This is a genomic window from Klebsiella sp. GW_Kp182 (genome assembly GCF_040062275.1).
Taxonomy (GTDB): domain Bacteria; phylum Pseudomonadota; class Gammaproteobacteria; order Enterobacterales; family Enterobacteriaceae; genus Klebsiella; species Klebsiella michiganensis.
In genome coordinates, this window is sequence record NZ_JBEAFQ010000040.1 from 56,982 (window position 1) to 114,652 (window position 57,671).

The 57,671-nt window shown below is 55.8% G+C and carries 53 protein-coding genes, 1 tRNA gene and 1 pseudogene (2 of these 55 cut by a window edge); 27 read left to right on the plus strand and 28 right to left on the minus strand.

Annotation, left to right across the window (positions count from 1 at the left end):
* Positions 1-398 carry the 5' portion of a HutD family protein gene (locus tag ABLU88_RS17165; protein ID WP_348837286.1) on the minus strand. 160 nt of this gene lie to the left of the window's left edge, so the window shows 398 of its 558 coding nt (coding positions 1-398); it begins with the start codon at positions 396-398; its stop codon lies off the left edge, out of view.
* Positions 395-1,156, minus strand: coding sequence for a histidine utilization repressor (gene hutC / locus ABLU88_RS17170; protein ID WP_004848014.1), 762 nt, complete (start codon positions 1,154-1,156; stop codon positions 395-397). Before hutC ends, ABLU88_RS17165 begins: the two co-directional genes overlap by 4 nt.
* A 102-nt stretch (positions 1,157-1,258) precedes the next feature.
* On the opposite strand from hutC, the gene ABLU88_RS17175 reads away from it, so the two are divergent.
* A complete protein-coding gene (locus ABLU88_RS17175; RefSeq protein ID WP_348837289.1) occupies positions 1,259-2,626 on the plus strand; it encodes a formimidoylglutamate deiminase in 1,368 nt (455 codons plus the stop codon).
* 74 nt (positions 2,627-2,700) lie between these two features.
* On the opposite strand, the gene ABLU88_RS17180 is transcribed toward ABLU88_RS17175, so the two are convergent.
* The 4 genes from ABLU88_RS17180 to ABLU88_RS17195 all read right to left on the minus strand — a co-directional run bounded on the left by ABLU88_RS17180 (position 2,701) and on the right by ABLU88_RS17195 (position 7,310).
* A complete protein-coding gene (locus ABLU88_RS17180; protein ID WP_004848008.1) occupies positions 2,701-3,990 on the minus strand; it encodes an anaerobic C4-dicarboxylate transporter family protein in 1,290 nt (429 codons plus the stop codon).
* A 116-nt stretch (positions 3,991-4,106) separates the two neighbouring features.
* On the minus strand, positions 4,107-4,955 hold the full coding sequence (locus tag ABLU88_RS17185; protein WP_102803745.1) for a fumarylacetoacetate hydrolase family protein: 849 nt from the start codon (positions 4,953-4,955) through the stop codon (positions 4,107-4,109).
* Positions 4,956-5,097: 142 nt separating this feature from the next.
* Positions 5,098-6,027: a dihydrodipicolinate synthase family protein gene (locus ABLU88_RS17190; RefSeq protein WP_004848004.1), complete on the minus strand. Its 930-nt coding sequence runs from the start codon at positions 6,025-6,027 to the stop codon at positions 5,098-5,100.
* A gap of 251 nt (positions 6,028-6,278) precedes the next feature.
* Entirely contained in the window at positions 6,279-7,310 is a 1,032-nt protein-coding gene (locus tag ABLU88_RS17195; protein ID WP_196546909.1) for a LacI family DNA-binding transcriptional regulator, read from the minus strand.
* 437 nt (positions 7,311-7,747) lie between these two features.
* Here ABLU88_RS17195 and ABLU88_RS17200 point away from each other — a divergent pair, with 437 nt between their 5' ends.
* Positions 7,748-9,145 (plus strand): MFS transporter, encoded by a 1,398-nt coding sequence (locus tag ABLU88_RS17200; RefSeq protein WP_014228060.1) that lies wholly within the window; start codon positions 7,748-7,750, stop codon positions 9,143-9,145.
* Between the two features lie 122 nt (positions 9,146-9,267).
* Entirely contained in the window at positions 9,268-10,608 is a 1,341-nt protein-coding gene (locus tag ABLU88_RS17205) for a carbohydrate porin (RefSeq protein ID WP_348837295.1), read from the plus strand.
* 124 nt (positions 10,609-10,732) lie between these two features.
* Here the strand turns inward: ABLU88_RS17205 and ABLU88_RS17210 are convergent, their stop codons facing one another.
* From ABLU88_RS17210 to ABLU88_RS17225, 4 genes and pseudogenes are all read right to left on the minus strand, one after another.
* A complete protein-coding gene (locus ABLU88_RS17210) occupies positions 10,733-11,479 on the minus strand; it encodes a class I SAM-dependent methyltransferase (RefSeq protein WP_224227290.1) in 747 nt (248 codons plus the stop codon).
* A 351-nt stretch (positions 11,480-11,830) separates the two neighbouring features.
* Positions 11,831-12,367, minus strand: a pseudogene (locus tag ABLU88_RS17215) (class I SAM-dependent methyltransferase); the annotation flags it as partial.
* 11 nt (positions 12,368-12,378) lie between these two features.
* Positions 12,379-12,930, minus strand: coding sequence for an N-acetyltransferase (locus ABLU88_RS17220; RefSeq protein WP_348837298.1), 552 nt, complete (start codon positions 12,928-12,930; stop codon positions 12,379-12,381).
* Positions 12,931-12,940: 10 nt separating this feature from the next.
* On the minus strand, positions 12,941-13,198 hold the full coding sequence (locus ABLU88_RS17225) for a YjhX family toxin (protein ID WP_004110819.1): 258 nt from the start codon (positions 13,196-13,198) through the stop codon (positions 12,941-12,943).
* Positions 13,199-13,873: 675 nt separating this feature from the next.
* Between ABLU88_RS17225 and uxuA the strand changes: the two genes are divergently transcribed.
* From uxuA to foxA, 5 genes are all read left to right on the plus strand, one after another.
* Positions 13,874-15,058, plus strand: a complete 1,185-nt coding sequence (gene uxuA, locus ABLU88_RS17230; protein WP_014228054.1) for a mannonate dehydratase — start codon at positions 13,874-13,876, stop codon at positions 15,056-15,058.
* A gap of 73 nt (positions 15,059-15,131) precedes the next feature.
* Entirely contained in the window at positions 15,132-16,607 is a 1,476-nt protein-coding gene (locus tag ABLU88_RS17235) for a fructuronate reductase (protein WP_014228053.1), read from the plus strand.
* 138 nt (positions 16,608-16,745) lie between these two features.
* Positions 16,746-17,522: a Uxu operon transcriptional regulator gene (gene uxuR, locus ABLU88_RS17240; RefSeq protein ID WP_004847986.1), complete on the plus strand. Its 777-nt coding sequence runs from the start codon at positions 16,746-16,748 to the stop codon at positions 17,520-17,522.
* A 152-nt stretch (positions 17,523-17,674) separates the two neighbouring features.
* On the plus strand, positions 17,675-18,667 hold the full coding sequence (locus ABLU88_RS17245) for an AraC family transcriptional regulator (RefSeq protein WP_014228052.1): 993 nt from the start codon (positions 17,675-17,677) through the stop codon (positions 18,665-18,667).
* 121 nt (positions 18,668-18,788) lie between these two features.
* Positions 18,789-20,897: a ferrioxamine B receptor FoxA gene (foxA, locus tag ABLU88_RS17250; protein WP_088168441.1), complete on the plus strand. Its 2,109-nt coding sequence runs from the start codon at positions 18,789-18,791 to the stop codon at positions 20,895-20,897.
* Positions 20,898-20,939: 42 nt separating this feature from the next.
* Here the strand turns inward: foxA and ABLU88_RS17255 are convergent, their stop codons facing one another.
* Positions 20,940-21,191 (minus strand): zinc ribbon domain-containing protein, encoded by a 252-nt coding sequence (locus ABLU88_RS17255; protein WP_064358619.1) that lies wholly within the window; start codon positions 21,189-21,191, stop codon positions 20,940-20,942.
* A gap of 225 nt (positions 21,192-21,416) precedes the next feature.
* Between ABLU88_RS17255 and gabD the strand changes: the two genes are divergently transcribed.
* The 13 genes from gabD to ABLU88_RS17320 all read left to right on the plus strand — a co-directional run bounded on the left by gabD (position 21,417) and on the right by ABLU88_RS17320 (position 36,784).
* Positions 21,417-22,865 carry an NADP-dependent succinate-semialdehyde dehydrogenase gene (gabD, locus tag ABLU88_RS17260; protein ID WP_014228049.1) on the plus strand — a complete coding sequence of 483 codons (1,449 nt, stop codon included), beginning with the start codon at positions 21,417-21,419 and terminating at the stop codon, positions 22,863-22,865.
* A 341-nt stretch (positions 22,866-23,206) separates the two neighbouring features.
* Positions 23,207-24,610 (plus strand): undecaprenyl-phosphate glucose phosphotransferase, encoded by a 1,404-nt coding sequence (locus ABLU88_RS17265; RefSeq protein WP_025107254.1) that lies wholly within the window; start codon positions 23,207-23,209, stop codon positions 24,608-24,610.
* A complete protein-coding gene (locus ABLU88_RS17270; RefSeq protein WP_049104425.1) occupies positions 24,600-25,886 on the plus strand; it encodes an outer membrane beta-barrel protein in 1,287 nt (428 codons plus the stop codon). Before ABLU88_RS17265 ends, ABLU88_RS17270 begins: the two co-directional genes overlap by 11 nt.
* Complete coding sequence (locus ABLU88_RS17275; protein ID WP_004847971.1) at positions 25,883-26,437, plus strand: polysaccharide biosynthesis/export family protein; 555 nt, start codon at positions 25,883-25,885, stop codon at positions 26,435-26,437. Before ABLU88_RS17270 ends, ABLU88_RS17275 begins: the two co-directional genes overlap by 4 nt.
* Before the next feature lies 1 nt (position 26,438).
* Positions 26,439-28,526, plus strand: a complete 2,088-nt coding sequence (locus ABLU88_RS17280; RefSeq protein WP_348837306.1) for a polysaccharide biosynthesis tyrosine autokinase — start codon at positions 26,439-26,441, stop codon at positions 28,524-28,526.
* Between the two features lie 5 nt (positions 28,527-28,531).
* Positions 28,532-29,749: a capsular polysaccharide biosynthesis protein gene (locus ABLU88_RS17285; protein ID WP_014228045.1), complete on the plus strand. Its 1,218-nt coding sequence runs from the start codon at positions 28,532-28,534 to the stop codon at positions 29,747-29,749.
* Positions 29,740-31,122: a hypothetical protein gene (locus ABLU88_RS17290; RefSeq protein WP_014837479.1), complete on the plus strand. Its 1,383-nt coding sequence runs from the start codon at positions 29,740-29,742 to the stop codon at positions 31,120-31,122. Before ABLU88_RS17285 ends, ABLU88_RS17290 begins: the two co-directional genes overlap by 10 nt.
* Positions 31,115-32,140 (plus strand): glycosyltransferase, encoded by a 1,026-nt coding sequence (locus tag ABLU88_RS17295; RefSeq protein WP_014837478.1) that lies wholly within the window; start codon positions 31,115-31,117, stop codon positions 32,138-32,140. The genes ABLU88_RS17290 and ABLU88_RS17295 overlap by 8 nt, the downstream gene beginning before the upstream one ends.
* Positions 32,121-33,335 (plus strand): glycosyltransferase family 4 protein, encoded by a 1,215-nt coding sequence (locus tag ABLU88_RS17300; protein WP_049084247.1) that lies wholly within the window; start codon positions 32,121-32,123, stop codon positions 33,333-33,335. The genes ABLU88_RS17295 and ABLU88_RS17300 overlap by 20 nt, the downstream gene beginning before the upstream one ends.
* The gene (locus tag ABLU88_RS17305; RefSeq protein WP_049080492.1) at positions 33,332-34,447 is read left to right on the plus strand and encodes a glycosyltransferase family 4 protein; all 1,116 of its coding nucleotides are present in this window, start codon (positions 33,332-33,334) and stop codon (positions 34,445-34,447) included. The genes ABLU88_RS17300 and ABLU88_RS17305 overlap by 4 nt, the downstream gene beginning before the upstream one ends.
* A complete protein-coding gene (locus tag ABLU88_RS17310; RefSeq protein ID WP_025107261.1) occupies positions 34,444-34,854 on the plus strand; it encodes a hypothetical protein in 411 nt (136 codons plus the stop codon). Before ABLU88_RS17305 ends, ABLU88_RS17310 begins: the two co-directional genes overlap by 4 nt.
* A 2-nt stretch (positions 34,855-34,856) precedes the next feature.
* Positions 34,857-36,275, plus strand: a complete 1,419-nt coding sequence (locus ABLU88_RS17315; protein ID WP_348837312.1) for a DUF4832 domain-containing protein — start codon at positions 34,857-34,859, stop codon at positions 36,273-36,275.
* Positions 36,276-36,277: 2 nt separating this feature from the next.
* Complete coding sequence (locus ABLU88_RS17320; RefSeq protein ID WP_014228038.1) at positions 36,278-36,784, plus strand: serine acetyltransferase; 507 nt, start codon at positions 36,278-36,280, stop codon at positions 36,782-36,784.
* An 82-nt stretch (positions 36,785-36,866) separates the two neighbouring features.
* Here the strand turns inward: ABLU88_RS17320 and crl are convergent, their stop codons facing one another.
* The 3 genes from crl to gpt all read right to left on the minus strand — a co-directional run bounded on the left by crl (position 36,867) and on the right by gpt (position 39,131).
* Positions 36,867-37,265, minus strand: coding sequence for a sigma factor-binding protein Crl (crl, locus tag ABLU88_RS17325; protein ID WP_004847949.1), 399 nt, complete (start codon positions 37,263-37,265; stop codon positions 36,867-36,869).
* Between the two features lie 57 nt (positions 37,266-37,322).
* Complete coding sequence (frsA, locus tag ABLU88_RS17330) at positions 37,323-38,567, minus strand: esterase FrsA (RefSeq protein WP_004129202.1); 1,245 nt, start codon at positions 38,565-38,567, stop codon at positions 37,323-37,325.
* Between the two features lie 105 nt (positions 38,568-38,672).
* Positions 38,673-39,131, minus strand: coding sequence for a xanthine phosphoribosyltransferase (gene gpt, locus ABLU88_RS17335; RefSeq protein ID WP_004129200.1), 459 nt, complete (start codon positions 39,129-39,131; stop codon positions 38,673-38,675).
* Between the two features lie 258 nt (positions 39,132-39,389).
* On the opposite strand from gpt, the gene pepD reads away from it, so the two are divergent.
* The gene (gene pepD / locus ABLU88_RS17340; RefSeq protein ID WP_025107264.1) at positions 39,390-40,847 is read left to right on the plus strand and encodes a cytosol nonspecific dipeptidase; all 1,458 of its coding nucleotides are present in this window, start codon (positions 39,390-39,392) and stop codon (positions 40,845-40,847) included.
* A gap of 102 nt (positions 40,848-40,949) precedes the next feature.
* Here the strand turns inward: pepD and ABLU88_RS17345 are convergent, their stop codons facing one another.
* Complete coding sequence (locus tag ABLU88_RS17345) at positions 40,950-41,414, minus strand: GNAT family N-acetyltransferase (protein ID WP_348837317.1); 465 nt, start codon at positions 41,412-41,414, stop codon at positions 40,950-40,952.
* A gap of 2 nt (positions 41,415-41,416) precedes the next feature.
* A complete protein-coding gene (gene dinB / locus ABLU88_RS17350; protein ID WP_224237045.1) occupies positions 41,417-42,472 on the minus strand; it encodes a DNA polymerase IV in 1,056 nt (351 codons plus the stop codon).
* A gap of 159 nt (positions 42,473-42,631) precedes the next feature.
* On the opposite strand from dinB, the gene ABLU88_RS17355 reads away from it, so the two are divergent.
* Positions 42,632-43,489 carry a glycerophosphodiester phosphodiesterase family protein gene (locus ABLU88_RS17355; RefSeq protein ID WP_224237046.1) on the plus strand — a complete coding sequence of 286 codons (858 nt, stop codon included), beginning with the start codon at positions 42,632-42,634 and terminating at the stop codon, positions 43,487-43,489.
* A 32-nt stretch (positions 43,490-43,521) separates the two neighbouring features.
* Here the strand turns inward: ABLU88_RS17355 and nqrM are convergent, their stop codons facing one another.
* The 7 genes from nqrM to ABLU88_RS17390 are packed head-to-tail and all read right to left on the minus strand — an operon-like array spanning position 43,522 to position 49,581.
* Positions 43,522-43,737 (minus strand): (Na+)-NQR maturation NqrM, encoded by a 216-nt coding sequence (nqrM, locus tag ABLU88_RS17360; RefSeq protein WP_004847934.1) that lies wholly within the window; start codon positions 43,735-43,737, stop codon positions 43,522-43,524.
* 2 nt (positions 43,738-43,739) lie between these two features.
* Positions 43,740-44,963, minus strand: a complete 1,224-nt coding sequence (gene nqrF, locus ABLU88_RS17365) for an NADH:ubiquinone reductase (Na(+)-transporting) subunit F (RefSeq protein ID WP_004847931.1) — start codon at positions 44,961-44,963, stop codon at positions 43,740-43,742.
* A gap of 11 nt (positions 44,964-44,974) precedes the next feature.
* Entirely contained in the window at positions 44,975-45,571 is a 597-nt protein-coding gene (gene nqrE / locus ABLU88_RS17370) for an NADH:ubiquinone reductase (Na(+)-transporting) subunit E (protein ID WP_004847929.1), read from the minus strand.
* Positions 45,572-45,577: 6 nt separating this feature from the next.
* Positions 45,578-46,216: an NADH:ubiquinone reductase (Na(+)-transporting) subunit D gene (locus ABLU88_RS17375; RefSeq protein ID WP_004099162.1), complete on the minus strand. Its 639-nt coding sequence runs from the start codon at positions 46,214-46,216 to the stop codon at positions 45,578-45,580.
* Positions 46,209-47,003 (minus strand): Na(+)-translocating NADH-quinone reductase subunit C, encoded by a 795-nt coding sequence (locus tag ABLU88_RS17380; RefSeq protein WP_004847924.1) that lies wholly within the window; start codon positions 47,001-47,003, stop codon positions 46,209-46,211. Before ABLU88_RS17380 ends, ABLU88_RS17375 begins: the two co-directional genes overlap by 8 nt.
* Positions 46,996-48,234 (minus strand): NADH:ubiquinone reductase (Na(+)-transporting) subunit B, encoded by a 1,239-nt coding sequence (locus ABLU88_RS17385; RefSeq protein ID WP_348837323.1) that lies wholly within the window; start codon positions 48,232-48,234, stop codon positions 46,996-46,998. The genes ABLU88_RS17380 and ABLU88_RS17385 overlap by 8 nt, the downstream gene beginning before the upstream one ends.
* A 3-nt stretch (positions 48,235-48,237) precedes the next feature.
* Positions 48,238-49,581, minus strand: coding sequence for a Na(+)-translocating NADH-quinone reductase subunit A (locus ABLU88_RS17390; RefSeq protein WP_004847919.1), 1,344 nt, complete (start codon positions 49,579-49,581; stop codon positions 48,238-48,240).
* 413 nt (positions 49,582-49,994) lie between these two features.
* On the opposite strand from ABLU88_RS17390, the gene dpaA reads away from it, so the two are divergent.
* Entirely contained in the window at positions 49,995-50,735 is a 741-nt protein-coding gene (gene dpaA / locus ABLU88_RS17395; protein ID WP_014228031.1) for a peptidoglycan meso-diaminopimelic acid protein amidase, read from the plus strand.
* Here the strand turns inward: dpaA and ABLU88_RS17400 are convergent.
* Both ABLU88_RS17400 and lpcA read right to left on the minus strand, forming a co-directional pair.
* The gene (locus ABLU88_RS17400; protein WP_348837326.1) at positions 50,706-51,473 is read right to left on the minus strand and encodes a class II glutamine amidotransferase; all 768 of its coding nucleotides are present in this window, start codon (positions 51,471-51,473) and stop codon (positions 50,706-50,708) included. The two genes, dpaA and ABLU88_RS17400, sit on opposite strands and share 30 nt — an antisense overlap.
* Before the next feature lie 149 nt (positions 51,474-51,622).
* Positions 51,623-52,204 (minus strand): D-sedoheptulose 7-phosphate isomerase, encoded by a 582-nt coding sequence (gene lpcA, locus ABLU88_RS17405; RefSeq protein ID WP_004099149.1) that lies wholly within the window; start codon positions 52,202-52,204, stop codon positions 51,623-51,625.
* A gap of 238 nt (positions 52,205-52,442) precedes the next feature.
* On the opposite strand from lpcA, the gene fadE reads away from it, so the two are divergent.
* Together fadE and ABLU88_RS17415 are read left to right on the plus strand one after the other, a co-directional pair.
* On the plus strand, positions 52,443-54,887 hold the full coding sequence (fadE, locus tag ABLU88_RS17410; RefSeq protein ID WP_014837468.1) for an acyl-CoA dehydrogenase FadE: 2,445 nt from the start codon (positions 52,443-52,445) through the stop codon (positions 54,885-54,887).
* Between the two features lie 183 nt (positions 54,888-55,070).
* Positions 55,071-55,841: an amidohydrolase gene (locus ABLU88_RS17415; RefSeq protein ID WP_014837467.1), complete on the plus strand. Its 771-nt coding sequence runs from the start codon at positions 55,071-55,073 to the stop codon at positions 55,839-55,841.
* A gap of 254 nt (positions 55,842-56,095) precedes the next feature.
* On the opposite strand, the gene ABLU88_RS17420 is transcribed toward ABLU88_RS17415, so the two are convergent.
* Together ABLU88_RS17420 and dnaQ are read right to left on the minus strand one after the other, a co-directional pair.
* A tRNA-Asp gene (locus ABLU88_RS17420) sits at positions 56,096-56,172 on the minus strand.
* Positions 56,173-56,304: 132 nt separating this feature from the next.
* Positions 56,305-57,036 carry a DNA polymerase III subunit epsilon gene (gene dnaQ / locus ABLU88_RS17425; RefSeq protein ID WP_348837330.1) on the minus strand — a complete coding sequence of 244 codons (732 nt, stop codon included), beginning with the start codon at positions 57,034-57,036 and terminating at the stop codon, positions 56,305-56,307.
* Positions 57,037-57,101: 65 nt separating this feature from the next.
* On the opposite strand from dnaQ, the gene rnhA reads away from it, so the two are divergent.
* The gene (rnhA, locus tag ABLU88_RS17430; RefSeq protein WP_004129160.1) at positions 57,102-57,569 is read left to right on the plus strand and encodes a ribonuclease HI; all 468 of its coding nucleotides are present in this window, start codon (positions 57,102-57,104) and stop codon (positions 57,567-57,569) included.
* Here rnhA and ABLU88_RS17435 read toward each other — a convergent pair.
* On the minus strand, positions 57,566-57,671 hold the 3' end of the coding sequence (locus ABLU88_RS17435; RefSeq protein WP_004847912.1) for a class I SAM-dependent methyltransferase. Its footprint extends 617 nt past the window's final position; 106 of the gene's 723 nt are visible here — the last part of the coding sequence; the start codon falls outside the window, past its right edge — the gene reads right to left on this strand; its stop codon occupies positions 57,566-57,568. The genes rnhA and ABLU88_RS17435 overlap by 4 nt on opposite strands.

Here is a 57,671-nt window from a genome sequence, read left to right on the forward strand (position 1 = left end):
CGCAGTCCGCCCTGATGCGACCACGTCCCCGCCCCGCACCAGCTCACCGTCGCCCGCAGAGCGGCTTCCCGGTAAATCACATTAAAATCCAGCAGCGGGCCGCCGACAATCTCACAGGATACGCCGCTCGCGCCGTTAAACCCCAGCGCCTGGAAAGGCGCAATCAATGAGCTGCGCTGCCCATCGATTGTCAGGTACATCCCGCCGCCTTCCAGCACGCTGATATTGCGCAGGTAGCCGGGAAATGCGGAGAACGGACCAGGCTGGCGAATGGTCGCCAGGGAAATACGCCAGTCATATTCCCCCGCTTCCGGATAGCGGGCCACTTCGCGCGTCACGCCCTGGCCGTTTTTCCAGGGCATTTCCGTATACAACCCGGCAGGGAGCAGACGGATCATTTGCGCATGCTCCCTTCCAGGCGGTAACGCGGACCGGGATAGACCAGGCGCACGCTGGTGACGATTTTCTTCTCCTGACGGCCGGTCCACGTCCGACGATTGACCAGCAGACAAGGCGTATGTTCATCAATTTCCAGGTAAACACACTCGGCCCGCGTGACGTTGACCGCTTCAATAACGTGTTCGCCTTCAACAATCGGGGCAATTGAGGAGAGATAGGCGTTCGGCGTGATACGAGTAAAATCCTGCTGCAGGTAGTCCGGCACAACCTGCATATTCACCAGTCGATCTTCCAGCATAACCGGTACGCCATTTTCATAATGGCAAATCAGCGAATGGTACAGACCGCAACCCTGCTGCATGCCGAAGCTGAATGCCTGCTGGGCATCGGCTTCGATTTCCGTCAGTCTGAAGACTCTGGCGTGGTGGCGATGGCCACGGCTGGCGATTTCGTCAGCGATATTGTTAATGTCCAGCAGCGCCGACTGGCCGCGAATTTCGGCGACAAAAGTACCGACCCCCTGCATCCGCACCAGCAAGCCCTCCGCGGTCAGTTCTCGCAACGCGCGGTTAATCGTCATTCTGCTATAGCCAAACAGCGTGACCAGTTCGCTTTCAGAAGGAACACGGTAATTCGCGGGCCATGCCCCGCTGTGGATCTTGGTTTTGATCATGGCCTTTACCCTTTCATAAAAGGGGGCGGGATGTTCAAGTAACTCATCCATGGAATCCGAATTTGACAGGTCGTTACGCGCCATTAACCATTCCTCATATGCTGACGTTGTCAGTTTACTCTATGACCTGTTAGATGTATATATATGTACATGTATATACATTAGCACTGATAATAAGGTGGTAAAATGGCAGTCTGGTTGGCAGAAAAAGCGCTGTTGCCTGATGGCTGGGCAAATAATGTCGGCATAACCGTGTCCGAAGAAGGCATCATAACCGCGCTGGAAAAGAACGCAGCGCCGAATCCGCAGGCGACGCGCATCAAAGGTGTCGTCGTGCCGGGTATGCCGAACCTGCACTCCCATGCCTTCCAGCGGGCGATGGCCGGGTTAACGGAGGTGGCGGGAAACCCGTCGGATAGCTTCTGGACCTGGCGGGATCTGATGTACAGGCTGGTAGATAAAATTACGCCAGAACAGCTGGAAACCATCACCAGCTATCTGTACATCGAAATGCTGAAAGCCGGGTACACTTCGGTCGCCGAATTCCACTATCTGCATCACAGCAGCAGCGGCGCGCCTTATGAAGAGCGGACGGAATTAGCGCTGCGTATCGCCAGCGCGGCGAAACATACCGGCATCGGCCTGACGCTGCTGCCCGTCCTGTACAGTTACGCCGGGTTTGGCGCGCAGCCGCCCTCCGTTGGACAGCGCCGCTTTATCAACGATAGCGACAGCTACCTGACAATGTACGAGTCGCTCACATCGCGGCTGGCCGGCGAGCCAATGCAGCGTACCGGTCTGTGCTTCCACTCATTACGGGCCGTTACGCCGGAGCAGATTGGCGCCATTCTGGCCTGCCATCCTGGCCAGCAGCCGATTCATATTCATATTGCTGAACAGCAAAAAGAGGTGGATGACTGCCTGGCCTGGTCCGGCGAACGCCCGGTGGAGTGGCTGTACAACCATCTCCCCGTGGATTCGCGCTGGTGCCTGATCCACGCCACTCATCTGACGCCTCAGGAAACGATGAAGATCGCCACATCCGGTGCGGTGGCCGGCCTGTGCCTGACCACCGAAGCCAATCTCGGCGATGGCATATTCCCTGGCCCACAATATCTGGAGCATAACGGCGTCTGGGGAATTGGTTCCGACAGCCACATTAGCGTCAGCGTCAGCGAGGATTTACGCTGGTTCGAATACGGGCAGCGCCTGATAGCCCAGCGCCGCAACCGGCTCATCGTCCCAGGCGAGCCTCACGTCGGCAACGTTCTGTATCAAGGGGCGCTACGAGGCGGCGCCAGAGCGCTGGGCCAAAACATTGGCCAGCTAAGCGTAGGATATCGGGCCGATCTGGTCGTATTGGATAGCCAGAATCCCTTTATCGCCAGCGCAGAAGACCAGATGCTGCTCAACCGCTGGATCTTCGCCTGCTCATCTAATCCCATTACCGCGGTGATGACTGGCGGACGCTGGGTGATTGAGGATGGGCATCACCATAAAGAAGAATCTGTCTCTCAGGCATTTATTCAGGTGATGAAAGATCTTGCAGCCTGATATCGAAAAAAGCGGTTCACCGACGGTGAACCGCTTTGTTTTCGGAGGTATTCAAAGTAAAAGCCTCAGGCGATTCACTGAATCCAATAAGCCAGCCCCGCGGCGAAGAGCATTGAAAGCAGGACCGATGCCAGGCCAGGCAGCAGAAAAGGGTGATCGATAATATGTCGGCCCAGTCTGGTGGAGCCGGTATCATCCAGCTCTACCGCCGCCAGCAGCGTCGGATAGTTTGGCAGAATAAAAAGAGAAGCCGTTGCCGGGAAGCAGGCAACCAAAATAGCCGGGGCAACGCCCATACTCAGCGCGGCGGGGAATAAAATTTTTGTGGAGGCCGCCTGAGAATACAAGAAGCATGAGGCCGCCATAATAATAATGGCCAGCATCATGGGCGAATCCAGCAAGTGTGACGAGACCGCGCTTTGCAACCACTGTTGATTACTGTCCATAAAGGTTGAACCCAGCCAGGCGACGCCGAGAATACAGATGCAGGAGGTCATCCCGGTTTTAAACACCGAGCCGGACGGGACCTTGTGTACGTTAACCCGGCAGCACACCACAATCAGCAGCGCAACGCCCATCATCACCCCTACCCGCGCCTGTCCGCTGCTCATGACCGGATGGGCAATCAGCCCGAGCTTCGGACTGGTGACAATCGCATAAACCAGCACCACAACCAGCCCGACGATAAAAATCAGCACCGAACGACCGGCACAGGGCGGGATCGCCCGCGCAGTCCTTGCCTGCACCTGAACCGGATTGTCATTGAGCCGATCCTGCTGGCGGATCCTGTCCCAGCACAGGTAAAAAACGGAGGTGACCAGCAGCGCCAGAAAGGTGGACGGGATTGATACCGCAATAAGCTCAATATAGCCCCAGCCAGAATGGCCCTTTTCCAGAATCCCCGAGAAGAAAATCACCGCCGCAGAAATGGGCGACGCCACAATGCCCAGCAAAGAGGCGCCGACCGAAAGAGCAAGCGCCCGGGTGGGTTTTATATTGTTCTCTTTCGCCACGCCGACAATAACCGGCATACAGGCAAAAGAGACCTGCCCGGTGCTGGCCATCATGGTTAATAGCCAGGTGGAAAGGGGCGCGGTGATGACTAACAATCGCGGATAGCGGCGCAGCAGGCGCTCGGTGAGGTCAACAAGGTATTCAATACCGCCGGCCTCCTGCATGGCGGCAATCGCCACGATCACCACCATGATAAATACGATAACCAGCATCGGCATATCACCCGGCGTGGCGCCGAGCGCGCTGAGGACAATCACGCCGGCGCCGCCGGCAAACCCCACGCCGATCCCCCCGACCCGCATGCCGATGTACAGAAACAGCAGCACCACCAGAAACTGAACCAATATCATACATTGCCTCCACGGCTCCCTGTCCGGCATTAACCCTTTACATGATTAAATGGCCTGCAAGTCCTGGCCGCCGGGCAAACGCGCTCTCACCCTGTTTTTGGATACAAAACGATAACTTATCGCGCTACCGCGGCATCGCTGCGCACGCTATTTATCAGGCATCCGATCTGCTCAATCTCGACTTCCACCCTGTCCCCGGGCTGCATAAAGAGCGGCGGGGTACGTTTTTTTCCGATGCCTCCGGGCGTGCCGGTCAGAATGACATCTCCCGGAGAGAGCGCGCTGAAGGTGCTGATATACGCAATGAGTTCGGCAATTGAATACAACATGCTGCCCGTATTATCCTGCTGCACCGTCTGGCCATTCAGTCGGGTAGTAATATTCAGATTTTGCGGGTCGGGGATAGCGTCCGCGGTCACCAGCCAGGGGCCGAAGCCGCCCGTCGCTGGCCAGTTTTTGCCGCCGGTAAAGCAGGCATGCTGCCAGTCGCGCACGGAGCCATCCATATAGCAGCTGTAGCCGGCAACATAATGCAGCGCCTCCTGCTCTGGTATATTGCGTCCTCCACGGCCCATCACCAGCGCCATTTCGCCTTCATAGTCAAACTCATTGCTGCGTTCCGGCTTGAGGAGCGGTGCCAGATGCCCGGTCTGTGAATCCGCAAAGCGGATGAATAGCACTGGGTTAGAGGGCTTCTCGTCACCAGCAGCGTTTTTATCGCGATAATTCACGCCAGCGCAGATAATTTTTTTCGGTTCAGTAATGACCGGCAGGAAAGCGATCTCGTCGAAAGAATAGTTCGCCTGTTTCGCAGACGGCGGCAGAGTATCAACAAGATGAAGATGCGGTATAAATTCCAGCAGGCTGCCATATTGAGGAAACCGCGCCTGCAGATCGATGACGCCGTCAGCGGTCGCCAGGCCATATTTGTTTTTATCATTAACGCGAAAGCTTAATAGTTTCATAAATCACCCAGCAATATACAGAGGTGAAAGCCCCGACGTTATGATGAAGAGCAGCAAAAAATACCGGGGCGAAGTAACCGATGATCCGCAATACAGTAAGCGATATCTCTGCATTGCGGATTAACAACAGACGCAGAATAAATTAACCGACGCGGCCCAGCTCAGCGGCGCGCATGGCGTCGTGGATCTCTTTTTCAGCGCCATTTTCGAGCGGCAGCAGCGGTGAGCGAACGGTGGCATGTTCAAGGATCCCGCGCGCAACCAGAGCATGTTTAAGGGCCACGGTCCCTTCCATGTGCGAACCGCGGTGGTAGACGCTTTTGGTCACCGGCAGCAGTCGGTCGTGCAGCTCACGCGCTTTAACGTAATCGCCCGCTTTACCCGCCTTAATCATTTCAATTAACGGCTCAGGCGCGATATTGCCGTAGCCGACCAGGAAGCCATCCACATCAAAGGCGGTATGCAGCAGATACTCATCGTGGCAGCTTAAGATTTGCAGATCCGGACGCTCGCGGCGAATAACCGGAATTTCGGTATCCCAGCGGCGCATATTACGTACGCCATTCTTCATGGCAAATACGCCCGGCTGCGCGGAGATATCCAGCAACGTTTTCAGGTTGTAGGTGGCTTTAGTGACATCCGGATACTGGAAAAGAATCAGCGGCAGGCCGCTTTCTTCGTACACCACGCGGTAGCGATCCTGAGGCGCGCCATCCTGATAGCCAAAGCGCAGCCAGCCGTGGGAAGGATAGAGCAAACCGGCGGATGCGCCGGCGGCAACGGCGCGCTTCGCCTCCAGCGCAGCCACTTCCGTCCCTTCCCCGGTGATGCCGGCAATGATCGGAAGCTTATCATCCACGGACTTCACAAACGCGCGGATCACATTCGCCTGCTCTTCCTGGGTCAGAAAAGTCCCCTCCCCTGCATGTCCCAGCACCACCAGACCTTTCACCCCGTCGATGCTGCCCAGCCAGCTGCCGAGGCGCTGAATGGCATCATAGTCTACGCGTCCATCGCGAGTGAAGGGTGTAACCGGAGCCGGAGTCAAACCTCTCAGATCGATGTTAATCATAAATATCCCCTTGATGAGTAAGCATTTGTTTACGGTTAAGCGATTCTTTGAAACGGAAGTGAAATCGTTTCTGCAATCGTTTTCACGACGTTGACATTGAACCTCAAAAATAAAACCGTCAACGCCATGTTGGTTAAAAATGCAACGCAGATCACAAACTAAACCGCGATCTGCATCCAGGATGAGATCCGTTATACAAAATTCAACCCTCCCCGCTTTCTCCTGGAAAGTCGGGGAGGATCGCAGGGGGATTATTTACGTGGAGACGCGGTAGACTTACGGGGAATAAGGGAAGGCGTGGTAATCCGCATATTATTATTTATCTCTGGATTCAATAACATATCAACCGCATTGCTGGCGATATGCTCCAGCGGCGTTCTGACCGAGGTCAGCGCCACGGGCAGTCTGCTCACCAGGGGAATATCATTGTAGCCGACCAGGGAGAGATCTTCGCCAATCACCAGCCCCTGCTGGTGCGCGGCCGCGAGGACGCCGATCGCCAGCTCGTCATTGACGGCAAATAGCGCGCTCGGGCGATGAGGCTGGCTGAGAATTTTCATTCCCTGCTGCTCCCCCGAGGCGATATTAAAATCTGAATGACAGCACCATTCCGCTTCGATCCTGAGCCCGGCTTCCTGCATTGCCCGCTCAAAGCCCTTACGCCGGTTGCGCGCGTTGGAGGCAAAATCAGGGCCGCCAATCAGGCCAATATCGCGGTGGCCTAAATCAATCAGGTGTCGGGTAGCCAGATAGCCGCCAAGCTCATCGTCCCCGACCGATGAGGGGCTAAAACCGTCGGTACGCAGCGCCAGAACGTGGGGCACATCCCGTTCACGCAGGGTTTGCGGCAAAGGATCGTCCAGCCGGCAGGTAGACATGATCAACCCATCCACGCGGCGATCCAGCAGCGATTCCACGGCGTTTTTCTCCTGCTCCTTGCTATCACCGCAGGTCGCAACGATCGCGAAATAGCCTCGCCTGGCCGCCGCCCTGGCTATCTCTTCGAAAAGCATCGCCGTAACGGCATCGGTCAGCCTCGGCACCAGGACGCCAAGCGTTCCGGTATCGCCCCGGCGCAGGCTGGAAGCAACATAGTCCCGACGGTAGCCCAGCTCACGGGCCACCTGGCGAATTTTCTCTGCCGAGGCGCTGCGCGAGGTGGGTAACCGTTCATCGAGTACGCGCGAAACGGTCGAGACGCTCACGCCCGCAGCGCGAGCAACATCCCGCATTGTCGCCAGCTTTTTTTCCGGCAAATCGTTCAGTTCACTTTCTTGATCCATCTGCTGCTCCAACTCATCAATGCGGGTAAAAATCCGTGTTGCCCGTTCAACGGATACCATCGTCCAAACCGTGGGGTTAAAGGATCTTACGTCAAACCTCGCCCGGACAAAAGGAATGGTGCTTCACTTTGCCGGGTTCATTCGGCTGGTCGTTAATTCACATTTCTTATCCATTTTGCTTTGCATTCGCCGCTTCGCCTTTTTGCGCGTGAGTTTTTTCAGATTGTGAACTGCTCGACATTTATACAACAGGCGTAATTGACTTAGCGGCGAATCCAGCAAAGGATTAGCTGCAAGTGAAATCGATTGCAGTAACGTTATCATAAACACATCAGGACAGCATTATATGCAGCACGTCGATGAATAAGGGTTCGTTGCCCTGTGGTTATTCAGAACCTTACGTGTATGCCCCAGACAACGTTTAACAGGGTAATACTATGTCAACTCAGGCCATTGCTTCAGATTACGCCGTTGCCAGCGGAACGGCGTCCACGCCAGACGCGCTGCTGGCAAGGCTGGAACGCCTCCCCATCACCCGACGGCTGAAAGCGATCCGCGTTATCGTCGGCTTATCGACGTTTTTCGATGCCTATACCATTATTGCTATCGCTTTTGCGCTCCCCCAGCTTACCCAGGAGTGGGGTCTCACGCCGACGTTTGTCGGTCTTATTATTGCGGCCAGCTACGTGGGCCAGCTGTGCGGCGCCCTGTTTTTCGGCTCGCTGGCGGAAAAAATAGGCCGTATCGGCGTATTGCGTATCACCATCATCATGTTCGTACTCATGGATGCGGCCTGCCTTTTTGCCTGGAACGGCTGGTCAATTCTTGTTATTCGCTTTTTACAGGGGGTGGGTATCGGTGCGGAAGTCCCCGTTGCCAGCGCCTATATCAATGAATTTGTCGGCGCCAAAAAGCGCGGGCGTTTCTTTTTGTTGTATGAAGTGATTTTCCCTATCGGCATGATGTTTGCCGGATTGGTGGGGTATTTTCTGGTGCCCATCTATGGCTGGAAGGTCATGTTTTTAATTGGCTTAGTCCCCTCCGCGCTGACCGTTCCCCTGCGCTGGCTGATGCCGGAATCACCGCGCTGGTTGACAGCAAAAGGGAGGCTGAAGGAAGCTGACAGCATCGTATCGACGCTGGAATCAGAGGTCATCAGGCGCGGGATGACATTGCCCGAACCGGAAATAAAAGCCCCCGCGGTGCAAAAAGCGGCTCCGGAAGGGGTTAAGGCCCTCTTTGGCGGTATCTATAAATCCCGCACCTTTATGCTCTGGGGACTGTGGCTGACGGTTTATAGCGTCAACAACGGAATGATCACCTGGTTTCCAACCCTCTACAAAACCTGGTTTAACCTCTCCCTCGATACCAGTCTGGCCTACGGCTGGATCACCTCTTCCTGCGGCGTCGTGGCTTCGGTGATCTGCGCCTTGATGATCGACCGCGTCGGGCGCAAACGCTGGTACACATGGGCCTTTTTACTGGCCATCGTTCCGCTGATTACGCTCTCCGTTCTGGGCGCGAAATCCGCCGTTGAAATTCTGATTCTGGGCAGCCTGACCTACGCCATTCTGCAGACCATCGCTTTCTCGCTTTATCTGTACGCGGCAGAGCTTTACCCCACCCGACTGCGCGCTATCGGCACCGCGTATTCCAGCGCATGGCTCCGGGCGGGGTCATCCATCGGCCCACTGATGGTCGGTTTTATCGTCAGCGGCTTCGGGATCCGCTTTGTGTTTATTACTTTCGCGGTCATTGCGCTGATTGGTGGCTTAATTACCTGGCTTTTTGCCATTGAAACCAAAGGAAAATCGTTAGAAGAGCTGTCGCCATAGAGGGCCTGTGGCTCCGGGAAGCGCGGAGCCACCTCTGACGGGAGGTCGGCGCAGTCTGCTGATTCAGCTGCGCCTTACCGGGAATTATTCATAGACCTGGATCATTAACAGGCGGTAAAAACATGAACAAATTCATCCACAGCGGCACGATGCTGCTGGCTTTACTACACCCTTTACAGACGCTGGCCAGCGAGACGCTTTTTTCCCCCACCGCAAAAAACATGACCGGAGAATGGGGAGGCGTGCGTACGGATCTGCGCCGTCATGGTTATGATTTTACGCTGGAATATAGCGCAATGACGGCCACGAATATCTACGGCGGTTACGATCGCGATAAAACTCTGCGCTACAGCGACCAGTATATTCTCGGCGTAAATATGGATCTGGAAAAGATTTTAGGTATTCACGACGGTGAATTTAAAGCGTCGGTGAATAATCGTAACGGTCGAGATCTGACTCAGGATCGCCTTCAGGATCCGCTCGCGCCGGTAATAGGCTCCGGTGTTCAGAGCAACTACGGTCGGGGGCAAACATGGCACGCGACGCAGTTTTGGTTCAAAAAAACCGGGTGGGATAAAAAGCTGGATCTCAAGGTGGGCCTGATGCCGCCGGGAGAGGATTTTGATAACAACGGCTGCTTTTTTCAAAACCTGTCGCTGTGCGGTTCTTTAGCCGGCCACGGCAGCGGCGTCTGGTATAACACCCCCATAGGCCAGTGGGGCGGCCGTCTTAAATACAGCCCTGCCCCGGCGCTTTACGTCCAGGCCGGCGCGTTTCAGTACAATCCTGCCTACGCCACCCGCCACGGAAGCTTCCAGCTGGATGGTACCGGGCATCTGGGGTACATGTACCTTTTTGAACTGGGATATCGACCTACTCTCGGCGCGGCAAAACTCCCCGGCATCTGGAAACTCGGGGGATGGTATAACACGGCGGACGCCAATGATGTGCTGGATGATGACAATGGCGATCCCTATGTGCTCACGCACCAGGCCGCCCGGCGACACGACGGCCGCTACGGAGGTTATCTCTATATCGTCCAGCAACTGACCTACTCGAGCAGCCAGCGCCAACGTGGCCTTAGCCTTTTCGGGCATCTGGCAATGAATGATAAAGATACGGCGACAATGGACTATCAGATTCAGGCCGGCGCCATTTATCAAGGCCCTTTCGCCAGCCGTCCGCAGGACTTTATCAGCTTCGGCGTCAGTAAAATGCACGCCAACGACAGAGTCGCCCGTCGGGCGCAGCTCCTGAACCAGATGCGGGGGATCGATGATTATGATAACCCTCTGTATGTTCCGGTTCGCAAAGCCGAGTACGCCGCAGAGCTGCATTATAGCTTTCGCGCGACGCCATGGCTGACCGTGCGCCCTAACCTGCAACTGCTGGTTCATCCGGGAGGAAGCGAAGAGATTAAAAACGCCTGGGTGCTCGGCAATCAGGTGACCGTCAAATTCTGATAAAACGGGCTGCCGCCGTCAGGCCTGACCCAGTGCGTGTGATCATTACCCAGGGGCGCCCTTTCCTGCGGTTCTGCCCCCCCCTGATCCCGGCATAGCCTTCCTGCTATGCCGGGTATTTCAACTACCGCTTGATTAACGCAAACACGCCCCAGCCAAAGTATTCACGCGTATAAGTCGCATGGCGTTTTGGCGCCATCGTCAGCTCCGCCCGGACTTCTGGCACAAACTCATCATCGGGGTTTTCCTCTAACCAACGGCGCATGGTGAGCCATTTCGCCGCTTCGTAGCGGTCCCAACCTTCCTGGTCCGCCAGCACCATTTCGACGAGGTCATAGCCAAGCGCATCGTAAGAGGAGACCAGATCGGCAAGCGTCAGAAAGTCGGCGAGCGAAGAGGCGCCACAGGCCTGTGCTATCTCTTCCGTTGCCGGTACCTGGCGCCAGTACGGTTCGCCGATCAGCAGCATACCGCCGGGCTTGAGGCTTTTGCTCAGCAGCTCGATAGTCCCGGCGACGCCGCCGGCGATCCAGGTCGCGCCCACGCAGGCGGCGATGTCGCATTTTTCCTCGGCCACATAACCGGCGGCGTCCTGGTGAATAAACGTCACGCGGTCGGCAACGCCGAGCTCTTCTGCCCGCAGCTTAGCCTGCTCGCTGAACAGCGCGCTCATGTCGACGCCGATGCCGCGAATGCCGCGATCGCGCGCCCAGGTACAGAGCATCTCCCCCGACCCGCTGCCAAGATCGAGTATCCGGGTTCCGGCCTTCATTCGCAGCACCCGGCCAAGGGCGGCGTATTTTTCCGGCGTAAACGGGTTATGGATGCGATGAGCGCTTTCACTAATGGTGAAAATACGTGGGATATCCAATGGTTGAATTCCTTTTATGGGTTTTGCGGAAAGAGAATCGGGAACGTTTTTTTCGGCCAGCAGCGCGTACAGCTTGCCGGTAAAGGTTTCGCTGACCGGCCATTCCGCCTCATCCGGGCGAGTAATGGTGGTCAAACCCGCCGTGCGCAGCAGGTCGAGATAAGCATCATCATGCCAGGCGGTCATCCGGCTGCCGAAGCGCGTCACCTTGCCGCTCTCTTCAATCGCCATAAACCGCGTGGAGCTGGTTTGCGCCGCCGGATCCCAGGCGTGCTCCGTCAGCAGCAGGTGCGGAACATCAAGAAACAGCCCCTGCGGACAGCGCTGCCAGCCGGGATCGGCCATTCCCTGACGTTTAACCTCTGCATAGGTATGAACCTCGATGAGCAGCTTTCCCCACGGAACCAGCCACTGCGCGCAGCGATGAACCAGCGAGCGGGCCTCAGCCGCGCTGAACACGTTCAGTTCACCGAAGGTCATCATAATGAAATCAAACTGGGTTTCCGGCGCGTACTCGCGAACGTCCTGCTGGTGATAGGTAATATCCAGCCCGGCCGCCTGCGCCTGCTGCCGGGCCCAGGCGATCGACGCCGGCGAAAAATCCACGCCCGTACAGTAAAAGCCGCGCTCCGCCAGCAGGCGGGTGTAAAAGCCCGGCCCGCAGCCGAGGTCCAGAATGCGCGCGCCGGCGGGTAGCTGTCCGGCAATCCACGCGACCTGTTGTTCGATAACCGCCCGCCTGCGGCTGGCCCAGTCGTGCTCCTGCGACAGGTGGTTCTCCAGCATACGCTGGCTAAAAGCCGGTTCATCCCAGGGGATTTTGCTCTCCCGGGATGACAACGCGATATGCCTGGAACCTGTAATAATCGTGCCAATAGTCATCATCATCTCCTTATTGATTACTCGCGCCAGTGCTCGGGTTTCATTAACGCCCGGGCGCACTGTATCTGGCCCGCTCGCCCCAGCGGCTGAGACGAAATCGGCTGCAGCATCCAGCAGGCTTTATGCGCCGCGGGAATCGGATAAGGCGCCGGATAGCCTTTATCTCCCGCGCATGGCTCAAACCCGTGCCTGGGGTAGTAAGCGGCGTGGCCCAGAACAAATACCGTCTGGCTTCCCATTGCTTTCAACTGCTCAATGCCGTGCCGGATAAGCTCTCCGCCAACGCCTACGCCCTGGTATTCCGGCACCACCGCCAGGGGAGCAAGGATGTGCATCATCGGCGAGTCCGGCTCCCCTTTGAACATCGCCCGGGTGAATAAAATATGCCCAACCGCCTCTCCGTTATGCCTGGCCAGCAGCGATAGCGTCGGGCAGGCGCTCTCATCGTTAAGCAAATCGGCCACCAGCCTGGCCTCTTTGCTGTAGCCGAAAGCCCGGGTTTCGACGTCGAGAATGTCATCGGTATCGCCTTCAGAGGCGACATGAAAAGTGAAGCTGTGGTTTGTCATCAGAGGCTCCTTAGCGATTGTCCAGCTGTGCGCGGACGTTATTCAGCCCGGTGGTATTGATGCGGTAGGGCTGTCCGTTGACGGACTTAATCAGCTTTTTGGTTTTGAGTTTTTTGAAAACGGCGAGCGTGCAGTCGCTGAGCAGGAGCCCTTCGCGGCTGTAGCATTCAACAGAGGTGACGCGGCCTGATGCATCGCGGATGTGCGCGATCCGGCCACCTTTAGCGAGAACGTGTAAGGTACGTTGTTCCTGACGGGATAGATTCATACTGAAGAAACCTGTTAATCATCATGCGTAAAAACGAGCCAACACCCGCAGGTGTTCGCGTAAGGTTTAAGCGCAGCGATAACCAGTCCGGCCTGAAAAGGTCGGGAAGCTGATTATCTGATGATGACATTCTCCAGCATCAAAGCCTCGGTGAGAGTTGAAAAGGTATTTACCAGCGGAATGATAACACGTAGTTTTTATATGGAAATCGTAATAATCAAAAAGTGTGATCTGCTGCGAGTCCGTACGCGCTCCGGCCGGCATCAATGACCGCCTCCGTTCTTCTGGTCGATAGGTTTGGTACATTGGTTAACCATTTCGCAACACGACGCTACCCGCCGCGCACTGACCCTATGCCCATGAAGAATTCCACTTCCCCGGTTCTGAGTAATCTCTTGAAGTACATGAAAAATGCTTAACACTAACGCCAGCAGAATCAGCCCGCGCCCCGTGGCGGTTTATCAATGCCGCCCTGTTTAACGTTTCCTCCCCTTCGCACATCTCCGTCACATTTTGGTTTACCAATTCACCATTCATGGTTGACATGTTCGACCAATTGGAGGAATTTATACGCCATATCGTCTGGTTTCCCCTCCGTTACGATGGTTGACCGGAACCGACGCTACCATCAAAGCAGCGGCCTGAAGCAGGTCAATAACGTGAAAGAGGTTAAGCATGGAACAGACATGGCGCTGGTATGGCCCTAACGATCCGGTCACTTTAGCTGACGTCCGTCAGGCGGGCGCGACCGGAGTGGTTACCGCCCTGCACCATATTCCGAACGGTGAAGTGTGGACGGTTGACGAAATCCTCAAGCGTAAAGCCATCGTGGAAGCCGCCGGGCTGGTATGGTCGGTGGTCGAAAGCGTACCGATTCACGAAGAGATCAAAACCCATACCGGCAACTACGCCAAGTGGATCGCTAACTACCAGCAGAGCCTGCGCAATCTGGCCCAGTGCGGCATCCGTACCGTGTGCTACAACTTTATGCCGGTCCTCGACTGGACCCGTACCGACCTGGAATACGTCCTGCCGGATGGCTCCAAAGCCCTGCGTTTCGATCAAATTGAATTCGCCGCCTTTGAACTGCATATCCTCAAGCGTCCGGGCGCGGAAGCGGACTACACCGCCGAAGAGGTCGCTCAGGCGAATCAGCGTTTCGCCGCCATGAGCGATGAAGATAAAGCGCGCCTGACCCGCAACATTATCGCCGGTCTGCCGGGCGCGGAAGAGGGATATACCCTCGACCAGTTCCGCCAGCACCTTGCCACCTATAAAGATATTGATAAAGCCGCGCTGCGCGAGAATTTCGCCGTCTTCCTGAAAGCGATTATCCCCGTCGCCGAAGAGGTTGGCGTACGTATGGCGGTACACCCGGACGATCCGCCGCGCCCGATTCTCGGCCTGCCGCGCATCGTCTCGACCATTGAAGATATGCAGTGGATGGTCGACACGGTGAACAGCATGGCTAACGGCTTTACCATGTGCACCGGCTCCTACGGGGTCCGCGCCGACAACGATCTGGTGGATATGATTAAGCAGTTCGGCCCGCGCATTTACTTCACCCATCTGCGCTCTACGCTGCGCGAAGAGAACCCGAAAACGTTCCACGAAGCCGCTCACCTGCACGGCGACGTGGACATGTACGAAGTGGTGAAAGCGATTGTTGAAGAAGAGCACCGCCGTAAAGCGGAAGGCAAAGAGGATCTTATCCCTATGCGTCCTGACCACGGCCACCAGATGCTCGACGATCTGAAAAAGAAAACCAACCCCGGCTATTCCGCGATTGGTCGCCTGAAAGGGCTGGCTGAAGTTCGCGGCGTCGAGCTGGCGATTCAGCGCGCTTTTTTTAGCCGCTAATTCCTGACTGGCGGGGCCGACGTCCCGCCTTTACCTCTTCGGCCGCCTTTTGCGGCCCACTCTGGAGTTTGCTATGACTGCAACCATTGCCGACAGCAACCTGCCGGTGACGCGCCCCGCGTGGGATCGTTCTCGCCTGGAATCCCGCATCGTTCACCTGGGCTGCGGCGCATTTCACCGCGCGCATCAGGCGCTTTATACCCATCATCTGCTGGAAACCAGCGACAGCGACTGGGGCATCTGCGAAGTCAACCTGATGCCGGGCAACGATCGCGTTCTGATTGAACAGCTGAAAAATCAGCAGCTGCTCTACACGGTGGCGGAAAAAGGCGCTGACAGCACCGCGCTGAAAATTATCGGTTCGATGAAAGAGGCGCTGCATCCGGAAATCGACGGCTGTGACGGCATTCTGCGCGCCATGACGCGTCCGCACACGGCAATCGTCTCCCTGACGGTCACTGAAAAAGGCTACTGCACCGATGCGGCCAGCGGCCAGCTCGATCTCAACAACCCGCTGATTCAACACGACCTCGCCAACCCGACGACGCCGAAATCCGCCATAGGCTATATCGTCGAAGCGCTGCGCCTGCGCCGTGAGCAGGGGCTTGAGGCCTTTACGGTGATGTCCTGCGATAACGTCCGCGAGAATGGCCACGTGGCGAAAGTGGCGGTGCTTGGTCTGGCCCAGGCGCGCGACCCGCTGCTGGCGGCGTGGATTGAAGCCCATGCCACCTTCCCGTGCACCATGGTTGACCGCATCGTACCCGCGGCGACGCCGGAAACGCTGCAGGAGATTGCCGACCAGCTTGGGGTCTACGATCCGTGCGCCATCGCCTGCGAACCGTTCCGCCAGTGGGTGATTGAAGATAGCTTCGTCAGCGGCCGCCCGGCGTGGGATAAAGTCGGCGCGCAGTTTGTTGAAGACGTCGTGCCGTTTGAAATGATGAAGCTGCGGATGCTCAACGGCAGCCACTCCTTCCTGGCGTATCTTGGCTATCTCGGCGGCTATGAAACCATCGCCGATACCATGACCAACCCGGCCTATCGTGAAGCGGCTTTCGCCCTGATGATGCAGGAGCAGGCGCCGACGCTCTCCATGCCGGAAGGCACCGATCTCCAGGCCTACGCCACGCTGCTGATTGCCCGTTTCAGCAACCCGTCGCTGCGCCACCGTACCTGGCAGATCGCCATGGACGGTAGCCAGAAGCTGCCGCAGCGCCTGCTGGATCCCATCCGTCTGCATCTGCAAAACGGCAGCAGCTGGCGCCATCTGGCGCTCGGCGTGGCGGGCTGGATGCGCTATACCCAGGGCATCGACGAGCGGGGGCAGCCTATTGATGTCGTCGACCCGCTGCTGGCGGAGATCCAACAGATCAACCAGCGTTTTCAGGGCGCAGAACGCGTCGCCGCGCTGCTGGCGTTAAGCGGAATTTTTGCCCACGATCTGCCGGACAATAGCGATTTTATTGCGGCGGTGACGCAGGCTTACCACGCGCTGTGCGAACGCGGCGCCCGCGAGTGCGTTGCGGCGCTCGGCGGCGGCCTGTAACGCTCTGTCCTGCCATGGGTCAACTGCACACCAATGTGGTTGACCCGTTTTCCCACTCTCCGCGCACGGGGAGGTGCCAACCCCCTGGCCAGATGCTATAGTCAGCCACTGGGCTATCGCATCTCACAACATAACATCATGAAATCACAAACTTCTCAGCACAGACCCTATCAGGAAGTCGGCGCGTTGATCCGCAATCTGATCGTCCAGACGCCCTATAACCCCGGCGATCGCTTACCGCCGGAACGTGAAATCGCCGAGATGCTGGACGTGACCCGCACCGTGGTCCGCGAGGCGCTGATCATGCTGGAGATTAAAGGGCTGGTCGAAGTGCGCCGCGGCGCCGGGATCTACGTGCTCGATAACGCCGTCGGAGAAGGCGCGGCGGAGAGCGCGGACATCAATCATTGCAATGATGCCGGTCCGTTTGAACTGCTGCAGGCCCGCCAGCTGCTGGAGAGCAATATCGCCGAATTTGCCGCCCTGCAGGCAACCCGGGAAGATATCATCAAAATGCGCCAGGCTTTGCAGCTGGAAGAGCGCGAGCTGGCCAGCAGCGCGCCGGGCGGCTCCGAAAGCGGCGATATGCAGTTTCATCTGGCCATTGCCGAAGCGACCCACAACAGTATGCTGGTCGAGCTGTTCAGACAGTCATGGCAGTGGCGGGAAAATAACCCCATGTGGATCCAGCTGCACCGCCATCTCGGCGATACCCACTACCGCCAGGAGTGGCTGGTGGATCACAAACGGATCCTCGCCGCCTTAATCAAAAAAGACGCCCGGGCGGCCAAGCTTGCCATGTGGCAGCATCTGGAAAACGTCAAACGCCGCCTGCTGGAGTTCTCCAACGTCGATGATATCTACTTCGACGGCTACCTGTTCGACTCCTGGCCGCTGGACAACGCAGACGCCTGATCCCTGCCGCTGGCGCACGGATAGCGGCCGTCCGCGCGCCTTCTGTGCCGCAGCGCAAAAGTTGATAATGATTCTCATCTTTATTGTCGCCCTGCCCGCGCAGTGATAAGGTGACGTCATCCGATGACGCCCTCTCCGGTGCCGAAAACCGCATGAACAAGACAACTACGCAGAACGAACCCGCCCGCCAGGCGCTGAGGAAAACCTTCTCCGTCAGCGAGTTTATGGCGTTTGGTGAACGATACGGTATCGACTACCGCTTCCCGCAGCTGCTGCAAAAGCCGGAGCCTCCGCACGCCAGCCCGGTGCTGCGGGGAGAAGTGGAAGAGATGACCCTGCCCTGCGGCATGTGCGTCACCCATTCTGATGTTCACGTATTGCAGCCTTATGAGACCACCTCCCGCCACAGTAGCCCGCTCTATATGCTGGTGGTGCTGGAAGGCTGCGTCGCGCTGACCCTCAACGGGGAGCAGCACCTGGTGCGTTCCGGGATGGCCTTCACCTCGCGCCTTAGCGAACATCAGGCCATGCGCGCCCGCCACGATGCCGACAGCCGGCTCCGTACGCTCTCCCTCGGACTCTACCCGGACGGCACCTGGCGCGATGGCCTGCTCGATTCATTGATGCGCGAGTGGGAAAGGTGCCAGACGCCAACGCTTATCTGGCAGATACCGGGTTTTCTGCTGAGCGGACTGCAGTACGCGCAGCAGAGCGCGCTGAGTCGCGTGTCCCGACAGCTGATGCTGGAAGGGCTTATCCTGCAGCTGTTCGGTCATGGGCTGAGCGTCTGTCAGGATGAAAGCGCGAAGCACGTCGCCCCGGCGGGCGGCGAACAGCAGCGGCTGGAGAGAGTTCGCCGCCTGCTGGAGCAGGCGCCGGAAAACGACTACACCCTCAATGAGCTGGCCCAGCGGGCGGCGATGAGCTCCAGCAGCTTGCGCAGTAAGTTTCGCCAGGCCTACGGCTGTTCGGTTTTTGACTACCTGCGCGATTGCCGGCTGGCGCGGGCAAGAAGCTATCTGCTGGAGGGCTATAGCGTGCAGCAGGCGGCCTGGATGTCGGGCTACCAGCACGCCACCAACTTCTCTACCGCTTTTCGTCGGCGCTACGGCATCTCGCCCTGCGATGTGCAAAAGCCGGGCTAATCCATTTTTCCCCTTTTTGCGAAAAATAGTCAGCGGCTTTGGCAGCGCGCATACGTATCCTGGCATTGCGCATAGCTATAGACAGCATCAAAAAGGTAATAATTCTTATTAACAATTAGAAATGCCTTTGGAGATGTTCATGTTTGCGAAAACTCGCCTGGCGCTACTGGTAGGATGGGTGACCGGCGGCGTCGCCTTCCCGCTGCTGGCCCAGGAAACAACAAAAAACGAAACCATCGTGGTCACTTCGCAGATGCAGAGCGGCGCGACCAAAATTGCCACCCCGGATATAGAGACCCCGCAATCGGTGTCTATTATCACGCGCGAGCAGTTTGAAGAACAGGGCGCGATCAGCGTCCGCCAGGCCGTGAGCTATACCCCCGGGGTATACAGCAACCAGATTGGTGCCTCCAACCGCTTTGACTATATCGTCCTGCGCGGCTTCTCCGACGGCAGCCTGGATAACGTCTATCTCGACGGCCTGAAAATGATGGGCGATACCAACTCGCACAGCTCGCTGGTGGTCGATCCGTGGTTCCTGGAAAATATCGAAGTGGTGCGCGGCCCTGCCTCGGTGCTGTACGGCCGCTCTTCGCCCGGCGGCATCGTCGCCCTCACCTCGCGTAAACCCTCATTCGATCCCGGCGGGGAAATTAAGCTGTTTGCCGGGAATAACAACCAGCGCGGGGCGGCGTTTGACGTTACCGGGGCGCTGGACGATAACGATCGCGTGGCGGCGCGCTTAAGCGGCATGACCCGCTATGCAGACTCGCAGTTTGATACCTTAAAAGAGCAGCGCTACGCGATTATGCCCAGCCTGACCTGGCGCATCACCGACCAGACGCGCCTTGATTTAATGGCCTATCTGCATCGCGACCCGGAGGGCGGCAGCCACTCGGGCCTCCCCTATGAAGGTACCGTGGTGCCGCACTACGGCAAGAAAATCGCTAACACCTTCTTCGAGGGAGAAGATGACTACGACAAGTACGATCGCCGCGAAAATATGGTCGGCTACAACTTCGAGCATCTGTTTGATAACGGCTGGTCGGTGCGGCAGAAGCTGCGCTACCTGCATACCAAAGTCGAGCTGAATCAGGTTTATGCCGCAGGCTGGCTGAACGAAACCGAGCTGAACCGCGGCTATTCCGGCTCGGACGAAAAGATGAACGCCATCACCCTCGATAACCAGCTCGACGGCAGCGTCGATACCTGGGCCGTTAACCATCGCCTGCTGATAGGGATCGACTATCAGGACCGCAGCAACGACACCACCGGCTACTATGGCGCATTCCCGGCCATTGACGCCTTTAATCCGGTCTACGGCGCGAAGCCGGATTACATCACCATGTATAGCCGCGAGAAGCACAAGCTGCGCCAGACCGGCTACTATTTACAGGATCAAATGTCCTGGGAGCGCTGGCGTTTGACCCTCGGCGGACGCTACGACCAGGTCAGCGTCTCCAACATCGATAAGCTTAATCAAACGCGCAGCGATCTGGATAAGAACAACTTCAGCACCCGCGCCGCGCTGCTGTATCTGTTCGATAACGGGTTTGCCCCGTACATCAGCTACTCCACCGCCTTTACGCCCACCAGCTTCGCCGACGAAAACGGCAACGTGCTGGATCCGATGAAAGGCAAGCAGTGGGAAGCCGGGCTGAAGTATGAGCCGGAAGGAATGAACAGCCAGTTCAGCGCCTCGGTATTCCGCATCAATCAGACCAATATCGCCACCAAAGAAGAGCCGACCGATCCGTATCGTTCGATTGGTGAAATTGAGTCGAAAGGGGTGGAGCTGGAGGCGATAAGCCAGCTAACGGATAGCTTCCGCCTGCAGGCCGCCTATACCTACACCGACATTCGCTATAAGAAAAGCAGCCCGGAAGAGCAAGGCAAGCGTGCAGTTTACGCACCGCGCAATCAGGCCAGCGCCTGGCTGAGCTATGATGTGAAAAGCGGCCCGCTGGATGGCCTGACGCTGGGTTCCGGCGTGCGCTACGTCAACGGCATTACCAGCGACCGCCTGAATACGCACACTCTGCCGTCCTGGACGCTGGTGGATATGGCGATCGGCTATGACCTGTCGAAGGTGGGAATTAAAGGCCTCAGCGCCCAGCTGAACGTGAATAACCTGACCGACAAGAGCTACGTTGCCGCCTGTAACTCGCTCTCTTACTGCTACTTTGGCGCAGAGCGCAGTATCGTCGGCAGCGTCTCCTGGAAGTTCTGATCGCGCTAAAAAAGCCCGGAGTGTTGCGCTCCGGGCTGCGGGTTACTCTTCCGCTTTATGGGCCCACGCGGGCATGGCCGTTAAGTAGCGCATCGCCCGCTTGCGCGCTTCCGCGGGGCCGACCTTCTGCCAGGAATCGAGGAACTCGGCCAGGCCGGAGACGGCGTCCTCCCAGGATTTAAGCTTCCCCTCGCTATCGCAGCACCAGGCGCAGTACTCGTCGCTTGCGCTTTTCGCATCCTCTGCGGACATCGGCATTCCACAGGCCTGACAAAACCGTTCTTGCTGTGACATAGAGCGCTCCTTTCTTGCGGATTGAGCATAAAAAATACAGCATTGTTTGCACAATAACGTTCTGCCAGTTCAAATATCCGTAAATTATTTATGGTTATTGTTGTATCACCCAGCATTGCTCCCGGTTCTCTGAACGCGTTCGTCTACACTAAACAGGGACAGGTGTTTGACGCAGCTGATTCAGGCGCATCCACGGTTTAAAACAGATTAAGACAGGACGCAACCATGCAACTTAACGACCCTACCCTTTTTCGCCAGCAGGCGTTGATTAACGGACGCTGGCGCGACGCCAGCAGCAAAGAGACCCTCGCGGTCACGAACCCCGCCAACGGCCAGCAGCTGGGCAGCGTGCCCAAAATGGGCGCCGCAGAAACCCGCGAGGCTATCGATGCCGCCGCCGGCGCGCTGCCCGCATGGCGCGCCCTTACCGCCAAAGAACGCTCCGCTATCCTGCGCCGCTGGTTTGAGCTGATGATGGAGCATCAGGACGATTTGGCGCGCCTGATGACGCTGGAACAGGGTAAACCGCTGGCGGAAGCAAAAGGTGAAATCAGCTACGCCGCCTCCTTTATCGAGTGGTTTGCCGAAGAGGGCAAGCGCATCTACGGCGACACCATTCCCGGCCATCAGGCCGACAAGCGGCTGCTGGTGATTAAGCAGCCGATTGGCGTGACCGCCGCTATCACCCCGTGGAATTTTCCCTCGGCGATGATCACCCGCAAGGCGGGCCCGGCGCTGGCCGCAGGCTGCACGATGGTGCTCAAGCCCGCCAGCCAGACCCCGTTCTCCGCGCTGGCGCTGGCGGAGCTTGCCAACCGCGCCGGGATCCCCGAGGGCGTGTTTAATGTGGTCACCGGATCGGCCAGCGAAGTCGGCAATGAGCTCACCGGTAACCCGCTGGTGCGCAAACTCTCGTTTACCGGCTCGACGGAAATTGGCCGCCAGCTGATGGAACAGTGCGCGAAAGATATCAAGAAGGTCTCGCTGGAGCTCGGCGGCAACGCGCCGTTTATCGTTTTTGATGACGCCGATCTGGATAAAGCCGTCGAAGGCGCGCTGGCCTCCAAGTTTCGCAACGCCGGGCAGACCTGCGTCTGCGCCAACCGCCTGTATGTCCAGGATGGCGTCTACGATCGTTTCGCCGAAAAGCTTCAGCAGGCGGTGAGTAAGCTGCAAATCGGCGATGGCCTGCAGCCGAACGTCACCATCGGGCCGCTGATTGACGAGAAAGCAATCGCCAAAGTACAGGAGCATATCGCCGATGCGCTGGGCAAAGGCGCGCGGATAGTAACCGGCGGGAAAGTTCATGAGCTCGGCGGAAACTTCTTTCAGCCAACGATTCTGGTGGACGTCCCCGGTGATGCCAAAGTGGCGAAAGAAGAGACCTTTGGCCCCCTCGCCCCGCTATTCCGCTTTAAAGATGAAGCGGATGTTATTGCTCAGGCCAACGACACCGAATTCGGCCTGGCGGCCTATTTCTACGCTCGCGATCTGAGCCGCGTCTTTCGCGTCGGCGAAGCGCTGGAGTACGGCATTATCGGGATTAACACCGGCCTGATCTCCACCGAGGTCGCCCCGTTCGGCGGCGTGAAATCTTCCGGTCTCGGCCGCGAAGGGTCGAAGTATGGCATCGAGGATTACTTAGAAATCAAATACATGTGCATTGGGATTTAACCAATAAACGCGCCAGCCCCAGCTGGCGCGGATTTTTTAACGCTCAAGTGCGGATCGGCCAGGAAATGTAGTCACGACGGCCGTTCGTTTGCCGCCCGGGTCTCTCCGCCCCTATTTAATCGTAACCGCCATTTTTATGCTTCAGGCAATGATAAAAATATTATTGCCCGTCAGGAAAAGTTATCTCCTCTCAGTCCGGGGCAGGTTCGACATAAGATTAATCGTAGGCTACAATAATCAACGCCGAGCTAAAGCTTAATTTTTGAATAGATTCATAGACATAAATTCAGCTTTAAAGAAGGACAGGACATCATTTTATTGACTATAAAACGAGCAAAAAGATGACGGATAGCACCATTAAAATTTACAACGCCCGCTATAGTAAGCTGATGAAGCTACTGGATTTTATTGCCGTCAACTTGTTCATTTTCGCTTATTTAAAATACTTTTTCGTCGAACCCTCAACGGCCTCTCTGTTCCTGGGCATAATATATTCACTGATTTTTATCAGAGCCAATGAACACTTTCAGCTATATTCTGGTCAGTTTAAAGGCCAGTATTTAAAAAAATTAACTAAATTGTTTTTCAGCGTCAGTATAAGCGGCTTGTTATCATTTTTATTGTTTGTAAGTGCCGAATTATTACTGAACAATCACGCCAGCACAAATGCGGTGCGATTAGCTGAAATTATTGTGCTGTGCTCGATTGCCATATTTATTAGTATGTTTCTGATTCGCGTTATCTCCAGCCGCTATTTTTTCAAATCCAGACTCAAGGTGGCTATTTTAGGCATAACGCCAGCCGGGCTGGCCATCGAGCAGGCGCTGTTTAAGGAGTATACCCACGACGGGATTGACATCACCTTCTTTGAGGACCGCGCCGTGCAGCGCGACAGTCGCCTGCTCAGCATTGATAAAAAAGGCAACTCACGCGACCTGCTGGCGCTGGCGAAAGCCGGAGAAATCGATGAAGTCTATATTGCCCTGCCGATGGTCGCCCAGCAGCGTATTCGCCAGTTCTTGAATGAATTTTCCGACACCACCGTAGATGTGTTTCTGGTACCGGACCTCTTTTCCTACAGCTCACATATTTCTCAGCTGCGGATGTTTGGCAATATTCAGACGATCAGCATTTTTACCTCGCCGTTTGAAGGCGAAGGCGCGGTACTCAAGCGTATCGAAGATATCGTGCTTGGCGCTTTTTTTACCCTGGTCAGCCTGCCGGTCATGCTGGCGGTGGCGATCGGAATTAAGCTGACTTCGCCGGGCCCGGTGCTGTTTAAACAAAACCGTTACGGCCTGAACGGTAAACAGATCCCCGTCTGGAAGTTCAGAACCATGCGCGTGATGGAAAACAGCGCGGTAGTGACCCAGGCAACGCGTAACGATCCGCGCATTACCCGATTCGGCGCCTTTTTACGTAAAACCTCACTTGACGAACTGCCGCAGTTTTTTAACGTGCTGCAGGGAACCATGTCGATAGTGGGCCCACGCCCTCACGCGGTCGCGCATAATGAGCAGTATCGCGTGCTGGTGGAAAATTACATGATCCGCCATAAAGTGAAGCCCGGCATTACCGGGCTGGCGCAAATACACGGTTTTCGCGGCGAAACCGACACGATTGATAAAATGGAAAAACGCATTCAGTACGATCTGGAATATATTCAGTCGTGGTCGCTGCTGCTGGACATTAAAATTGTGTTTTTAACGTTTTTCCGCGGATTTGTGGGGAAGAATGCGTTCTGAACTCACTTTCCTCGCAGGTTTGCTGGCGATGCCTTACGCATGGGCTGACCTGCAGGCAAAACCACATACCGGTGTGGCTGGCATCGATTTCGAGAGCCAGGTGGGTTATGACGTCGGTTACAATGACAACGTGACCTGGCAACGCTACGGCGGGAATGAAATCGGCTCCGCTTATCAAGGCGTTAAGCCGATTTTCAAAGCCATCGGCGAGCGCTACGAGGACCGCTATTTATTGATGTACTCCGGCGATTACCGCCGCTACGCCAGCGATAGCGCAGATAACCGCGACAACCATTTTTTTATGTTTAACGGCAAGTGGCGCTTCGGCAGCATGCACGGGCTGTCGTTGGATCTCGATGAAACGTTCGGCCATGAAGAGCGCGGCCGCGATACCACCGAGGGGTTTCTCCCCGAGCAGTTTAAAGAGTTTGGCATTAATAAGCCCATCGCCACGCGCTTCTTTAACAGTGAACTGCGCTATAGCTACGGGGCGCCGGAAGGGCGCGGTAAAGCAGAAGTTGCGCTAATGCATAAGCAGCTGCGCTTTCGTAATCTCGACAGCATTGAGGACGCCAGCGCCGACTTTCATTATTACATGCACGATCAGGAGTGGCATGAAAACAGCCTGGTCGCCGAGCTTTTTGATCAAAAAGCCAAAACGCTGCGCTATCGCTACAGTTTTATTACCAACCAGCGTCGCTATGAGCTCAACCCGTTAAAAGACAGTAACGAATATTATCTGCTGGTCGGCATGAAAAATCGTCTTTCCGGCAAGACCGAGATCAACGGCAACGTCGCCTGGCTGTATAAAGATTTTATCCATAATCCCGACTCGCAGGGATTCAACGGCCTGAACTGGGATATTAACGCCGACTGGAAACCGCTTGAACAGATAAAGCTCAACCTACACAGTTCACAACGAATAAAAGATCCCACCGACTCCGGCGGCTATATTCTGGTATCAAATTTCGGTCTGGGCTATGAGCACCACTGGCTGGTCGACAGGTTCTCCACTCTGGTTGATTACTCTTATATTACAGAGGATTACAAACACCAGACCAACGGACGCAAAGATCGATCAAACCTCGTGTCGCTCACCTTCAACTATGACTACCGTCCATCCGTTAATTTTCAGCTGAAGCTGCAATGGAACACGATGCATTCTAATAAAGAAAAAGATGCCTTTTATATTGGCCCGGACTATGACCATGAGGTCGAGCGCACGCTGGGCTACCACGACTCGGCCATTATTTTTATGACGCAGGTACAAATATGATCCTTAGCTATGGAAAACGGGCGGTGATTTCTCTTCTGGCGCTATGGCTGGCGGGCTGTTCGGCGCCGCCGCAGACGATCCGAACGCCGCCGGATGCCGTTTATCATCTGGACCAGGGAGATGAGATCAATATCGCGGTTTCCGGCGAGCAGGATCTCACTATGCGCGTAAAAATCGATAATAGCGGCAGCGTTGATTATCCTTATATAGGCTCCCTGATGCTGAAAGGGAAAACGCCTGAACAGGTCGGCAACGAAATTGCCGATAAGCTGCGCGGTAACTATCTGCAGGCGCCAATGGTGACCGTGAGCATTGCCGAATACCGTAAAATTTATCTGTTAGGCGAAGTCAAAAAACCGGACGGTTACGCCTGGGAACCGGGCTTAACCGCTGAAAAAGCCATTGCGCTGGCCGGCGGCTTTACCGATCGCGCCGATCGCCATGACATCCGCATTCGTCAGTTTCGCAGCGGTAAACTGCTGGAAAACGTCGCCGCCGACTCCGCCGTACAGGCCGGAGATACCATCATCATTGGCATGAGTTTCTTCTGATATGGCTATTTCATTAGTTGAAAATGGAAAGAAGAAAGAAGGCTTTATCGACTTCACGCCTTATTTCAACAAAATTAAGCACAAGCTGATCTGGTGCCTGGTGGTGGTGGTGGTGGCTGCCGCGGCGTCGTGGATCCTGACGCGCTTTATGTCATCCAGCTATACCGCAACCGCGACGGTGCTGTTTAAAGCGCAGTCGCAGGATGTTACCCCCCTGCCGCGGCTGGAAAACTATGATTCCACCCGCAGCGATTACTATGAAACCAAATACGCGCTAATGGGCTCCCGCGTGGTGCTGGAAGCCGCGGTAAAAGCGCTAAAGCTGGATCGGGACCCGGAATTTAACGGCGGGGACAATCTTGATGAGGCCGCGCGGGTCAATAATGCGCTGCGCGCCCTGCAAAAAAACCTGACCATCTCCGGCGTGCGCACCACGCAGCTGGTATCCGTTTCGATGGAGGCGAAATCGCCGCAAAAAGCCGCCGATATCGCCAACGGCGTGGCGCAGGCGTTTATCGATTACAGCCTGGCGCAGAAGCAGAAAATCTTACTTCAGGCCCAGGGCTGGAACGAGAAAATGATGGACGATCTGCGCGATAAGCTCGATCGCCAGAAAGCCGACATCGATGATTTTCTCAAACAAAACGGCCTGCTGACCTTCCGCAGCATGGATGGCTACGAGACCGAGCGCCTGGGGATCGTGATTAACCATCTGGCCGACGCCACCCAGCGCCGTCTGAAAGCGCAAACGGTATGGGATAAAGTGCGCCGTCAGCAGGGAAAAGCGCCGGAAGCCATCATCTCGCTGCCGGAAATTTCCGGTCATCCGCAGATTCAGGATCTGTGGATCGCGCTGATCCAGACGCGGCGTAACCTATCGGAAGCGGCAAAACACTATGGCCCTAAGCATCCGAAATATCTTCAGGCTCAGGCCCAGCTGCAGGTCGTCAACGGGCAGATAGGCCAGGTGTTGGGGGAACTGCTTAACGGCTTACGCCAGCAGTATCAGATTGCGCTGGACGATGAGCAGCACTATCAGCAGATGCTCAACGACCAGAAAGCCGACTTCCAGGCGCTGGGCGCCAAGCGCGATAAATACAACACCATGATGACCGCGCTGAACAAAACCGAAGAGCTGTATAAATCGCTGTATCAGCGGGCGAATGAGCAGAAGCTCTCCGAGAGCTTTTCGGTTCCCGATGAAGTGATCTACGATGCCGCCGTGCCGCCAAATCTTCCCTCTAAACCGCAGCGCGGTCTGCTTATCGTGATGGCGACCCTGATGGCGCTGGCGCTGTACATCATGTACCTGATAGTCAGCACCGCGCTCGACAAAACGGTGAACAGCATCAGCGAACTTAAAGCCAAAACGGGCCTTGATGCCAGCGGTGAGTTTCCGCTGTTGCCTCAGGCGAACAGCGCGAAGCTGACGTTCCAGAACCTGCTGTATGCCGATATGCTCCACAGCCTGCGCCTGGCGCTGCTCGGCCAGAATACTCATAGCGGGACGATACTGGTGACCTCGGCGCAGGCAGATGCCGGCAGCAGCCTGATTGCCGAAATGCTGGCGTGGTCCGCCGCTAAGTCAGGCAAAACCTTGCTCATCGATGTAGATTATCTGGCAAGCGCGGGGCTCTCCGCGCGCTATCCTCAGCATAAAACAGGGTTCAGCGAGCGTCTTGATGGCCGCAGCGCCGCGTCCAAGGCGGTGGCCCCCCTTTCCGAGACGCTGGATTTTATGCCGCGAGGCGAACTCAGCGACTCAGCCCTGCTGCTGCTCACTTCTGAACGGCTCCCGGCGCTGCTGACGACGCTGCGGCAGACCTACGATTATCTGATTATTGATGCGCCATCGCTCGGGCTGGCCCAGGACGCCCTGCTGCTGGCGCCGCACGTCGATATCAGCCTGCTGGTGGTCAACGCAGGCGAGCAGGCGTCACGCATCCGCGACGCGCAACATCGTCTGCAAGCCGCCGCGCCAACGCCTGTCGCCACCATGCTTAACCGGGTGCAAGAAGAGAACCTGGAGACGCAGGAGGGCAAACGCCTGCCCGAGCGCGGCATGGGCGAACTGATTTCACCGAAGTAGCGATTATGAACTTAATTAAGAGTATTTCTTCAATCGCCAGCTCCTCGGTCCTCTCGCAGGCGATCGGCGCTTTTTCCGTATGGCTGATTTCCCATCGCTACGGCATGGCGGAAGTCGGGCACTATGCGATGATCTACAGCAACGTGCTGATTGGCGCGCAGGTTTGCACCTTTGCGTCGCAGCTGCTGATCCCGCGCCAGGAAGAGCATGAGCTGGGGCAGAACGTGGTGTTTTGCCTGCTGCAAAGCCTGCTTCTGGCGCTGCCGTGGGCGGTCATCACCGGACTGATATTCCATCTCAATATCGCGTTTCTCTACCTGCTCACCTTCGGCTATGCGCTGGTTTTGATCGCCGAGAACCTCTCGCTGCGCGGCGGTAACTATCAGTTCCTCACCTTCCAGCGTATCGCCGTGTCGCTGGTGGTGGCGATAGCTCTGCTGGCGATGCCGAATACCACGCTGTTCTATATTGCCTGGATGGCGGGCATTTTGCTGCTGCTCGGCCTCTGCCTGCTGCGTTTGTTTCGCTTCAGCACCCTGACGCCGGCGCACTTTTCACCGCGAGCGAACGGCCTTTTTGCGCGCCAGCACTGGCAGCACCTCAGCCGCGTCGGCAGCGCGGAAGTGCTGGCGATGGCCAGCAATAACCTGCCGACGATGTTGATAAATATCTGGTTTTCACCGCTGGTCGCGGGCTATTTCTCGGTGGTGAGCCGCTTCTGTTTATCACCGGTGATGATTGTCGGTAACGCGGTGCGCAACTCCATCTTTTCAAAATGGTCGATGGATTTTCGCAACGGCACCTTTAACTATCCGGAGTACAAAAAGATTCGCCTGCTGCTGATGGCCGCGGCGCTGATCTGTATCCTTGGGATCTGGATTTTCTATCCGCTGGTCATGCGCCTGGGCTTCAGTCAGGAGTGGCTCAATTCCATTCCAACCTCACGCTATATGCTGCCCTATCTGTTCGCCGCGCTGGCCGTCAGTCCGCTGACCGTTATTGAGCTTATCTTTGGTTCTAAACGCTATTTTTTACGTATTCAGATCGAGCAGCTGCTGATTATTATCGTCGCTTTTATCGCGCTGCCTGAATTGGGCCAGCGCTATGAGATAGCCCTCCTGACGTTCTCCGTGCTGACCAGCATTCGCTATCTGTTCATCCTGCTGAAAATGAACAAACGGGCGCTACAGCTCTCCCGGCAGGAGCAGAAAATATGCAGCTAAACACCGGTCGCTATCTGGAGGTATTCGCGCTGACGACCATCGTCTTCTGCGGCACGATTCAGTATTTCACCGGCGTGGCAGCCGTGCTGTGGCTCCCCTTTTTCATGGTGCTGGTGATGGTGGTCCTGCTGATGATGCAAAGCCGGCCGCAGCCGCTGGCGCTTAGCGCGCGCGAGAAGGTGGTGCTGGCGCTGTATCTGACTTTTATCATCCTTAGCCTCTGCGCCACGGTTTTACAATCCGGCATCGTTACCGCCATCGTCGGCTTCAAAAACGAACTGGCCCTGTCGCTGGTGATGTTTTGCATGCTGCTCGGCATGTTTCGCGAGTCGCAGCTGCACCGCCTGACCCGGCTATTTTACTGGCTGTTCTACGTCCAGTTCCCGCTGGCTATCTATCAGGTGCTGGTGGTGGTGCCAAAACGCGTGGCTTTGCGCGGCGAGGATGAAAAGTGGGATTCGGTGGTCGGCACGTTTGGCGGCGACCCGATGGGCGGCGGCAATACCGCGGCTATGGGGATGTTCTGCCTGCTGATTATGCTGCTGAAGGTGTCCGAATTTAAGCACGGTATCTGCTCGTTCAAGTCGATGGCGGCGCATATCGTGCTGGCCTTTTTCCTCTGCGTGGTGGGCGAGGTAAAGTTCGTGATTCTGCTGTCGCCTTTCTTACTGGCGCTGCTGTGGATCATGCCTGCTTACGTCAGCGGCATCAGCAAAGTCACCCTGCGCTCGTTGATGATTATCGCCGCCGGAATGGTGGTGCTAATTTTTGCCGCTATCACCATTCTGGCGTCCAATTACTCGTCGGCCTTCGGCGGGGACCCGACCAAAAGCGCGCTCTCGGTATTTATCGATTCCCTCGGCTATATCTTTGATACCAATTACATTATGGAAAGCGGCGAGCTCGGCCGGTTTACCACTATTTTCTTCTGGCTCCAGCATAACGAGCTTTTTGGCCCCGGCGGGATGCTGTTTGGCTACGGTCTGAACGCCACCAACAGCGGCAGTACCGTCTCCCCCGGCTATATTGGCGCCTGGTATCATCTGATACTCGACTCCACCGCGCTGAGCATGATGCTGTGGGAAGTCGGTATTATCGGCGTGATCTTATTTATCGCCATGATTGCCGCTATTCTCATCGGCATGCGGCCCAAAGAGACCTTTTCCCGCTACGATCTCAAACGGGAAGATTTACAGCTGCTCAGCTCCGCGCCTGCGTTTTACGTCTTTGCCATTGGCTGTTTGCTCAGCCTTCCCTACAGCCAGATCCTGATGATCATTCCCATGCTACAGTTTTTATTATGGCTGGCCCTCGGGGCGCTTATTGTCATTCATCGTTCCGTCCGTCTGAACTCCGGTACCCAATATGAATAAAACGCCATCAATTACCGTCAGCATTAAGACCCTCAACGAAGCGCAGGGTATTGAAAAAACGATCGACAGCGTCCGCAAGCAATTGCAGCCTTACCCGCATCAGATTATCGTCGCCGATAGCCTGTCCACCGATAATACCCGCGAGCTGGCCGTCGCCAAAGACGCGATGGTGGTCTGCCTCGATAACGCGAAAGATCGCTGCTGCGGCGTGGGCCACCAGCTGGGCTGGTTATTCAGCGAAGGGGACTATCTGCTGCTGCTGGACGGCGATATGGAGCTGGAGCCGGGTTTTCTCGACACCGCCGTGGCGTTTCTTGAAACGCATCCCGAATATGCGGGCGTGGCGGGCAGCGTCGAGATGGATGACGCCGCTAACTATGAGTTTAAATCGCGCAAGCAGCGCCTGCATCTTATCTATCCGCAGGGCGATACCGATCATCTTGGCGGCGGCGGCCTTTACCGCCGTTCGGCAATCGAGAAAATTGGCTATCTGACCAATCTTAACCTTCACGGTTATGAAGAAGCCGAATTGGGGATCCGCTTGCAGGCCGCGGGCTATAAACTCCACCGCCTCGCCGCGCCCTATTTTAGCCATGCGTCCTATACCATGCCGACATTTAAAATGCTGACCTATCGCTGGAAGAACGGTTTTTTATGGGCGCCGGGTGAGCTATTACGCAACTGCTGGGGAAAAAAGCATTTCCCCGCCGCGCTTAAGATTGTTCGCAACGAACTGATATTCACGCTGTATATCCTGGTATTGATTATTTGCCTCCTGTCGTTCAATCCCGGGGTGATTATTATCGCCCTGCTTCCGCTGCTGGCGTTTATCGCGCTGAAGGCGATTAAAAATAAGTCGCTGCGGGACGGCGTCCAGAGCGTGATCAACTTATCGTTATTTTCCGCAGGCATGGTGCGAGGCGTCATTAACCCCGTTCGCGATCCGCTGAAACAACCCGCCGTGACCGTCTCCAACCCAAAACATATCCAGACAGAACATGAAAATATTATTCGTTAATAAATTCTTTTTTATTAAGGGCGGAGCGGAAACCGTTTTTTTCCAGGAGCGAGACGCCATGCTGCAAGCGGGCTATCAGGTTGTCGACTTCAGCATGCAGCATGCGGAAAATAAGCCTTCGCCCTGGGAAAGCTTCTTCGTACATAACGTGGATTATCATCAAAGCCACGGGCTGACGGGCAAGCTCAAAGCGGGCATCGACTTTATCTACAACGCTGAGGCCTGCAATAAACTCAACACCCTGCTGCTGGAGCAGCGCCCGGATATTGTGCACTTTCACAATATTTATCATCAGCTGACGCCCGCATTGATTGGCGTCGCTAAGCGCTTTGGCTGCAAAACCGTACTGACGGCGCACGATTATAAAATCGTCTGCCCATCGTACACCATGCTGCGCGATGGCCACGTCTGCGATGACTGTCTTACCGGTTCGGTGAGCAACGCCTTTCGCCATCGTTGCCAGCAGGGCGATACCTTTAAAAGCCTGCTGCTCTCGCTTGAAGCCTACTGGCAAAAGTTCGCGCAAAATTACGCCATGCTCGATTGCATTATCGCTCCCAGCGAATTTATGCGTCAGACGCTGCGGCGTAAATTACCCAGGTCGCGGATCGATGCGATCGTCAACGGTATTGATGCCAGCACCACGATCCCGGGCGATACGGCGGGGGATTATTTCCTCTATATTGGCCGCTTGAGCCGTGAGAAAGGCGTGGCCACCCTGGCGCTGGCGCAGCAAAAAATGCAGCAGTCCATGCCGCTGAAAATCGTCGGCGATGGCCCTCTCGGCAGCGACCTGCGCGCCCGCTTTAGCGGTCCGGAATTTCTCGGCTATATGCGCCACGGAGACGCGCTCAACGCGTTGATTCGCGGCGCGCGGGCGGTGATCGTCCCTTCCGAATATTATGAAAACTGCTCGATGTCGGTGCTGGAGGCCATGGCGTTCGGTCGCCCCGTCGTCGGCGGCAATATCGGCGGCATTCCGGAGCAAATTCGCGATGGCATTGATGGCTATCTGGTGGAACCCGGGGATGCCGACGCGCTGGCGCGCATCATGGATAGCCTGGCCGCCAATCCGCAGCAGGCGCGTGAAATGGGCATCAACGCACGCCAGCGTTTAGAGGAGAAATACGATCTCGCCCGGCATATGCAGGTTCTGCAGGAACTCTATCAGCAGCTCGTGGGGGAAGCGAAATGAAGCTCAAAGTGACGGTGCTTGGCACCCGCGGTATTCCGAACGTCCAGGGCGGCGTTGAGACCCATTGCCAGAATCTTTATCCAGAAATCTATCACCAGAATCACGCCGATATCTGCGTCATTGCCCGCTCACCGTACGTGGACTATCGCCGTAGCGAATATAAAGGCGTGCGGTTGAAAAGCCTGTGGGCACCCAAAAGCCGTAAATTCGAAGCCATTATTCACTCTACGCTGGCCGCCTTCACTACCCTCTTTGACGGCTCAAATGTGGTTCACGTTCACGCGGTCGGCCCTGGCCTGGTGGTCCCGCTGCTGCGCCTGCTCGGCAAGCGCGTCGTTTTTACCCACCACGGCCCGGACTACGATCGCCAGAAGTGGGGCAAAATGGCGAAAGAGATGCTGCGCCTCGGTGAGAAATGGGCGGTGAAATATGCTAACGAGGTTATTGTTATCTCGGAAGTGATTAATACGCTCATTAAGACCAAACACGGCCGTACCAACGCTAACGTGATCTATAACGGCGTGCGCCAACCGCAGCTTCCCGCCGAAGAGACGCGACGGGCCACGCTGAATCAGTATTCGCTGGAAGCCGGACAATACGTTGTCGCCGTCGCCCGTTTTGTGGAAGAAAAGGGGCTGCACGATCTGCTTGCCGCCTACAAAGCCTCGAACTGTTCGCTGCCGCTGGTGCTGATTGGCGATGCCGACCATCCCGATGAGTACAGCGAGCGGCTGAAGAAGCAGGCGGCCGAAACCCCGGGAGCGATCATGACCGGTTTTATTAGCGGCGATCCGCTGCACACTTTGTTCTCACAGGCCGGGCTTTTTGTTCTACCGTCTTATCACGAAGGGCTGCCCATTGCCCTGCTGGAAGCCATGTCCTGGTCACTGCCGGTTATCGTCAGCGATATCCCGGCCAACCTCGAGATTGGCCTGCCTGCCGAGGTCTATTTTCCGACGGGCAATGTCGCCGCGCTGGCGCAAAAGCTCCAGTCCTGGCGCGGCGAGGAGACCGCGGATTACAGCCAACTGATGCCTAAATACCGCTGGCCGGACATTGCGGCAAAAACCGCTCAGGTCTATCAGCGTTTAATGAATAAGAGTCAACCGTGACTAAATCAACATCCGACCTGGTCGTCGAGCGCTTTTATTCCGCGCTTGACCCGGAAACAGAAACCTCACTCACGCCGGAACAAAAGCGCGGTATTGAACAGGCGCTGGTGAGAGCGAGCCTGGCCTCGCGCCATCGCATCGATTTTCGCCATAGTTTTCCTTTTCTGCATCGCCGCTATTTCGTGGTCTTTTTATGCGGCCGCGATCTGCGCAAAATTCCGCGAGAGAGTACGCTGCTCGGGCGTATATTCTCCACCCTGGCGATTACCATCGCCGTGCTGTTCGCCATTCTTGCGGTGCTGCTGGCGCTCTATATGCTGAAATCCGCGCTGGGTATCGATGTGTTTAAAAACTTCCACGTCGGTATCTGGACGTGGTTTGTGAACCTCCACGATAAAGTGAATTAACGATGAGCTCTTTTTCGCTGCGCCGCGCCGCGCGCCTGGTGGCGCTACTGCTGGCCGGAGTCATACCCTCAGCGGCAGTGCTGGCTGAACGCACGGTTATCACCCCGCCGGCCTTTACCGGTCTGTTGACGAACCCAGGGATCGGCGTGGCCAGTTTCAACGATGGTTATGGTCAGAAACCCTCTCTGAAAGAGTATCCGGACACCGGGTTTGAATACGATCGCTTTTACTGGAGCGATCTGGAGCCTGAAGAAGGCGTCTATGATTTTGCGCCGATCGATCGTGCTTTCAGCGTCGCCGCCCGGCATCAGCCGGCGATGAACGTCGGATTGCGTTTCATGGCGCTCGATGAACCGCAATCGGGCTCGAAAATCCCCGCCTGGCTTATCAAAAAAGGCATTCAGGGACAATGGGTCGAAAATGGCAAAACCTTTGTGCCGGACCTCAGCGATCCGACCTTTATCGCCTATGCGCAAAAGCTGCTTAACGCCCTCGGCGCGCGTTATGACGGCAATCCGAACCTCGGGTTTGTCGATATCGGCATGGTGGGTTCGTGGGGGGAATGGCACAACTCCAATTTCCCTGACGTTGCGCCGTTGCTGGAAAAGTACGCTCCGGAGCAGCTCAATCGCTACGTTGATATGCACTTCAGCAGTTTCCCGAAAACGCCCAAAATCATGTTAATCAGCGGCGGTAATTCGCTGGCCTGGGCCAGCCAAAAAGGCGCGGGGTGGCGTGCGGATTGCTGGGGAGACTGGCATAACTTTTCCGCAGAGTGGAGCCATATGCGCGATGACTATCCTCAACGCCTGGCCGCGGCGCAGACGGCGTGGTCCGGGTTTAATGATAGCTGGCAGCACGCCCCCGTTAGCCTGGAAATTTGCGGTTATATGGCGGAGTGGGAAAGCGTGCAGCACTATACCCGCGAAGAGGTCCAGGCAAGCTTCGACTGGGCATTAGCGCAGCACGCCAGTACCCTGAATCTGAAATCGCGTCCGGTACCGGCAGCGTATCGCGATATCGTTGATAGCGCGTTATTGCGAATCGGCTACCGCTACCGGGTGGGTCAGCTGGAATGGGATACGCCCGTACGCAGCGGTATGCCGCTTACGCTAAACGTCACCTGGCGTAACGACGGCGTCGCGCCAGCCTATCTCCCGTACCTTGTGCAATGGCGGATAGTCAATGACGCCGGAACTACCGTTACGCAAATCAAAACGGCGGATGACGTTCGCCAGTGGCTGCCCGGCGAACATCACAGCAGCGCTACGCTGCCGCTGCCTGCCGGACTCCCGGGCGGCCAATATCGTCTGGAAGCGGCCCTGACCAATTATCAGGGCCAGCCGCGTATTCAACTCGCTAACGAAGGTAAAACCGGTGATGGATGGTATTCACTGGCTTCGTTTAACCTTAAGGAATAACCATGTTTGAGGCTATCAGGCTGGTCGCCCGGGAAATCAAATCCTGCGGCGGCATAAAAGCGAAAATCGCGGTTCTGCTTTATCGTCTGGCGACGCTCTATCGCAGCCGTAATCCTCTGTGGAAGATCTGCGGGATCCCCTTCGTTATTCTCAATATCGTGATTAACGAGTGTTTATTTTGCATTGAGCTGCCGTGGCGAGCGCGCATTGGCTATGGGCTGAAGCTGTATCATCCGCACTGCATCGTGATTAATCGGGGAACGGTCATCGGCCAGAACTGCACCCTGCGCCAGGGCGTCACGATTGGCAGCGTGACCGACAGTCAGGGTCGTGAGGGCGACAGCCCGCGCATCGGCGATAACGTCGAATTTGGCGCCCACGCCGTGGTGATTGGCGCGGTCACGCTGGGCGACAACGTCAAGGTTGGGGCAGGCACGGTGGTGACCAAAGATCTGGCCGCAGGAATGATTGCCGTCGGTCAACCCTGTCGGGTATTAAACGGTATTTAGCGCGGGTTTGCCTGGGAAGGAAACCCGCGCTGGTCGAAACGCGGGTTTTATTGCGAGCAGGATGACAGCCGCTGACCGGAACTCAGGCTCTCAGCTTAACCGGTTCGCTAAAATCATCGGCGGGCTCCAGCTTAAGACTGAACGTCGCCAGTAACGCTTCGGCTCGTTCGTGAAAACCACGTAGCGTCTTTTCAAGCTTTTCAGTGACTTCAGGATCGTCAATCGCGACCGGACGCCAGACGCCCTCTTTGTCGAACAATCCAAACTGATAGCTATAGGTGAAGCGCGATTCCTGCGCTTCCATCTCCATCCACCATCCCCAGAACTCGCGTTTTTCAGGCGCTGGTTTTACGTTGACGCAAACAGCCAGGCAATCGAAAAAGAAGCGGTTGTCTTCACATTGCTCCTCACGGATGTAAGGGCCAAGCGCCGTGAATTTCTTAATCAGCTTACTCTTCAGGTGTCCACTCGGTAACGTCATTGCGATCTCCTTTAGTGATGCCATGACGTTACCAAATCGATAGAATTTAGCAATATATTAACTAAATCTATGGCTAATCCAGCGGGCGATCTGCCGCAGCGCGTGATCGAAATTGCGATAGACCGGATTGAACGGGATCTCCAGCAGCTTGCCATCGGATGATGATGAAGTAATCAGCCGCGACTCCTCCTCCGGGCTGAACGGATCGTCTTTCCAGAAGCCTGAGAGCATCGGCGTGGGGCAGCGGCGCCCCAGCAGCCCCTGAACCTTCAGGGAATAGCGGTTAAGCTCAACGCGCAGCGCGTCGTCGGAAGCGTCATGCATCCCCAGCCGCGAAGCCAGAACGTCAAGATACATCTCCGGCACCCGCCCCTGATGCAGCGGGTCCACCAGCAGGCCGTGTACCACCGGCCCCAGGCAGGCCACCGCCTTCAGGCGCTGGGACTCAAGATAGCCCAGCCGCACGGCGATATTCGCGCCGAAACGGAAACCAAAGGCGGCCACGCGGGTATGATCGACCCAGGGCACATTAGCCAGATGCTGCAGCACATACTGGTGCAGCAGACTGGTATCCTGGGTCAGCTTGCATTTTGAGGAGAAACCGATGGAAGGCATATCCACGGTCAGCATAGCGATACCCAACGGCGCAAAATAGTTTTCATACAGGTTGTAATAATCGGTCTGTAGCGCGTCAAGCCCGCCGCACATCAGTACCGTCGGGAACGGCCCATCGCCTGGCGGCATATGCAGGAAACCGGTGATCGGCGCGGCGCCGGGGATAGAGAACTCCAGCTCTCGCAGCTTGCCGGGCAAGCGCTGAGCGGCTTCTTCATAAGCCCGGTATGCCAGCACCTGCGCCTGTTCCGCCAGCTCATCGCCCTTGATGTGCGGATAGGCGGCAATGCTGTAAAGGTTTGCCGCATGGAGCCAGTGACGACCGCTCACGAGCAGATTCTCTTCCTGACCGGCCTTCTGCTGCCAGTCCATCGCCTGTTTGGCCCATTCAAAGATCCAGTTGCCGCCGCGATAGCCAACGACCGTATCATAAAGCTCCGGGTCGGTTCGCTCGGCATCGCTCATGACGATGCGCGCCTGCACGTCGAGGATTTCCTGCGGCGTCACGCCACGCCAGATCCACATCAGGCGGTTAATCAATCGATACCAGTGATCAACGTGATTACCGCTGAGCGCAGACTGGATCGGTTGCTGCGCTCCGGTATTAAACCGACGCACCAGCGTGGAGGTTTCCGGATGTTTGAATCGGGGTTTAAACAGCGTTTCGCTAAGGTTAGCCTGGGACATGTGCAGCCTCCATCATGTTGCCACTGAAGCTATTGTAACCTGCGCAAGGGTAAAAAAACCACGCCCGGCAAAACCGGGCGTGGTAATTAGCATTTATGCTGGAAATTAACGACCTGCGATAGGCGGTACGAACACCACGCCCATATCCCACGGCTGTTCAATCCAGGTATCCTGGGGAATATCAACAACATAATCATCAACCAGCGGGCGACCGGCCGGTTTTGCGAAGATAGTGACAAAATGTGCTTTCGGATACATTTCGCGGATGGCTACGGCGGTACCGCCGGTGTCGACGAGGTCATCGATCACGATAAAGCCTTCGCCATCGCCTTCAGCACGTTTCAGCACGGTCAGTTCACGCTGATTATCGTGGTCATAGCTTGAGATGCAAACGGTATCAACATGACGAATACCCAGTTCACGCGCCAGTAGTGCTCCCGGTACCAGACCGCCGCGGCTAACGGCAATAATGCCTTTCCACTGTTCAACCGGCAGCAGGCGAGTGGCCAGCTTGCGGGCGTGAATCTGCAACATGTCCCAGGTGACGACGTATTTTTCGCTCATGTGAAGTGTCCCAGCCTGTGTAATACGGCTTAAATAATGTTCGAGGGGGAAAATGGTTGCGCGAGATTATAGAGATCTGACGCGCTAAAAACCAGCGTTAAGCGGCCACGACGACTCTTTTTACGTGGTTTACACTACCAGAGTACACGGAAAGTGGTATTCTCAACCCCATCGCGCAAGCCCGGGCTTGTAGTGTATTTGATTGCTAACCCCTCGATCTGCAAACGACTTTTGCAGGTGATTGTAAGGAGACTTATCGTGTCTGAACTGTCTCAATTATCCCCGCAGCCGCTGTGGGATATTTTTGCCAAAATCTGCTCTATTCCTCACCCCTCCTATCACGAAGAACAGCTCGCTGAGCACATCATGGGCTGGGCAAAAGAAAAAGGCTTACACGCGGAACGCGACCAGGTTGGCAACATTCTGATTCGTAAAGGCGCGACTGCCGGTATGGAAAACCGCAAACCGGTTGTGCTGCAGGCGCACCTCGATATGGTGCCGCAGAAAAACAACGATACCGTTCATGACTTCGCTAAGGACCCGATTCAGCCGTACATCGACGGCGAGTGGGTCAAAGCGCGCGGCACCACCCTGGGCGCCGACAACGGTATCGGCATGGCTTCCGCGCTGGCGGTACTGGCTGACGACAACGTGGTTCACGGCCCGCTGGAAGTGCTGCTGACCATGACGGAAGAAGCCGGTATGGACGGCGCGTTTGGCCTGCAGGCCAACTGGCTGCAGGCGGATATCCTGATCAACACCGACTCCGAAGAAGAAGGTGAGATTTACATGGGCTGTGCGGGGGGTATCGACTTCACCTCTGACCTGGCGCTGACCCGCGAAGCCGTTCCGGCCGGTTTCCAGAGCTTTAAGCTGACCCTTAAAGGACTCAAAGGCGGCCACTCCGGCGGCGAGATCCATGTTGGTTTAGGTAATGCCAACAAGCTGCTGGCACGCTTCCTCGCAGGCCATGCTGAAGAGCTGGATCTGCGCCTGGTCGATTTCAACGGCGGCACCCTGCGCAACGCGATCCCGCGTGAAGCGTTCGCGACAGTCGCCGTGGCCGCGGATAAAGCGGACGCGCTGAAAGCGCTGGCTAATGAGTACCAGGCGATCCTGAAAAACGAGCTGGCGGCCAAAGAGAAAAACCTGACTGTGCTGCTGGAGTCGGTTGCTAACGAGCAGCCTGCGCTGACGGCCCAATCTCGTGATACCTTTGTGCGTCTGCTGAACGCCACGCCAAACGGCGTCATCCGCAACTCTGATGTGGCAAAAGGCGTGGTGGAAACCTCGCTGAACGTCGGCGTGGTGACCATGACCGGCGACAACGTGCAGATTCACTGCCTGATTCGCTCGCTGATCGACAGCGGCAAAGATTATGTCGTGAGCATGCTGGATTCGCTGGGCAAGCTGGCCGGTGCGAAAACCGAAGCGAAAGGCGCCTACCCGGGCTGGCAGCCGGACGCCAACTCGCCGGTGATGCATCTGGTGCGTGAAACCTATCAGCGTCTGTTCAACAAGACGCCGAACATCCAGATTATCCACGCGGGCCTGGAGTGCGGTCTGTTCAAAAAACCGTATCCGGATATGGACATGGTTTCTATCGGGCCAACCATCACCGGTCCTCACTCCCCGGATGAGCAGGTTCATATCGAAAGCGTGGGCCAGTACTGGACGCTGCTGACTGAACTGCTGAAATCCATTCCGGCGAAGTAAGACAACACAGGCCCACTCCGCAGAGAGTGGGCCTTTTCTTTATAAAATGACCGAGCGAAAGCACGCCGTGCCGATTGTGGTAACCGCATCCGGGCATACCTGTCACGCGCTGTATGTGGGGTCGATTTGCCGCCGCATCAAATAATTAAGAAATTGTTCACCCCGCGCCGTCACTTCCTGTGGCTGAATAACCGTGAAGCCGTGACGCGCAAAAAAGGGCTTTGCCGTAATACTGGCCTCTACCGTATAAGCGCGCTCAGGAAGCTGCCTCAATAGCGTATTGAGCAGCGCGCTGGCGACGCCCTGGCGGCTATAGTCGGGAGAGACAAATAGTAAATCGATATAGTCATCCACGGCGGTAATAAACCCGACCGGCGAGGCATCATTTATTGCCACCAGTACGCGTGACGCCGCGAGTTTTTGCCGCCAGCGGGCTTCATCAACCTGCGCCCAGGCGGCAATTTGCCGGGGGGAATAGTCAGCGCTGGCGGTCTCTTTAACGGCGCGTAAAAATAGTGCGCATAGCGCCGGAAAATCCCGCTCTTCGTACATTCTTATCGTTAACATCGTTACAATCCCAAAACGAGTTGCCGCTCCAGCTGCGGATCAAGCAGCGTCACGTGCAGCCCCACCAGCCTGACTCCCCGACCTCCGCGCCGCTCGTGCCAGGCTTTGTGCGCGGTAGAAATCAAATCATCTTTATTCAGCCGGGGCCAGACATGTTCCTGGGTGGTGAGCTGAAAATCATTAAACTTCAGCTTGACCCCCTGACGGGCAATCAGCAAATCCGGTTTAACCTTCGCCAGTCGCCGTTCCAGCTCCGGGTAGAGGTTCTCAATAATCGATTCACACTCCGCCCATTCGTGGATATCTTCTATCAGGGTTCGTTCAACGCCCACCGATTTGCGCTGGCGCTCGCTGCTGATTTCTCGTTCATCAATCCCCTGGCTGCGTTCCCACAGTATCCGCCCAAATTTACCAAAGCGCTTGAGCAGCATCGCCAGATTGCTGTTCTGCACATCTTCACAGGTCCTCAGCCCCATGCTCTCGAGCTTCGCGGCGGAAACCTTGCCGACCCCCGGGATCTTCGATAGCGGCAACGTTTTGACAAACTCCGCGACCTGATGCGGCGCAATAACAAACTGACCGTTGGGTTTATTTAGATCCGAGGCGATTTTTGCGAGAAATTTTACCGGCGCAATTCCTGCCGAGGCGGTCAAATTTAGCTCACGATGGATGGTCTCGCGGATCTCCTGCGCCATCAGCGTCGCCGACCCCTGACAATGAACGCTGTCGCTAACGTCGAGATAGGCTTCGTCCAGCGATAATGGTTCGATTAACGAGGTATAGCGGGAAAAAATCTCCCGGATATGGTTCGACGCCTCTTTATAGGCGTCAAAGCGGCCGGGAAGCAGCGTCAGGTGGGGGCAAAGTTTGAGCGCGGTGGCGGTTGGCATGGCGCTGCGCACGCCGAATTTACGCGCCGGATAGTTAGCCGTACTGATAACACCGCGCTGCACCCGACTGCCGCCAATGGCAATAGGGATGTCGCGCAGTGCCGGGTTGTCACGCATTTCCACCGCCGCGAAGAAGCAGTCCATATCAACGTGGATGATTTTACGCATAGCCAAACCTTAGACTGTACATGCATACAGTATAGCAAAATACGGCGAAATTTAATCTTTTTAAATCCACTATCCTGAAAAACATGCTACAACATAAAAATGCAATAAATATAAGTTACTTTTCATATAGTTATATGAGTATATAAGGTAAATGCAATCATGAAATCAATACTTACTGCGCTTGGTTTGCTTATTGCCAGCAGCGCCTGCGCCGCGCCGCAGCTCATTGCGCATCGGGGAGGCACCGGCGATGCGCCGGAAAATACCCTTCCGGCGATAAAACTTGCGCTGGAGAATAAGGCCGAGGCGATTTGGATAACGGTACAATTAAGCCAGGATGGCGTTCCGGTCTTATATCGCCCGAGCGATCTGTCCGCGCTGACTGACCATACGGGGAAAATCTCAAGCTTCAGCGCTGCCGAGCTGACCCGTATGGACGCGGGATGGACATGGGGCGGTGAAACTCACCCCTGGCGCGGTAAAAACGCAACCATTCCAACGCTGCAATCGGTACTGGAACAGTGGCCGCAGACCTTCTTTTACATCGATATCAAATCACCTGATGCAGATCCGGCCATCATGGCGGCGCGTCTTAGCGAAGTACTGCAAAAGACCAATAGCCTCTCGCGCGTACGGGTGTATTCAACGGAAGACCGCTATATCGCGGCGCTGCCAACATCTATCCCCCATTTCGTCAGCCGGGGCGAAACGCGAACGAAGCTGGCTAATATTTCACTTAGCCACCAGTGCCAGCCAACCACGGCGTCGGGCAATGAATACTGGTACGGTCTGGAGCTGAAACGCAAGGTAGAAATAGTGGAGAAGTTTACGCTGGGCGAAGGCGTATCGCCAGCCACGCTCACCTGGGATAAAGAAGCTATGGACTGTTTCCGCTCACAGGGCAAAGCCCATATTGTCTTCTTCGGCATTAATAGTGCCGATGATTTTCGTACCGCAAGCGAGCTTGGCGCCGACGGCGTGATGGTAGACTCGCCGGCGAAAGCGAAAACCTGGTAAATCAAAAAAGGCCGCACGGTGCGGCCTTCTGATTATAGGATGCGATCCTGCTTGCGCTGCGCTTCGCGAGCCAGGCGTTTTTTGCGCGCATCGCAGGGCTCAGGACAGTCGCAGACCTTTTCCATACCCAGCGATGAGATCCCGCCGCAGCTGCCCTGAATACTTTTGCGCTTGATCAGATAACCAAGCGACATTCCCAGGATAACCAGCGCGAAAATCACGAAGGTCGCGACAAATACCGTCAGCATCATCAGCCTCCAAAATCGTCCAGCATGATGTTTTCATCCTCAACGCCGAGATCTTTAAGCATTTTAATGACCGCGGCGTTCATCACCGGCGGCCCGCACATGTAGAATTCACAATCTTCTGGCGCCGGGTGATCGCGCAGATAGTTTTCATACAGAACGTTATGAATAAAGCCGGTATGGCCGGTCCAGTTATCTTCCGGCTGCGGATCGGAGAGCGCCACGTGGAAGGTAAAATTCGGGTTTTCCCGCGCCAGCTGCTCGAATTCGTCATCATAGAACATTTCTCGCAGAGATCGCGCACCGTACCAGAAGCTGATTTTACGTTTGCTGTGCAGCCGCTTAAGCTGGTCGAAAATATGCGAGCGCATCGGCGCCATCCCCGCTCCGCCGCCGATAAAGACCATCTCAGCATCCGTTTCTTTGGCAAAAAATTCCCCAAACGGCCCGGAAATCGTCACTTTATCGCCCGGCTTCAGCGACCAGATATAGGAGGACATGATCCCCGGAGGCGCATCAGGTACCTGCGGCGGCGGCGTTGCGATACGCACGTTGAGCATGATGATACCCTTCTCTTCCGGATAGTTAGCCATGGAGTAGGCGCGTAGCGTTGGCTCTTTCACGTCAGAGACGTAGCGGAAAAGGTTAAATTTATCCCAGTCGCCGCGATACTCGTCCGGAACGTCAAAATCGGCATAGGCAACCTTGTGCGAGGGGCATTCGATCTGAATATACCCGCCGGCCCGGAACGGAACCGCGTCACCGTCCGGCACGCGCAGCTTCAGCTCCTTGATAAAAGTGGCTTTGTTATCGTTCGAGATAACTTCACACTCCCACTTCTTAACGCCAAAAATCTCCTCCGGCAGCTCAATTTTCATGTTCTGCTTCACCGCGACCTGGCAGGCCAGACGGCAGCCCTCTCTCGCCTCACGCTTGGTGATATGAGACAGTTCGGTAGGCAGAATATCACCGCCGCCCTCTTTCACCGTCACCCGGCACTGGCCGCAGGAGCCGCCGCCGCCGCAGGCGGATGAAACAAAGATACCGTTGCTGGAGAGCGTATTCAGCAGCTTGTCGCCGGCCGGAGTACGAATTTGTTTATCCGCTTCGTTATTGATTTCAATGACCACGTCGCCCGCATTCACTAATTTCGAACGCGCGGCCAGTATCAGCCCCGATAGTACCAGGACGATCAGCGTGAACATCACTACGCCAAGAATTATTTCCATACTTTCCGCCCTTATAGCTGCACACCGGAGAATGACATAAAGCCCAGCGCCATCAGACCCGTGGTAATAAAGGTGATCCCTAACCCGCGCAGACCCGCAGGCACGTTTGCGTATTTCATTTTTTCACGAATGCCCGCCATCGCCACAATTGCCAGCAGCCAGCCGATGCCGGAGCCAAAGCCGTAAACGATGGATTCGGTGAAGTTATAGTCACGCTGCACCATGAAGGAGACGCCGCCAAAGATCGCACAGTTGACGGCGATCAGCGGCAGGAAGATCCCCAGCGCGTTATAGAGCGTCGGGAAGTACTTATCGAGGATCATCTCCAGGATTTGCACCAGCGCGGCAATCACGCCAATAAAGGTGATAAAGTTCAGAAAGCTTAAGTCGACGCCTTCAACCAGCGCACCGTCGCGCAGCACCAGGTTATACACCAGATTATTGATCGGCACCGCCAGCCCAAGTACGACCGTTACCGCCACGCCGAGTCCGAAAGCGGTCGAGACCTTTTTCGATACCGCGAGGAAAGTACACATCCCAAGAAAGAAGGCCAGCGCCATATTTTCAACAAACACGGCGCGGACAAACAGGCTAATATAATGAGCCATAATCGGTTACTCCTTTTCCTGCTGTTCAGGCTTCCAGCTGCGCACCGCCCAAATCAACAAACCGATAATGAAGAACGCACTGGGCGCCAGAAGAAACAGACCATTTGGCTGGTACCAGCCGCCGTTCTGCACCGTTTCCAGCACGGTAATACCGAATAGCTTACCACTGCCGATCAGCTCTCTCAGGAAACCGACGATGATTAGGATCGCCCCGTATCCCAGACCGTTGCCAATACCGTCCATAAAGCTCGCCAACGGCGGCGACTTCATGGCATAGGCTTCGGCGCGCCCCATCACGATACAGTTAGTGATGATCAAACCGACGAAAACCGAAAGCTGTTTCGAGATCTCATAGGCAAACGCGCGTAGCACCTGATCGACGACGATAACCAACGAAGCGATAATCGCCATCTGTACAATGATGCGCACGCTATTCGGAATGTGGTGGCGAATCATGGAGATAAACATGCTGGAGAATGCCGTAACCAGCGTCACCGCGATGGTCATTACAAAAGCGGTCTCCAGCTTGGTGGTCACAGCCAGCGCGGAGCAGACGCCCAGTACCTGCAGAGTGATAGGGTTATTAGCGATAAGCGGCCCCACCAGCACGCGCTTCATTTCTTTCATGTCGCCCAAATCAGCCATTATTCAGCTCCCCTTCTCGCACCTTTTGCAGGAATGGACCAAAGCCCAGTTTGCCCATCCAGAAATCAAAGCTATGCTGCACGCCGTTTGACGTCAGCGTTGCGCCCGACAGGCCATCAACGGCGTGCAGGTCGCCAGGACGCGCGCCGCCTTTGACGATTCTCAGCGCAGGCATCCCTTTATCATCAAGCACCTGTTTACCGACGAACTGCTGGCGCCAGTTGGGGTTTTCAATTTCCCCGCCCAGCCCCGGCGTCTCACCGTGATCGTAATAGGTGATCCCTTTGACCGTGCGGCCATCGGTTTCCAGCGCCACAAAAGCGTACATCACCGACCACAGGCCGTTACCGTAAATAGGCAGTACCACTTCCTGAATCTGCTGCTTTTCATCGCGCACCAGGTAAATTTCGGCAATATTACTGCGGCGTTTGATACCGGCAGGATCCTGACTCGCCTCCAGCTGTAGGCTCTGCTGAGGATCTTTCAGGGCCTGGGCCTGATTAAACTTGCCCGGATCTTTATCCAGCAGCTCACCGCTGGCTAAATCGACTAAACGCGGAGAGATATGGGCCTTAAAAATGTCAGCCACTTCATCTGCGCTCATTCCCTGCTTCATCAGACCGGCAACCGCCAGGATATTGCGCTGTTTATCGAGAGCGCGCTGCTCCTGCTGGCGTGATTTTAGCCCCACGGCAGAACCGGCGACCACAATTGAGCAGACCAGACAAAGCACCAGCACCACCAGCAGCGTTTTGCCGATGCTATCGTTACTTTTATTCTCAGCCACGCGATTTCCTCCGCTTAATATTGGCCCGCACCACCAGGTAATCAAACAGCGGCGCGAAGAGGTTGGCGAAGAGGATCGCCAGCATCATCCCTTCCGGATAGGCCGGGTTGACCACGCGGATCAGGACGCACATCACGCCGATCAGCAGGCCGTAGCTCCATTTACCTTTATCCGTAAACGACGCGGACACCGGGTCCGTCGCCATAAACATCATGCCGAAGGCAAAACCGCCGAGCACCAGATGCCAGTACCACGGCATGGCAAACATCGGGTTGGTATCAGAGCCTATAAAGTTAAACAGCGTCGCGGTGGCCACCATGCCGATGAAAACCCCTGCGACAATGCGCCACGAGGCCACGCGACCAAAAATGATGATGGCGCCGCCGATGAGAATCATCAGCGTCGAGACTTCGCCAATCGACCCCGGGATATTGCCGAGGAAGGCGTCCATCCAGCTTACCGGCTGACCGGTAGAGACGTTAACCAGCGATTCACCGCCGCCGCTTGCCCACTGGGATAACGGCGTCGCGCCGGAGAAACCATCCGCCGCAGTCCACACCAGGTCGCCGGAAATTTGCGCCGGCCAGGCAAAGAATAAAAACGCGCGCCCCGCCAGGGCCGGGTTGAGAAAGTTACGCCCGGTTCCGCCAAAAATCTCCTTGGCCATGACGACGCCGAAGGTGATCCCGAACGCGGCCTGCCATAGCGGCAGCGATGGCGGCACAATCAGCGCGAACAGAATTGACGTCACGAAGAAGCCTTCGTTTATTTCGTGCTTGCGCACGATAGCAAACAAGACTTCCCAGAACCCGCCGACAAGAAACACGGTGATGTAGATAGGCAGGAAAAATACCGCCCCCAGGGTCATCATACTGAGCCAACCGGCGTCAGCGGTGAAGTTCACCCCCAACCACTGCGCGATGCTGTAGTGCCAGTTCCCGTCGATAACCTGCTGCAGCTGCTCAGCGCCGTATAATTTATGCAGTGCCGGAATGGTCTGCAGGCCAACGTTATACATTCCCCAGAACATCGCCGGGAAAACGGCGAACCACACCAGAATCATCATCCGCTTGAGATCGATGGCGTCTCTGACGTGCGCCGCGCCGCGCGTGACCTGCCCGGGGGTGTAGAACAGCGTCGCCGTCGCTTCAAACAGCGGATAGTATTTTTCCAGCTTGCCGCCGTGCGTAAAGTGCGGCTCAATTTTGTCAAACAGTTGCTTTAAGCCCATCACTTATCCTTCCTGCTCTATCTGGGTTAACACGCTGCGCAATGCCGGGCCATATTCATACTTGCCGGGACATACGTAGGTGCAAAGCGCCAGGTCTTCTTCATCCAGTTCCAGACAGCCCAGCGCCTGCGCGCTGTCGGTATCCCCCGCCAGCAAATCACGCAGCAGCATGGTGGGCAGAATATCCAGCGGCATCACTCGCTCGTAGTTGCCAATCGGCACCATAGCCCGCTCGCCGCCGTTGGTATCCGTCGAGAAATTAAATAGCTTACGCTTCATAAAATGGCCGAGCGTGGTGCGGGTGATGGAAAATTTATCTTTCCCGGGCATTACCCAGCCGAACAGCTCTTTCTCACGCCCCTCTTTTACGACGCTTATCTGTAAATGAAAGCGGCCAAGAAAAGCATGGGGCCCTTGAGCATGCGTTCCGCTGAGGACTGAACCAGAAATAACGCGGTTTTCATCATCCAGAAGTTCATCTGCCAGCAGTTCATCAAGGCTGGCGCCAGAGCAGGTCTTTAATAAACGAGGCTCTTTCACCTGCGGGCCGCCGAGCGCAACGATACGTTCGCTAGACAACTCCCCTTCAAGGAACAATTTGCCAACGGCGATAACGTCCTGATAGTTAAGATGCCAGACCTGCTTTTTCAGGCTAACCGGCTCGAGAAAATGGATGTGGGTCCCGACCAGCCCGGCCGGATGCGGCCCGGCAAACTGGTTGAAGGTCACCTGGCCCACGGGATGCCCGCCAAGCTTGCCACCGCTGGCCTGGCAGACGTGGACCTTACCGTCGGTCAACCGCGTCAACAGGGTTAAGCCCGCGTCAAAAGCCTCGCGCTGGGCCAGAATGATTGGCTGAGGGTCTGCCGCCAGTGGATTCGTATCTATGGCAGTGACAAATATGGCCGCTGGAACGCTGCCCGGCGCAGGTATTTTGCTGAAAGGGCGGGTGCGAAACGCCGTCCACATCCCCGACTCCACCAGCTGCTGCTGCACGGCCTCGCGCGTCAACGCGGCAAGATCGGCTAATTCATAGCGGGGAAAGTGAACGGCATCATCGCCATCTACGTCAATAACGACCGATTGCAGAACCCGCCGTTCGCCGCGATGAATGGCGCTGATGGTTCCACTCGCAGGGGCAGTAAATCGCACGCCAGGATTTCTTTTATCTTCGAACAGAAGCTGACCTTTTTGTACCCGGTCGCCTTCACGCACCGCCATTGAGGGGCGCATACCGATGTACTCTTCACCCAACAGCGCAACGCGCTTGACCGCAGTCTTCGAAGAAATCTGCTGTGATGGCATGCCAGCTATGGGCAAATTCAGCCCTTTCGTGATTTTAATCATATCGTTAGCAGGTATCCGTTACGTAAACCCCGGCATCAGGCCGAGGCCAGCATAATTAATGGAAAATAAGAGGAAGAAAGGAACATCGTAGTCCTGGTGATTCACAAGACGGGAGAGAAGCATCCTTTCTTACCCTGAGTATTTAGCGGAGCAAGTGTAACATTTCGTGAGCAGCGCCTGTAGACAAACTGCCATTAAGTCGTTCTAAAATGCGAGCTATTACGCAAAGTTCTGACTGCGCTTTACCTGAATATTCGCTATAACGGAAAACTAAAACGTAAACGTGGCACGTCGTGCTTGCGAAAAAATGCCGTGATGCTAATGTGAGCGCTCTAAAACCAGAAAACTCTGATTTCGGGTCTCTCTTGCCGTCCTGGCAATGTGGTTATTTGTTTTATCAAGGAACAAGTAGTATGCGCAAAATCGCATTATTTATTGCGATGCTTCTGTTGCCGTGCGTTTCATTCGCAGGGCTACTTAGCAGTAACAGCTCGACAACGCCGATGAGCAAAGAGTATAAGCAGCAGCTCATGGGTTCGCCGGTCTACATTGAGATCTTCAAAGAAGAGCGCATGCTCGATCTTTACGTCAAGATGGGCGAAACCTACCAGCTTCTCGACAGCTACCGGATCTGTAACTACTCCGGCGGGCTCGGTCCAAAGCAGCGCCAGGGCGATTTCAAGAGTCCCGAAGGTTTCTATAACGTTTCCCGCAATCAGCTAAAACCCGACAGCCGTTTCTACAAAGCGATCAATATCGGTTTCCCGAACGCCTACGACCGCGCACATGGCTATGAAGGGAAGTATCTGATGATTCACGGTGCCTGCGTATCCGTTGGCTGTTACGCCATGACCGATACCGGTATTGATGAAATCTTCCAGTTCGTCACCGGCGCTTTAGTCTTCGGCCAGCCCAACGTTCAGGTGAGCATTTATCCTTTCCGCATGACCGATGCCAACATGGCGCGTCACAAATTTTCCTACTTCGCGGATTTCTGGCAGCAGCTGAAACCCGGGTACGACTACTTCCGGCAGACGCATAAGCCGCCGGTGGTTTCGGTAGCCAATGGCCGCTACGTGGTGAGCAAACCGCTCAGCCACGAAGTTGTGCAGCCGCAGCTCGCGTCAAACTACTCGGTCCCCGAGGCAAAATAACGCCCACTCGCCTGGCAAAATTTTATTCCAGGTTTCGTTGCCGGTAAGCGGCTGAGTAGCGATAACGGAGACCACATCATTCGGTGTGGTCTCGCGTTGAAAGTCAATTTCTACGTCCTGATCCAGCAGCGTCGCTACGCCAAACGGCGCCCTTCGCGTAATCCAGTATAAATTCGTCGAGCAAAACGCCATCACGTAGCGCCCATCGGAGAGCAGCATGTTAAACACGCCTTTTTCACGCAGCGCTCCGGCAAGCGTGGCGATAAATCTGAATACCTCAACCATATCGCCCGGCATTTCCGGATAGCGCTCGGTGATGTTGTGCAGCAGCCAGCAGAAGGCCTTTTCGCTGTCGGTCTCCCCGATAGGATGCAGACTTCCCGTCTCGAGGCTCTCATACCCCTCCAGTTGACCGTTATGGGCGTAGGTCCAGTTGCGCCCCCATAGCTCCCGGGTAAAGGGGTGAGTGTTTTCCAGCGCAACGATACCTCGGTTGGCCTGGCGAATATGGGCGATGACCGAGCAGGACTTGATAGGATATTCCTGCACCAGCTTTGCTATGGGCGACTGGAAGCTAGGCTGCGGATCTTTAAATGTGCGACAGCCCTTACCTTCATAAAACGTAATGCCCCAGCCGTCTTTATGTGGCCCGGTTCCGCCACCGCGCTGCACCAGCCCGGTGAAACTGAAGCAAATATCTGTGGGCACATTCGCGCTCATCCCGAGCAATTCGCACATAGATCACCTCATACCACTTACTGAAACATAAAAGGCGTTATTGGTGCAGCCAGTTTGGACACGGCCAGCGCACAGAAACCGGAGCGTACTTCATGTACGTGAGGATCTTGAGCACTGCCCGGGTTCAAAATGGCTAACAAAATAGCCTTTTAAGCTTTAACCATCTCTTTTTCGATCAGCATAATCAGGATATGAATCACTTTAATATGGATTTCCTGAATACGGTCGGCGTAGCCAAAATGCGGTACGCGAATTTCTACATCCGCTGACCCCGCCATTTTACCGCCATCTTTCCCGGTCAGAGTAATCACTTTCATCCCCTGGGCGCGGGCGGCTTCAATCGCTTTGATAACATTACCTGAATTACCGGAAGTAGAGATCCCCAGTAATACGTCGCCTGCACGACCCACTGATTCTACATAGCGAGAGAAAACATATTCATAGCCAAAATCATTGCTGACGCAAGAGAGATGGCTCACGTCGGAAATCGCAATGGCCGGATAGCCGGGGCGATTTTCACGATAGCGCCCGGTCAGTTCTTCCGCAAAATGCATCGCATCGCAGTGCGAACCGCCGTTACCGCAGGAAAGGACTTTGCCGCCAGCTTTAAAGCTATCCGCCAGCAGCACCGCAGCACGCTGAATCGCGTGAATGTTGGCTTCGTCCTGCAGAAAGTTAGCCAGCGTTTCAGCGGCTTCATTCAGTTCGTTACGAATAAGATCCTGGTACATGAGGATAATCCTTCAGTATTTGTGGGATAACCCAGGCAGTTTACCGGATAGCCGACGCAGCGAGAAGCAGCACGCAATGCAATCCCCTGTGCTTTTGATTTTATGTGCCGCATTTCCGTACAACAATGTGAGCAAGGTTGTAATTATTTTGTAAACACATTGCTAAAACAAATTACATCCACTACAACCATATCATCACAAGTGGTCAGACCTCCTACAAGACAGGGAGCATTTCTCTATGATGATTTTGAGTATTGTTGCAACCGTTGTTTTACTCGGTGCGCTCTTCTATCACCGAATCAATCTGCTGCTGAGCAGCGCGATTTTGCTTGTCTGGACCGCCGCGCTCGGCGCTGCGGGGCTGTGGAATATCTGGCTGCTGATTCCGCTGGCGATCGTTTTACTGCCGTTCAACCTTGCGCCGATGCGTAAATCCATGATTTCAGTCCCGGCGTTCCGCGCTTTCCGTAAGGTCATGCCGCCGATGTCGCGCACCGAGAAAGAAGCGATTGACGCTGGCACAACCTGGTGGGAAGGCGATCTGTTCCGCGGCAACCCGGACTGGCAGAAACTGCACAACTATCCGCAGCCGCGCCTCACCGCTGAAGAACAAGCCTTTATTGACGGCCCGGTCGAAGAAGCCTGCCGTATGGCGAACGACTTCGAAATTACCCACGAGATGGCCGATCTGCCGCCGGAGCTGTGGGCCTATCTGAAAGAGCATCGCTTCTTCGCGATGATCATTAAGAAAGAGTACGGCGGGCTGGAATTCTCCGCCTACGCGCAGGCTCGCGTCCTGCAAAAGCTATCGGGCGTCTCCGGGATCCTGGCGATTACCGTCGGCGTGCCGAACTCATTAGGCCCGGGCGAGCTGCTGCAGCATTACGGCACGGAAGAACAGAAAAACCACTATTTGCCGCGCCTGGCTCGCGGCCAGGAGATCCCGTGCTTCGCGCTGACCAGCCCGGAAGCGGGTTCAGATGCCGGCGCCATTCCGGATACCGGCGTCGTCTGCATGGGCGAATGGCAGGGCCAGCAGGTGCTGGGTATGCGCCTGACCTGGAACAAACGCTATATCACCCTTGCGCCTATCGCCACCGTACTGGGGCTGGCGTTTAAACTCTCCGACCCTGACCGCCTGCTGGGTGGAGAAGAGGAGCTGGGCATCACCTGCGCGCTCATCCCCACCAGCACCCCCGGCGTTGAAATCGGGCGTCGCCATTTCCCGCTGAACGTTCCGTTCCAGAACGGCCCGACCCAGGGGAAAGATATTTTCGTTCCTATCGATTACATTATTGGCGGCCCGTCGATGGCCGGCCAGGGCTGGCGGATGCTGGTTGAGTGTTTATCCGTGGGACGCGGCATCACCCTGCCATCAAACGCTACCGGCGGCCTGAAATCCGTCGCCATGGCTACCGGCGCCTACGCGCACATTCGCCGCCAGTTCAAAATCTCTATCGGTAAAATGGAAGGGATCGAAGAACCGCTGGCGCGTATCGCAGGCAACGCCTACGTAATGGATGCCGCCGCCTCGCTGATTACCTACGGCATTATGCTTGGCGAAAAACCAGCGGTACTGTCGGCAATTGTGAAGTATCACTGTACTCACCGTGGTCAGCGTTCCATTATTGACGCAATGGATATTACCGGCGGTAAGGGCATTATGCTCGGCACCGGAAACTTCCTGGCGCGGGCCTATCAGGGCGCGCCGATCGCCATCACCGTTGAAGGGGCGAATATTCTGACCCGCAGCATGATGATCTTCGGCCAGGGTGCGATTCGCTGCCATCCGTACGTGCTGGATGAAATGGCGGCCGCGCAGAATAACGACGTTAACGCTTTCGATAAGCTGCTGTTTAAACACATCGGGCACGTGGGCAGCAATAAGGTACGCAGTTTCTGGCTGGGCCTGACCCGCGGTCTCACCAGCAGCTCGCCGACCCGCGATGCCACTCGTCGCTACTATCAACATATGAACCGACTGAGCGCCAACCTGGCTCTGCTGTCCGATGTCTCAATGGCGGTACTGGGCGGTAGTCTGAAGCGTCGTGAAAGAATTTCTGCGCGTCTGGGCGATGTGCTGAGCCAGCTCTACCTGGCGTCGGCGGTCCTGAAACGCTATGACGATGAGGGGCGTAACGAAGCGGACTTACCGCTGGTTCACTGGGGGGTGCAGGATGCGCTGTATCAGGCCGAGCAGGCGATTGACGATCTGTTGGTGAACTTCCCGAATCGTCTGGTCGCAGGGGCGCTTCGCGTGGCAATCTTCCCGACCGGACGTCATTACCTGGCGCCTTCAGACAAGCTGGATCATAAGGTAGCGAAAATCCTGCAGGTTCCGAGCGCGACGCGTTCGCGTATCGGCCGCGGTCAGTATCTGACGCCGAGCGAGCATAATCCGGTTGGCCTGCTGGAAGAAGCGCTGCTTGATGTTATGGCAGCAGACCCTATCCACCAGCGCCTGTGCAAAGAGCTGGGCAAGAATCTGTCGTTTACGCGTCTTGATGAACTGGCCCGCAACGCGCTGGCAAAAGGGTTAATCAATCAGGACGAGGCGGACATCCTGGTCCGTGCGGAAACCAGCCGACTGCGCAGCATTAACGTCGACGATTTCGCCCCGGATGAACTGGCGACCCGCCCGGTAAAGCTACCGGAGAAAGTGCGCAAGATCGAAGCGGCTTAAAAACGAAAAAATAAACCCATCACGATCGAGGCGGGGACTTCCCCGCCTCTCTTTTTTTCTGACAATTCAGCGGAAGGTATTTCCAGGGCTGTCATTCTTTTACAAAATATTCCCTGAGCCGTCCATCGGCTGATATGGTGTTAAAGTCATTATAATTCCTCTCATCATACTGGAGTTGCCACCGTGCCCGGACTGAAAATTACCCTTTTACAACAACCGCTGGTGTGGATGGACGGTCCCGCCAATCTGCGCCATTTCGATCGTCAACTGGAAGGGATTACCGGGCGTGACCTCATTGTTTTACCCGAAATGTTCACCACCGGTTTCGCGATGGAAGCAGCAAAACAGTCGCTGTCGCAAGAGGAAGTGGTAGCCTGGATGGAGGCTAAAGCCGACCAAACCAACGCGCTGATTGCCGGTAGCGCCGCGCTGCAAACGGACCGCGGTCCGGTTAACCGCTTCTTGCTGGTTGAGCCCGGCGGTAAAATCCATTTCTATGACAAACGCCACCTGTTTCGCATGGCGGATGAACATCATCATTACGCAGCGGGTAACGAGCGGGTCATTTTTGCCTGGCGCGGCTGGAGAATTCTGCCGCTGGTATGCTACGACCTGCGCTTCCCCGTGTGGTCACGCAACCATAACGACTACGATTTAGCGCTGTATGTTGCCAACTGGCCCGCCCCGCGCTCAATGCACTGGCAGTCGCTGCTGGTCGCCAGAGCTATCGAAAATCAGGCTTATGTTGCCGGATGCAATCGCGTCGGCACCGATGGTAACGGCCACCATTACCGGGGCGATAGTCGGATAATCACGCCGCAGGGTGAGATTATCGCGACGGCCGAACCGCATCAGGCGACTCGCCTGGATGCTGAGCTTTCGCTGACGTCGCTAAAAGAGTATCGCGAGAAGTTTCCCGCCTGGCAGGACGCTGACCCCTTCACGCTCAGCTAAAGCCAGACTGGCAGGGGAGCCCAGGCTCCCTTTTTATGCCTCAAACCAGCGTTTTCCCGCCCGCTCGCCCCAGGGCCCTGCAGGTAAACGTCCGCAGCGCGGAACAAGAATATGAATGCTGTTAACGCCAGGCTCGCGGGCAAACGTTGTCAGCCCGGCGCGACGAATGGCTGGCGAAGACGGGGAAGAGAATGTGTTCTGCAGGCTAAAACGACGAAAGCCTGAATCATTGCTGATTCAGGCTTTCTGAATAGTGGCGGAACGGACGGGACTCGAACCCGCGACCCCCTGCGTGACAGGCAGGTATTCTAACCGACTGAACTACCGCTCCACTTACTGTTCCCTTGGGAACGAGGCGAATATTACGGATTCCCCTCTACTCCGTCAACGCTTTTTCTTCATTTTTGAATCGCTTGCTGCAAAAATCACCCAACAGGCTATTTTTAGCGCGTTTATGGGTAAATCAGGCCCGCCACAGGCAGCTTCCGCCTTTCTTTTGCACCAGATCGAGCCGCGACTCGTGGTTCATCAGCTCTTCATCAGAGGCGTAAACCACCCGTAATTTGCTGGCGGCGCGCGCAACGCGTTGAATGCCTATTTCTCCGGCCTGCTGCTGCCCTTCCCCTTCCATTGAGAAAGCCATCGTCGTCTGACCACCGGTCATCATCAGATAAACGTCGGCCAGAATCTGGGCATCGAGCAACGCCCCGTGCAGCGTTCGCTTGCTGTTGTCTATTTCATAACGTGAACAGAGGGCATCAAGGCTGTTACGCTTGCCCGGGAACATTTTACGCGCCAGGGCCAGGCTATCGGTTACCTTACAAAAGGTATCCGTCTTCGGAATGCCGCGATTCAGCTTAGCAAATTCATAGTCCATAAAGCCGATATCGAACGATGCGTTATGGATGACCAGCTCCGCGCCGCGGATATAGTCGAGAAACTCATCGACCACATCACCAAACGCGGGCTTATCCATCAGGAATTCGTCCGCAATACCGTGGACGCCAAACGCTTCAGGATCCACCAGCCGGTCCGGCTTTAAATAGACGTGGAAGTTGTTTCCGGTCAGGCGGCGGTTGATCACCTCCACCGCACCGATTTCAATTATCTTGTGCCCTTCATAGTGCGCACCAATCTGATTCATACCGGTGGTTTCGGTATCGAGAACGATCTGTCGCGTAATTGCAGTGCTCATAGCGGTCATTTATGTCAGACTTACCGTTTTACGTATCGATTTCAATTACAGGAAGTCTACCAGAGATGCTCAAACAGGTAGAAATTTTCACCGATGGTTCTTGCCTGGGAAATCCAGGTCCTGGCGGCTACGGTGCGATTTTACGCTATCGCGGGAAGGAAAAAACTTTTAGCGAAGGCTTTAACCTTACAACGAACAACCGCATGGAGATGATGGCCGCCATCGTCGCCCTGGAAGCGCTGAAAGAACATTGTGAAGTGATCCTCAGTACCGACAGCCAGTATGTGCGTCAGGGGATTACGCAGTGGATCCACAACTGGAAAAAACGCGGCTGGAAAACGGCCGACAAGAAACCGGTAAAAAATGTCGATCTCTGGCAGCGCCTGGACGCCGCGCTGGGTCAACACAAGATAAAATGGGAATGGGTTAAAGGCCATGCCGGACATCCGGAAAACGAACGTTGCGACGAACTGGCGCGCGCGGCGGCATCTAACCCAACCCGGGACGACATCGGTTATCAGGCAGAAAGTTAATTCTGCCCCTTGCGCCACTGACGCGTGGCGCCTACCGCCTGCGGTATCCGTTTTTTTGCTTTGCCCGATTTCATCGGGTTTAGCGTCAATGGGATAGTGCGT

Coding starts and splice junctions, on each gene's coding strand:
- hutC (WP_004848014.1), bottom strand. CDS start 1,156: ATGGCGCGTAACGACCTGTCAAATTCGGATTCCATGGATGAGTTACTT.
- ABLU88_RS17175 (WP_348837289.1), top strand. CDS start 1,259: ATGGCAGTCTGGTTGGCAGAAAAAGCGCTGTTGCCTGATGGCTGGGCA.
- ABLU88_RS17180 (WP_004848008.1), bottom strand. CDS start 3,990: ATGATATTGGTTCAGTTTCTGGTGGTGCTGCTGTTTCTGTACATCGGC.
- ABLU88_RS17185 (WP_102803745.1), bottom strand. CDS start 4,955: ATGAAACTATTAAGCTTTCGCGTTAATGATAAAAACAAATATGGCCTG.
- ABLU88_RS17190 (WP_004848004.1), bottom strand. CDS start 6,027: ATGATTAACATCGATCTGAGAGGTTTGACTCCGGCTCCGGTTACACCC.
- ABLU88_RS17195 (WP_196546909.1), bottom strand. CDS start 7,310: ATGGATCAAGAAAGTGAACTGAACGATTTGCCGGAAAAAAAGCTGGCG.
- ABLU88_RS17200 (WP_014228060.1), top strand. CDS start 7,748: ATGTCAACTCAGGCCATTGCTTCAGATTACGCCGTTGCCAGCGGAACG.
- ABLU88_RS17205 (WP_348837295.1), top strand. CDS start 9,268: ATGAACAAATTCATCCACAGCGGCACGATGCTGCTGGCTTTACTACAC.
- ABLU88_RS17220 (WP_348837298.1), bottom strand. CDS start 12,930: ATGACAAACCACAGCTTCACTTTTCATGTCGCCTCTGAAGGCGATACC.
- ABLU88_RS17225 (WP_004110819.1), bottom strand. CDS start 13,198: ATGAATCTATCCCGTCAGGAACAACGTACCTTACACGTTCTCGCTAAA.
- uxuA (WP_014228054.1), top strand. CDS start 13,874: ATGGAACAGACATGGCGCTGGTATGGCCCTAACGATCCGGTCACTTTA.
- ABLU88_RS17235 (WP_014228053.1), top strand. CDS start 15,132: ATGACTGCAACCATTGCCGACAGCAACCTGCCGGTGACGCGCCCCGCG.
- uxuR (WP_004847986.1), top strand. CDS start 16,746: ATGAAATCACAAACTTCTCAGCACAGACCCTATCAGGAAGTCGGCGCG.
- ABLU88_RS17245 (WP_014228052.1), top strand. CDS start 17,675: ATGAACAAGACAACTACGCAGAACGAACCCGCCCGCCAGGCGCTGAGG.
- foxA (WP_088168441.1), top strand. CDS start 18,789: ATGCCTTTGGAGATGTTCATGTTTGCGAAAACTCGCCTGGCGCTACTG.
- ABLU88_RS17255 (WP_064358619.1), bottom strand. CDS start 21,191: ATGTCACAGCAAGAACGGTTTTGTCAGGCCTGTGGAATGCCGATGTCC.
- gabD (WP_014228049.1), top strand. CDS start 21,417: ATGCAACTTAACGACCCTACCCTTTTTCGCCAGCAGGCGTTGATTAAC.
- ABLU88_RS17265 (WP_025107254.1), top strand. CDS start 23,207: ATGACGGATAGCACCATTAAAATTTACAACGCCCGCTATAGTAAGCTG.
- ABLU88_RS17270 (WP_049104425.1), top strand. CDS start 24,600: ATGCGTTCTGAACTCACTTTCCTCGCAGGTTTGCTGGCGATGCCTTAC.
- ABLU88_RS17275 (WP_004847971.1), top strand. CDS start 25,883: ATGATCCTTAGCTATGGAAAACGGGCGGTGATTTCTCTTCTGGCGCTA.
- ABLU88_RS17280 (WP_348837306.1), top strand. CDS start 26,439: ATGGCTATTTCATTAGTTGAAAATGGAAAGAAGAAAGAAGGCTTTATC.
- ABLU88_RS17285 (WP_014228045.1), top strand. CDS start 28,532: ATGAACTTAATTAAGAGTATTTCTTCAATCGCCAGCTCCTCGGTCCTC.
- ABLU88_RS17290 (WP_014837479.1), top strand. CDS start 29,740: ATGCAGCTAAACACCGGTCGCTATCTGGAGGTATTCGCGCTGACGACC.
- ABLU88_RS17295 (WP_014837478.1), top strand. CDS start 31,115: ATGAATAAAACGCCATCAATTACCGTCAGCATTAAGACCCTCAACGAA.
- ABLU88_RS17300 (WP_049084247.1), top strand. CDS start 32,121: ATGAAAATATTATTCGTTAATAAATTCTTTTTTATTAAGGGCGGAGCG.
- ABLU88_RS17305 (WP_049080492.1), top strand. CDS start 33,332: ATGAAGCTCAAAGTGACGGTGCTTGGCACCCGCGGTATTCCGAACGTC.
- ABLU88_RS17315 (WP_348837312.1), top strand. CDS start 34,857: ATGAGCTCTTTTTCGCTGCGCCGCGCCGCGCGCCTGGTGGCGCTACTG.
- ABLU88_RS17320 (WP_014228038.1), top strand. CDS start 36,278: ATGTTTGAGGCTATCAGGCTGGTCGCCCGGGAAATCAAATCCTGCGGC.
- crl (WP_004847949.1), bottom strand. CDS start 37,265: ATGACGTTACCGAGTGGACACCTGAAGAGTAAGCTGATTAAGAAATTC.
- frsA (WP_004129202.1), bottom strand. CDS start 38,567: ATGTCCCAGGCTAACCTTAGCGAAACGCTGTTTAAACCCCGATTCAAA.
- gpt (WP_004129200.1), bottom strand. CDS start 39,131: ATGAGCGAAAAATACGTCGTCACCTGGGACATGTTGCAGATTCACGCC.
- ABLU88_RS17345 (WP_348837317.1), bottom strand. CDS start 41,414: ATGTTAACGATAAGAATGTACGAAGAGCGGGATTTTCCGGCGCTATGC.
- dinB (WP_224237045.1), bottom strand. CDS start 42,472: ATGCGTAAAATCATCCACGTTGATATGGACTGCTTCTTCGCGGCGGTG.
- ABLU88_RS17355 (WP_224237046.1), top strand. CDS start 42,632: ATGAAATCAATACTTACTGCGCTTGGTTTGCTTATTGCCAGCAGCGCC.
- nqrM (WP_004847934.1), bottom strand. CDS start 43,737: ATGCTGACGGTATTTGTCGCGACCTTCGTGATTTTCGCGCTGGTTATC.
- nqrF (WP_004847931.1), bottom strand. CDS start 44,963: ATGGAAATAATTCTTGGCGTAGTGATGTTCACGCTGATCGTCCTGGTA.
- nqrE (WP_004847929.1), bottom strand. CDS start 45,571: ATGGCTCATTATATTAGCCTGTTTGTCCGCGCCGTGTTTGTTGAAAAT.
- ABLU88_RS17375 (WP_004099162.1), bottom strand. CDS start 46,216: ATGGCTGATTTGGGCGACATGAAAGAAATGAAGCGCGTGCTGGTGGGG.
- ABLU88_RS17385 (WP_348837323.1), bottom strand. CDS start 48,234: ATGGGCTTAAAGCAACTGTTTGACAAAATTGAGCCGCACTTTACGCAC.
- ABLU88_RS17390 (WP_004847919.1), bottom strand. CDS start 49,581: ATGATTAAAATCACGAAAGGGCTGAATTTGCCCATAGCTGGCATGCCA.
- dpaA (WP_014228031.1), top strand. CDS start 49,995: ATGCGCAAAATCGCATTATTTATTGCGATGCTTCTGTTGCCGTGCGTT.
- ABLU88_RS17400 (WP_348837326.1), bottom strand. CDS start 51,473: ATGTGCGAATTGCTCGGGATGAGCGCGAATGTGCCCACAGATATTTGC.
- lpcA (WP_004099149.1), bottom strand. CDS start 52,204: ATGTACCAGGATCTTATTCGTAACGAACTGAATGAAGCCGCTGAAACG.
- fadE (WP_014837468.1), top strand. CDS start 52,443: ATGATGATTTTGAGTATTGTTGCAACCGTTGTTTTACTCGGTGCGCTC.
- dnaQ (WP_348837330.1), bottom strand. CDS start 57,036: ATGAGCACTGCAATTACGCGACAGATCGTTCTCGATACCGAAACCACC.
- rnhA (WP_004129160.1), top strand. CDS start 57,102: ATGCTCAAACAGGTAGAAATTTTCACCGATGGTTCTTGCCTGGGAAAT.